Here is a 55,470-nt window from a genome sequence, read left to right on the forward strand (position 1 = left end):
GCGGGAGCCGGCGCGGCGCCGGGGGCGGCAGCGGCACCGGCGGGCGGAGCCGGCGGACGCGGGCGGCCGGCGGTCTTCAGCTTATTGGAGACATAGGCGTTGCCCGAAGCGGCATCGACGGTGACCGTCTGCGGCATCGAGCCGGTCACGACATTGGCGATCGGTTCCAGCGTCTTGGTGTCGACCAGCGTGACGAAGCCGCCCTGCCGGTTCGCGACATAGAGGATGCTGCGCCCGGAATCGATGGCGAGGCTGAGCGCGCCAGCGCCGGTCGGGATCTTCTTGACCACCTTGCCGTCCTTCGCATCGAGCACGGCGACCTCGCCGGAGCCCTGATGCGCGACGAAGACCTGATCGCCCGACGCGTCGTAGGCGAGATTGATCGCCCCTTCGCCGCCCGACGGGAAGGTCGTCACCTTCTTGCTGCCGAGATCGACGACATGGACCTCGTTGCTCTCCAGGGCGGAAAGGAACAGGCGGTTGCCCTTCGCATCGAGAGCGATGCCGGTGACGGCGCCGGGCAGATCGTCGATCGTGTCGACGATCTCGTTCTTGGCGCCATCGATCACCCACACGGAGGAGGACTTGTCGCGGCGGCCGGTGACGGTGACGTAGGCGCGGTTCGCCGCCTCGTCGACGGCCACCTCGCGCACATGCGCCTTCTCGCCCTTGGCGAGCTTGGCGACGACCTTGCCGCTGGCGAGGTCGATCACCGCGAGCGAGCCGTCGCGGGTCTGCGTGCCGTAGAGGGTCTTGGTCTTGTTGTTGATGCCGAGGCCGAAGACCGGGTCGTCGCCGAGCGCGATCGTCTCCTTGGTCTCCAGCGTCGCCGGATCGAGCGCGTAGACGAAGGTCTCGCTGGCACCGCGCGCGCCGGCGGCGGCGACATAGACACGGTTCATCGGCGCGCTGAAGACGAGCTCGTAGAGCCCCGCACCCGGCTTGGCCGACTTCACATATTCCGGATCGGCGAAAGCCGCGCCGGCGAGGCCGAACACCGCCACCGTGGCGAGGGCAATGGAGCGCAGGCGCAGGCGGGGCCGGGCAAAGGTCGCGTCGTTCGGCATGACGTTTCTCCGTTGATGAATGAGGTCGGGTTGCGATGCGCGGACGGCCCCGGCTTGCCGCCGCGCATCAGTCGAGATCGATCCAGTTGGGCCCCTCGACCGGCACGGCGAGGAAGCGCGCGTTCACCTCTTCCACCGTCCGGCCGACATCGAGCCCGGCGAAGCGCTCGGGGTGAATCCATTTCGCCAGGATCTCGACGGTGAAGAGGTCGAGCGGCGAGTTGAGCATCTGGTGCGACAGGCCGTGGACGCGCTTGTCGCGTACCGCCGCCAGCCCGCCGAAGCCCGGCCGGGCGACGACGCGCGCCAGCGTCTCGCGCGCCCGCTCCAGGCTGTATTCCGGCCCGATCAGCAGCCCGCCGGTGCCTTCCATGTGGCTGCCGCCGGTGGCGATGTAGACCTGCGGGTCCTGGGCGATGACATATTCGAGGTTGAGCTTGCCGAAGGCGCGCGGGATCACCGCCGCGCCGATATTCGTGCCGCCCACCGCCTCGATGATGTCGCCGACATTGCCCCGCCCCGGCGAATTGCAGCAGTCCGCGGTCATGGCGGCATGCGGCTCGAGGAAGACGCGCGGGCGCTCGCCGTCCGTGAGTCCCTCGACCTTCGCGCGCACCGCGTCGATACGGGCGCGGCGGAAGGCGAGGAAGTCCTCGGCCTGTGCCTGACGGCCGGTCGCTGCGCCGAGGAGACGCAGGCTCGGTTCCAGATTGGCAAGCGGATGGGTGAAGAAGTCGATCACCACCACGGGGATGCCGGCCGCCTCGATGCGCGCGCGCTCCTCGTCGGAGGGCTGCGAGCCGAGAGAAAACACCGCGAGGTCCGGCCGCGCCGCCACCACCTGCTCGACCGAGAGCGAACCGGCGGAGCTCGCCACTTTGGCGAGGCTGTCGATGGCGGGGAACTTGGCCTTGTAGGCGTCGAAGGTGCGCTTACCGATACGGTTGATGTCGCGCGGCCAGGCAGCGAGCACGCTCACCGGGTCGGGATGGATCAGCGAAAGCGCGATCAGGAAGCGCCCGTCATCGATGAGCAGCCGGCTCGCCGGCCGGGCAAGGCGCACCTCGCGCCCGGTCACGTCCTTCAGCGCGATATCCGCCATCGCCGGATGTGCCATCGCCAGAAGAACGAACGCCAGCACCAGCAACGCGCTGCGGCGGACGGACCAGAGGACGGCATTATGGTGGAGGCCGAGGCGCATGGGCGGGAAGCACCGGACAGAAGACGATGTTGTCGCCGCCTAATCCCTCCCGGATGACCGATATGTCAACTAAACATTTTGTAATTGCTTGTTTTTAATTAGTCTAATGTATGATTATTGAATATCTGCATTCTGTTTTACTTGCTCATGAATGTTACGTCTTGACGTCGCGTCATCAATTCGCCGTGCGCGCGCCTCGGATGCGTGTCGCGAAACCGACGCAGAACTCTGGCAAGGCACGGCATGTGCTCTCTGCCTCTCGCGCCGCTTTGCGCGCCCCCTCTCGAAATGGGACGCGCGATTGGATAAAGGGGGCACGAAGCCCTCGCCGAAGGCCCGGCGCCCCCCGCGCCGCGTGCTGCCGGAAGCCAGACTGAGAGTTCTCCATGCGCGTTGCGATGATCGGTACGGGCTATGTCGGTCTCGTCTCCGGCACCTGCTTCTCGGATTTCGGCCACGAGGTCGTCTGCGTCGACAAGGATGCCTCGAAGATCGAGCGCCTCGGCCGGGGCGAGATTCCGATCTTCGAGCCCGGGCTCGACGATCTCGTCCGCCGCAACGTCGCGGCCGGCCGGCTCCGCTTCGCCACCGACCTCACCCAGGCCGTCCGGCAGGCGGAGGTCGTGTTCATCGCGGTGGGCACGCCCTCGCGGCGCGGCGACGGGCATGCCGACCTCTCCTATGTGCACGCGGCCGCCCGCGAGATCGCCCGCGCGGCGAACGGCTTCACCGTCGTCGTCACCAAGTCGACCGTGCCGGTCGGCACCGGCACCGATATCGAGCACATCATCCGCGAGGAAGCGCCGGAGGCGGACATCGCGGTGGTCTCCAACCCGGAGTTCCTGCGCGAGGGAGCCGCGATCGAGGATTTCAAGCGGCCGGACCGCATCGTCATCGGCACGGAGGATCCGCGCGCCCGCGAAGTGATGACGGCGCTCTACCGCCCGCTGTCACTCAACGCCGCGCCGCTGCTGTTCACCGAGCGCAACACCGCCGAGCTGATCAAATACGCCTCCAACGCCTTCCTGGCGATGAAGATCACCTTCATCAACGAGATGGCGGACCTGTGCGAGAAGGTCGGCGGCAATGTCCAGGAGGTGGCCCGCGGCATCGGCCTCGACCGCCGCATCGGCCCGAAATTCCTGCATGCGGGCCCCGGCTATGGCGGCTCCTGCTTCCCCAAGGACACGCTCGCCCTCATGCGCACCGCGCAGGAGGCCGGCGCCCCGCTGCGGCTGATCGAGACCGTGACCACGGTGAACGAGAGCCGCAAGGCCGCCATGGGCCGCCGGGTGATCGAGGCCATGGGCACGCCGCCACGCGGAGCGACGGTGGCCGTGCTCGGCCTCACCTTCAAGCCGAACACCGACGACATGCGCGACAGCCCGGCGATCAACATCGTCCAGTCGCTGCTGGACCGGGGCGTGCAGGTGCGCGCCTACGATCCCGTCGGCATGGACGAGGCCCGCAAGGTGCTGCCGGCGGAGGTCGAATACGCGGCCAGTGCCTATGCCTGCGCCGAGGGCGCGGACTGCCTCGTCATCGTCACCGAGTGGGACGCCTTCCGGGCGCTCGACCTCGACCGGCTGAAGACGCTGCTGCGCCGCCCGATCGTGGTTGACCTGCGCAACATCTATCCCCCGGCCGACCTCGTCGGCCGCGGCTTCAAATATGTCGGCGTGGGACGCCCCAACGGCGAGTGAGCTCCCGGAGCTTCGTTCTTACCGGGAGCGGGCGGTTCCATCACCGCCACGACGACGCGCGGCCCGGCCGGGAAACGTCCGGCAGGGCTGGATTTCAGAGGATTGGGGATTTTGGGAAGCCTGGTGGAGCCGAGGGGATTTGAACCCCTGACCTCTGCAGTGCGATTGCAGCGCTCTCCCAACTGAGCTACGGCCCCACGCTTCAGGCCGCGCCTTGTACGGTCGCCGCCCGCCCGCTGTCAAGGCGGCTCGACACCCCGAAGCGACCGGCCTGTGAATCAGGGTTGCCGCAATGCGGCGGCGCCATTAAGCATCTTTGCGGCAGGTCGTTTCCGCGCCGCCGCAGGCCCTTGTTCCGAGGCTCCCGATGTATTCGATACTCTGGCTGTTCGACACGCTGATCACCCTCTACGTCTGGATTCTCATCGGCTCGGCCATCCTGTCGTGGCTGGTGGCGTTCAACGTCGTCAACCCGCACAACCAGTTCGTCCGCAATGTCGGCGAGTTCCTGTGGCGGGTGACGGAGCCGGTGCTGGCGCCCATCCGCCGGCTGCTGCCCAATCTCGGCGGCATCGACATCTCGCCGGTCATCCTGATCATCCTGCTCTACTTCATCCGCAACCTCGTCTTCGAGGTCGTGGCGGGTACGTGAGCGCGTCCCCGCCCTGGACCGTCACCGCCGATGCGGTGGTGGTGACGGTGCGCGCGACGCCCCGTGGTGGGCGCGACGCGATAGACGGCCTCGTCGAGCTCGGCGACGGCCGCTCAGCCCTGAAGGCGCGTGTCTCGGTGGCGGCGGAGGACGGCAAGGCCAATGCGGCGCTGGCAAAGCTGCTCGCCAAGGCCGGCGGCATCGCGCCGTCGCGGGTCGAGCTGGTGTCGGGCGCGACCGGCCGCACCAAGAGCTTCCGGCTGAACGGCGATGCCGCCGACATCGCCGCCCGCCTTCAGGCGCTGGTTACCGCCTGACGAAGGCCGTCATCGAAGAATGTGAGGGGCGGGTCTCAGCCGTTCCAGCCGAAGGCCAGCTTTTCCAGCGAGCGACTGCCGAAGGTCTCGGTGGAGCGGGCGACGCCGATGCCGCCCATGGCGCGGTAGAAGCCCAGTGCCGGCTCGTTGGCCGCCAGCGCCCACACCGCCAGCCCGTCGAAGCCGGCATTGGCCAGTTCCTTGCGCGCATCGGAGAACAGGCGGCGGCCGAAGCCCAGCCCCTGATATTCCGGCCGCAGATAGAGCTCGTAAATCTCGCCCTCATAGGGCAGGCCGCGCGCCCGGTTGCGCCCGACATTGGCGTAGCCGGCCACCGCGTCACCGAAGGTCAACACGACCACGCGCGAGCCGCGCTTCAGGGCGGTCTCCCACCAGGCCGGGCCGCGACGCAGGACCATCTTCTCCAGCTCGGCGCCGGGAATGAGGCCGCGATAGGCGAAGCGCCACGCCGAGTCATGGATCTCGGCGATGTCGGCGGCATCGGCCGGTCGAGCCCGGCGCGTCTCGACAAGAAGCGTGCTCATGTTCCGATGGGAGCAAAAGCGCCCCGTCGGATCAAGGTCTTTCCGCGACAAAAGCACGATCGTTCCACCGGGGCGTGGCGCGGACGCCACGCCGGGCACCCGCATGCCGTCGCGTCAGGGCTCCAGCGCCCTGACGACGGGAGGCCGCGCGGCCGCAACCCGGACGGCTCAGACGCCCTCGGCTTCCTTGCGGCGCTCCTCGCGCTTGCGCTCGTTGGGGTCGAGCAGGCGCTTGCGCAGGCGGATGGACTTGGGCGTCACCTCGACCAGCTCGTCGTCCTGGATCCAGGCCAGCGCCCGCTCCAGTGTCATGCGGATCGGCGGCGTCAGGCGCACCGCCTCGTCCTTGGAGGTGGTGCGGATGTTGGTGAGCTTCTTGCCCTTGAGAACGTTCACCTCGAGGTCGTTGTCGCGCGTGTGCACGCCGATCAGCATGCCCTGATAGACCTTCCAGCCCGGCTCGATCATCATCGGGCCGCGATCCTCAAGGTTCCACAGCGCATAGGCCACCGCCTCGCCCGCCTCGTTGGCGATCAGCACGCCATTGGTGCGGCCGGCGATCTCGCCCTTGTAGGGCGCGTATTCGTGGAACAGCCGGTTCATGATGGCGGTGCCGCGCGTGTCGGTCAGCAGCTCCGACTGGTAGCCGATGAGGCCACGGGTCGGGGCGTAGAACACGAGGCGCACGCGGTTGCCGCCGGAGGGCTTCATCTCCACCATCTCGGCGCGGCGTTCCGACATCTTCTGGACAACGACGCCGGAGAATTCCTCGTCGACGTCGATCAGCACTTCCTCGATCGGTTCCAGCGTCTCGCCGGCCTCGTTCTTGGTGAACACCACGCGCGGGCGCGACACGGCGATCTCGAAGCCCTCGCGGCGCATGGTCTCGATCAGCACGGCGAGCTGAAGTTCACCGCGGCCGGAGACGTAGAACGAGTCCTTCTCGGTCGATTCTTCGATCTTCAGGGCGACGTTGCCCTCCGCCTCGCGCAGCAGGCGATCGCGGATGACGCGGCTGGTCACCTTGTCGCCCTCGGTACCGGCCAGCGGCGAATCGTTGACGATGAAGGTCATGGTGACGGTCGGCGGGTCGATCGGCTGCGCCTTCAGCGGGGTGTCGACCGACAGGTCGCAGAAGGTGTCGGCCACCGTGCCCTTGGAAAGGCCGGCAATGGCCACGATGTCGCCGGCGACGCCTTCCTCGATCGGCTGGCGCTCGATGCCGCGGAAGGCGAGGATCTTGGAGACGCGACCCTGCTCGACCAGCGAGCCGTCCTGCGCCAGCACCTTCACCGCCTGGTTCGGCTTGATGGTGCCGGAGGTGATGCGACCGGTGAGCATGCGGCCGAGGAAGGGGTTGGCCTCCAGCAGCGTGCCGATCATCTTGAACGGCGCTTCCTCGACGGTCGGCTCCGGCACATGCTTGAGCACGAGATCGAACAGCGGCGCCATGCCCTCGTCGCTCGGGCCTTCCGGCGAATGGGCCATCCAACCGTTGCGGCCGGACCCGTAGAGGATCGGGAAGTCGAGCTGCTCATCGGTGGCGTCGAGCGCCGCGAAGAGGTCGAACACCTCGTTGATGACTTCCTGCGCGCGGGCGTCCTGCCGGTCGACCTTGTTGATCGCCACGATGGGACGCAGGCCGACCTTGAGCGCCTTGCCGACCACGAACTTGGTCTGCGGCATCGGGCCCTCGGCGGCGTCGACCAGCACGATGGCGCCGTCCACCATGTTGAGGATGCGCTCCACCTCGCCGCCGAAGTCGGCGTGGCCGGGCGTGTCGACGATGTTGATGCGGGTATCCTTCCAGACCACCGAGGTGGCCTTGGCGAGGATGGTGATGCCACGCTCCTTTTCGAGGTCGTTCGAATCCATCACACGCTCGGCGACGCGCTGGTTCTCACGATAGGAGCCGGACTGCTTCAGCAGCTCGTCCACCAGCGTGGTCTTGCCGTGGTCGACGTGGGCGATGATGGCGATGTTGCGCAGCTTCATATGAAAACAACCAAAAAGCGGGCCCGAAGGGCTTCGGACCCGCGATGAATTTTGCGGCGCACTATACTCAGAACGCCTCGAATATCAACGTTGCAAGGCGAATGCCCCGCCGAAACCTAGTCCGGCTGGCGTAACTCCCACAGCCGCCGGATCTGCGGCGGCTTGAGGATCTGGCCATCGGCGGTACGCAGCCACGCCAGCTCGCGGTTGGCGGGCGACTGGGTCATGGCGAAGGCGACGGCGTCCTCCACCGTGCCGAACTCGTATGAATCGGGCCAGCCGTCCGGGGCATCGACGGCATGGGACGGCGGCCAGTATTGCAGCCGGACGGGTTCGTGATCAGGCGTCATGAACCTACCTCCTCAGAATTCCGCGACAGGCAGCTTGGACCGCGCCCGCGCTCCGACGGACGCGGCAACTGGTAGGAACGCTGCTGGCGAAAAAAGGTTCCGACCTTTCGAAAACAATCGGGTCTTCAGGCGTTCGACACTTGAACGCGCCGCGCCGCCAGCCCAGTTTGAGAGAACGCATGAGGAGGGATCGAGATGGCGCAGAACAACGGCAAACCCGGTTCTCCCGAATACACGGAGCGCGAGGTCGACGAATCCGTGGAAGAGACCTTCCCCGCCAGCGATCCGCCGGCCCTGAGCGGCATCACCGGCAAGGTGCCCCCGCCCACCGCCGAGGAAAACCTGCCGCCGACCGAGGAAGAGGTCGACGAGACGCTGGAAGAATCCTTCCCGGCGAGCGACCCGCCTTCCTTCACACCGGTCACCGGCGTCAAGGAAGGCTGACGCCTCGCCTCGTCAGGCGGTCGGCCGCTTTGCCCAGGGGCCGAAGCGCGCTTCCGGCTGGGCGGCGCGCAGCAGCATCATCTCGCCGACATTCTCCGGCGACAGCAGGCCGACCAGCCGGCCCTCGCCGTCCAGCACGCCCACCACCGGCGCGCCGCTTTCGGTGATCAGCTTGAGCGCCCGGTCGAGCGGCGAACGGGTCCCGACGGTCGGCACCTCCCCCTGCATGGTCTCGATCGCCGGAGCCGTCGGCCCCTGCGCCTGCAGCGCGTGGATCATGGCGTCGCGCGTGAGCACGCCGCGCAGCTTGCCGGCGCCGTCGACGATGGGAAACTCCTTCTGCGTGGTGCGGATCAACGCCTCGGCGGCGTCGCCCACGCTCGCCTGCGGCCCCAGCGTCTCGAACTGGGTGATCATCGCGTCCTCGACCAGCAGCCCCTGCGCCGCCTGCTTCATCTGCACCGCCCCCGCCTCGCTGGAGGCGGCGAGGAAGACGAAGACGGCGATGATGATCAGCATCGGATTGCCGAAGATGCCGAGAATGCCGAAGCCGACGGCCAGCGCCTGACCGATGGAAGCGGCGGTCTGCGTCGCCTGGGCATGGCTCATGTTCATGGCCAGGATCGCCCGCAACACCCGCCCGCCATCCATGGGGAAGGCGGGAATGAGGTTGAACACGACGAGGAAGATGTTGGCCGCCGCCAGCTTGGCGGCGAGGCCGATCTGCGGATTCTCGATGTTCTCGATGTGCTCGACCCCGACATTGCCGCCGAGGAAGAGCAGCAGCACCGCCGCGATCACCACGTTCACCAGCGGTCCGGCAATGGCGACCACGAGTTCTTCGGAGGGCTTCTCGGGGATGCGCTCCAGCCGGGCGATGCCGCCGAAGGGCCAGAGCGTCACCTCGGGCGTCTTCACCCCGTAGCGCCGCGCCGCGAAGATATGGCCGAACTCGTGCAGCAGCACGCACAGGAACAGCAGCGCCACGAAGGCCACGCCCTCCCACGCCGCGCCGGTCCCTCCCTGCTGGTAATAGGCGGCCCAGATCCAGATCAGGAACAGCAGGAAGGTAACGTGGATGCGGACCGCGGTGCCATAGACATGTCCGACGGTGAGCGACCAGGGCATGGGAATCTCCTCGGGCGGGCTTTCGCCAGCATACCTCCATCGTCATGACAGCACAGCGGATTTACCCGCATGCTTTCCAGCGCCCGGAAGACGGGAACCACCGGCGCCGCGCCGTGTTGCCCCTGAAGACGAGGAGGTACGCCATGGACGAGAAGACCACCGCCGGCGCCGTCGACCACGTCTGGGAGATGATGGACGCCATCCGCACCTGCATGCTGGTGACCAAGCAGGGCCTGACCCTGCGGGCCCGGCCGATGCACGCCTTCCCCTCGCGCGAGGAAAACTGCGTCTGGTTCCTTTCCGACCGGCGCGGCCACAAGGACGAGGAACTGCCACACGATCCGCAATCGGCGCTGGTCTTCTCGGACAAGACCGGCCGCGACTTCCTCTCGCTCTCCGGCGAGAGCGAAGTGATCGAGGACCGTGCCAGGATCGACCAATTGTGGAACGACGCGGCTGCCGTCTGGTGGCCTCAGGGCCGCAACGACCCGAACATCCAGGTGCTGCGCTTCCTTCCCGAGCAGGCGGAATACTGGGACGGCCCGTCGAGCTCGATCCTCGTCGGTCTCAGGCTCGCCGCCGCGCGCCTTGCCGGCCGCCCACCCGAGCTCGGCGAGAACCGCAAGGTGCCGCTGGATTGACGGTTCATAGGTAGCCGGGCGCGCCGCCGATAAAGAAATATGGCCGGGCAGAGCCCGACCATTCATCTCTTGAGCGTGTCCGGTCCCGACGCTGCGGGGGCTCTCACACGCCGATGCGCCGGGTGCGGTTGGCCAGCGTGCGCAGGCGCAGCGCGTTGAGCTTGATGAAGCCGGCCGCGTCACGGTGGTCGTAGGCGACCGCGCCTTCCTCGAAGGTGACGAGGTCCTGGTTGTAGAGCGAGTAAGGCGAGGAACGCCCCACCACCTCGACATTGCCCTTGTAGAGCTTGAGCCGGACTTCGCCGGTGACGAATTCCTGGCTCTTGTCGATCAGCGCCTGCAGCATCTCGCGCTCGGGCGAGAACCAGAAGCCGTAATAGACCAGCTCCGCATAGCGCGGCATCAGGTCGTCCTTGAGATGCGCCGCGCCACGATCGAGCGTGATGCTCTCGATGCCGCGATGTGCCTGCAGCAGGATGGTGCCGCCGGGGGTCTCGTAGACGCCGCGCGACTTCATGCCCACGAAGCGGTTCTCGACGAGGTCGAGACGGCCGATGCCGTTCTCCTTGCCGAGTTCGTTCAGCCGGGTCAGCAGCGCCGCCGGCGAGAGCGCGAGGCCGTCGACGGAGACCGCGTCGCCCTTCTCGAAGCCCACGGTGATGTAGGTCGCCTTGTCGGGCGCCGCCTCGGGCGAGATGGTGCGCTGATAGACGTATTCCGGCGCTTCCTCGGCCGGGTTCTCCAGCACCTTGCCCTCCGAGGAGGAGTGCAGGAGGTTGGCGTCGACGGAGAACGGCGCCTCGCCGCGCTTGTCCCTGGCGATCGGGATCTGGTGGCTCTCGGCGAATTCGAGCAGCTTCGTGCGCGAGGTCAGGTCCCATTCGCGCCAGGGCGCGATCACCTTGATCTCCGGCTCCAGCGCGTAATAGCTCAGCTCGAAGCGCACCTGGTCGTTGCCCTTGCCGGTGGCGCCGTGGGCGACCGCGTCGGCGCCGACCTTGCGGGCGATCTCGATCTGCTTCTTGGAGATCAGCGGCCGGGCGATCGAGGTGCCGAGCAGGTACAGCCCCTCATAGAGCGCGTTGGCGCGGAACATCGGGAAGACGTATTCGGAGACGAACTCCTCGCGCACGTCCTCGATGAAGATGTGCTCGGGCTTGATGCCCAGCAGCTCCGCCTTCTTGCGCGCCGGCTCCAGTTCCTCGCCCTGCCCGAGATCGGCGGTGAAGGTCACCACCTCGCAGCCATAGGTGGTCTGCAGCCATTTCAGGATCACCGAAGTGTCGAGACCACCGGAATAGGCGAGGACCACCCGCTTGATGTCGTGAGCCATGATGCGTTCCGCACGAGAGAAGGGCCGAAGGCCGAGAAAGCGCGCGGACTATAGGCATGGCGCCGTCCGGCGCAACCCCGTCATCCCGTGCGCGCGTGCGGAATCCCCTCCTGCCGGCTCAGGCGGCCGGAGGGGGCGGGGACGGCGGAAGCGGGGGCGTCGGGGAAGATGGTGGCAGGGCGGCAGGTGGCTCGCCCACGCGAGCCGCGCCGACCGGCTTCCAGAAGCCCGCGCTCCATCCGGCCACCAGCCAGTAGACGAGCCCGCCAGCCAGCCCGGCGCCGACGATGTAGAGGTCGCCGTCGAACGGCACCGGCGTGTCGGGATAGGGCGTGAAGAGCGAGGCGGCGAGCCAGGCCGAGACCGCCCCGTTCGCCGCGTGGAAGATCCAGGAACGCACCGCGAAGGCTTCGGCGAACAGGATCCCGACGAAGGCGATGGCCCACATGGTCATCGCCACCGCCGACAGCGCCATGGAGGCCGCCGAGAGCGTGTCCGCCAGCGCCAGCGCCTGCACTTCCGTCGCGCCGCTGATGAGGTCGCCGAGCTGCCAGTAGCCGAACACGACCACGACGAAGGTGGCGATGAAGCCGGCGACCATGCCGAACGGCACCACGACAAAGCGCAGCAGGAGACGCAGAAGGTTGTCCATCCTCACACCGGCTTGTGGCAGACCGCTTCGATGTTGTGCCCGTCGGGATCGAGCACGAAGGCGGCATAGTAATCCGGGTGATAGTGCGGGCGCAGCCCCGGCGACCCGTTGTCCCGCGCGCCGGCCGCCAGCGCCGCCGCGTGGAACGCATCGACGCTCGCCCGGTCCGGCGCGGCGAAGCACACATGCAGGTGCCCGTCACCGGTCGCCGCCAGCGCGCCGCCCGAGCCGATCCAGAAGAACGGCTTGCCGTTCGCGCCGAAGCCGGCATGCGCCGCGCCGCCGGTCTCCTTCGCCGTCGCCTCCATCACCACGTCGATGCCGAGCGGAGCGAGGGCGGCGCGGTAGAAGGCGCGCGAGCGTTCGAAATCCGCGACGGGAAAACCGACATGGTCGAGCATCGCCGTCCCCTATTCGGCCGATGCCGCCATGGCGCGAAGCGCCAGGCGCTCGCGGGCGGAGAGCTTCTCGGTCTCGCTCTTGAGCTGGCCACAGGCGGCGAGGATGTCGCGCCCGCGCGGCGTGCGCACCGGGCTCGAATAGCCGGCGCGGAACACGATGTCGGAGAACTGCTCGATGGTCTCCCAGTCCGAGCACTCGTATTTCGTGCCCGGCCACGGGTTGAACGGGATCAGGTTGATCTTCGCCGGTATGCCGGCGAGCAGCTTCACCAGCGCCTTGGCGTCGGCCGGACTGTCGTTCACGCCCTTGAGCATGACGTATTCGAAGGTGATGCGCTTGGCGTTCGACGCCGCCGGGTAGTTGCGGCAGGCGTCGAGCAGCTCTCTCAGCGGATACTTCTTGTTGATCGGCACCAGCACGTCGCGCAGCTCGTCGCGCACCGCGTGCAGCGAGATGGCGAGCATCGGCCCGACCTCGCGCCCCAGCTTCTCGATCTCCGGCACCACGCCCGAGGTGGAGACGGTGATGCGCCGCTTGCCGATGCCGAGCCCCTCGCCATCCGCCAGCACCTCGATGGCCTTGGCCACCGAGTCGTAGGCGTAGAGCGGTTCGCCCATGCCCATGAACACGATGTTGGTGACGAGCCGGTCACCCTCGGTCGGCAGGCCGGGGCCGACGGCGCGCTCCATGCCGGGATAATCGCCCAGGCGATCCCGCGCCACCATCACCTGCGCCACGATCTCGGCGGCGGAAAGGTTGCGCACGAGGCGCTGCGTGCCCGTATGGCAGAACGAACAGTTGAGCGTGCAGCCGACCTGAGAGGAGACGCACAGCGTGCCGCGGTCGCTCTCGGGGATGTAGACCATCTCGACGTCGTGCGGCTTGTCGCCGGCGATGTCCGGCGGCAGGCGCAGCAGCCATTTGCGGGTGCCGTCGTTCGACACCTGCTCGACCACCACCTCCGGGCGATCGAGGGTGAACGCACCCGCGAGCTTCTCCCGCAGGCCCTTGCCCACATTGGTCATGGCGTCGAAGGAGGTGACGCCGCGCAAATAGATCCAGTGCCAGAGCTGTGCAACGCGCATGCGACGCTCGCGCTCGGGCACGCCGATCTCCGCCAGCGCCTCGGCGAGGCTCGCGCGGTCGAGCCCGGCGAGCGAACGCCTCACTGGCGTGCGCGTCATGTCCGGGCGGTGCGCTTCGACGGCGGCACCCGCCCCGGCGGCGGTGGCCGCAGTGGTATCGATCAGGTTCATCGCTTTATCGAGGATATGTGTTTACGCGCCTCATAGCACAGAGCGGCGGGCGAGGCGAATGCCGGCTCCGCGCCCTGCCTCTTCACTTCAGCGGCACCCAGATGTCGATGACGAGATCGTCCGGCGAGGTCGTGCGCGGGTCGGAGCGGTATTCCTCGATATAGAGATCCTGCGCCTCCAGATCCTTGGCGTCGAGCAGGTTGGCGATCTGCTCATAGGTCGGGTCCATCGCGTCATAGGGGCCGCGATGGGTGAAGCGTAGCGCCTTGCCGGCCGGCGAGGCGGAGAAGACGACCTCGTTCTGCGGCTTGTCCATCGTCGCTCCCTCGAAGGGCACCGCCGCCTCGAAATCGAAGCCCAGATCGTCCGTCGACGTGTAGATGATGAAGGGCGCGCCGTTCGACTTCAGCTTCAGCCGCGCGATCTCGGCGTCGATCTGCTTGAGCGTGGCGACGATGGTGGCGAAGGCCTCGTCCCAGCTCGCATGCGCCTTCTTCATCAGCACAGGGACCGGCTTCAGCTCCGCCTCGTCGCCGAATCCGTCCGGCCGCTTGAGCGGATCGGTGGCGGGGGCGATCGACTGGGTATCGACGGCCTTCGGATCGACCACCGGCGGCGCCACCATGTCGTCATCGTCGAGCGGCGCCGGATCGGCCGGTGCGCCGGCCGGCGGCGTGGTCGGGGCATCGGCCGGAGGGGATTCTGGCGCAGCAGCAGGCGGGTTCGCGGCCGGCGGAGTTGCAGCAGGTGGTTCGGCGGGCGCCGTCTGCGCCAGAACCGGCGACGGCACCGAAAAGGCCGCGAGCAGGAACAGCACACACAGCCGTCGCAGGAGGACGCGAGCGGTCGAGATCTCGAATGTCATCGGTTCACCAGCGCGGGCGCGAGTCGGGTATTGGCGCGGGTCGAGTACTAGCATTGTCCGCCCCCGCCCGCGACGGCCCGCGCCTCACCCCGGGAATGGACCGAGTTTGGCCATCGAGTCTGGCCAATCCTTGGCGCTTCGCCATATAAGGACGGCAACCCTGTCCCAACCCCCGTCCCACGGTCGGAAGCCGCGAACCGGATCATGGCAGCGCTGGAAAACCGCCCCTTCGTGAAGATGAACGGCCTCGGCAACGAGATCGTCGTGCTGGACCTGCGCGACGCCCCGCTCGCCGTGCCGGAGGAGGAAGCGCGCGCCCTGGCCCGTCCGCAGGCCCTGCCCTTCGACCAGATCATGGCGCTCTATCCGCCGCGGAGCGAAGGCACGGCCGCTTTCGTGCGCATCATCAACGCCGACGGATCGGAAGCCGGCGCCTGCGGCAACGGCACGCGCTGCATCGCCCTCTATGAGGCGGGCCGCACCGGCGAACACCACATCGTGTTCGAAAGCGTGGCGGGCCTTCTCGACTGCACGGTCTCGGCCACTCGCGCGGCCTCCGGAGCGACGGCCGCCGTCACCGCGGATATGGGCGTGCCGCATTTCGGCTGGCACGATATTCCGCTTGCCGGCCCGGTGGCCGACACCCGCGCCATCGAATTGCAGGCCGGCCCGACCGAGGCGCCGGTGCTGCGCGCGCCCTCCGTGGTCAATGTCGGCAACCCGCACGCCATCTTCTGGGTGCACGACGTCGAGGCAGTCGATCTCGGCCGCTACGGGCCGGAGCTGGAGCACCATCCCGTGTTCCCCGAGCGGGCCAACATCTCGGCGGCTCAGGTCGTCTCGCCGGAACACATCGTGCTCAAGGTGTGGGAGCGCGGCGCCGGCCTGACCAAGGCTTGTGGCTCGGCCGCCTGCGCCGCCGCCGTGGCCGCCGCCCGCAACGGCCTCACCGGCCGGCGCGTCACCGTCACCCTGCCCGGCGGCGATCTCGTCATCGACTGGCGCGAGAGCGACGACCACATCCTCATGACCGGCCCGGCCGTGTTCGAGTTCGACGGCCGGCTCACCGCCGCCATGCTGGACGCGCCCACCGGCGTCGGCGCCGCCTGATGTCGCAAGCCTCCACCGTCGAGGTCGTGACCTTCGGCTGCCGACTGAACGCGCTCGATTCCGCCACCGCCAGGGCGATGGCCGGCGCCGCCGGGCTGGAGCGCGCCGTCATCGTCAACACCTGCGCCGTCACCGGCGAGGCGGTGAAGCAGGCGCGCCAGGCGATCCGCCGGCTGAAGCGCGAGGACCCCGCGCGCCGCATCGTCGTCACCGGCTGCGCCGCGCAAACCGAGCCGGCCGGCTTCGCCCGCATGGAAGAAGTCGACCGCGTGCTCGGCAATGAAGAGAAGATGTCGCCCGCAAGCTGGGCGGCGACGCGCCAAGCGCTCGATTTTCCGCTCGATTTCGGCATCGGCACTGAGGAGAAGATCCTCGTCGGCGACATCATGGCGGTGCGCGAGACCGCGCCGCACCTCGTCGACGGGCCGGCCGACACCATAGACGGGCACACCCGCGCCTTCGTGCAGGTGCAGAATGGCTGCGACCATCGCTGCACCTTCTGCATCATCCCCTATGGCCGCGGGAACTCGCGCTCGGTGCCGATGGGCGCGGTGGTGGAACGCGTGCGTGCGCTTGTGGAGCAGGGCTTCGGCGAGGTGGTGCTGACGGGCGTCGACCTCACCTCCTGGGGCGCCGACCTGCCCGGCGCGCCCCGCCTCGGCGTGCTGGTACGCGCGCTGCTGAAGCATGTGCCGGAGCTGAGGCGACTCAGGCTTTCCTCCATCGATTCCATCGAGGCGGACGACGACCTCCTGCGGGCGCTGGCCGAGGAGGAGCGGCTGATGCCGCATCTGCACCTCTCGCTGCAGGCCGGCGACGATCTCGTGCTCAAGCGCATGAAGCGCCGGCACCTCCGCCGCGACGCCGTTCGCTTCTGCAAGGAGGCGCGCCGCCTGCGACCCGACATGGTATTCGGCGCCGATCTGATCGCCGGCTTCCCGACCGAGACGGAAGGCCAGTTCCGTGCCTCGCTCGACCTCGTCGACGCATGCGGGCTGACGCATCTGCACGTCTTCCCCTTCTCGCCGCGTCCCGGCACGCCGGCCGCGCGCATGCCGCAGGTCGCCGGCGAGGTGATAAAGGACCGTGCCCGCCGCCTGCGCGAGAAGGGCGCGGAGGCGCTGCTGCGCCACCTCGCCGGCGAAGTCGGGATGAGCCGCGAGGTGCTGGCCGAGCGCGGCGGCATCGCCCGCACCGCCGGCTTCACCCCCGTCCGGCTGGCGCGCGCTCTCGCGCCCGGCACCCTCATTTCCGTACGCATCGCCGGCCATGACGGCGCGCGGCTGATCGCGGCATGACCGATATGACCGACACCAACGATACCGCCTCCCGCCCCGGCTTCTGGAAGCGCCTGACGCAGGGCCTGACCCGCACCGCGTCCGGGCTCTCGACCGGCATCACCGACCTCTTCACCAAGCGCAAGCTCGACGCGGACACGCTCGAGGACCTCGAGGACGTGCTCATCCGTGCCGATCTCGGCGTGGAGACGAGCACCCGCATCGCCGAGGCGGTCGGCAAGGGGCGCTACGACAAGAGCATCGAGCCTGACGAGGTGCGCGCGCTCGTCGCCGACGAGATCGAGGCGGTGCTCAGGCCTGTCGCCCATCCGCTGGTGTTCGCCGCCGACATCAAGCCCTTCGTGCTGCTGATGGTCGGCGTCAACGGCTCGGGCAAGACCACCACCATCGGCAAGCTCGCCTCAACCCTGAAGGCACAGGGCAAGAAGGTCGTGCTCGCCGCCGGCGACACTTTCCGCGCCGCCGCCATCGAACAGCTCAAGGTGTGGGCGGAGCGCACCGGTGCCTCCATCGTCGCCCGTGCACCGGGCGCGGATGCCGCCGGCGTTGCCTTCGACGGCCTACAGCAGGCGCGCGCCGAGGGTGCGGACGTGCTCATCATCGACACCGCCGGCCGGTTGCAGAACCGCGCCGAACTGATGGCGGAACTCGAGAAGATCGTCCGCGTCATCAAGAAGCAGGATCCCACGGCGCCGCACGCGGTGGTGCTCACCCTCGACGCCACGGTGGGGCAGAACGCGCTTCAGCAGGTCGAGGCGTTCAAGCGGGTGGCGGGCGTCACCGGCCTCGTCATGACCAAGCTGGACGGAACCGCGCGCGGCGGCATCCTCGTCGCCATCGCCGCCCGGCATAGCCTGCCGGTGCATCTCATCGGCGTCGGCGAGGGCATCGACGACCTGCAACCTTTCGAGGCGCGCGACTTCGCCCGCGCCATCGTCGGACTGGAGGGCTGACCATGACCGACACCCCGTCCGAGACGCGCCTGCGCACCATGCATCCGCTGCTCAAATTCGCGCTGGAGCTGGGCCCGCTGGTGGTCTTCTTCATCGCCAACGGGCGCGGCGGCATCTATGTCGCCACCGGCGCCTTCATGGTCGCCACCTTCGCGGCGCTGGCGGTGATGTGGATCGTGGCGCGCAAGATCGCGGTCATGCCGCTGGTGTCGGCCGGCGTGGTGCTGGTGTTCGGCACGCTCACCATCGTCCTGCAGGACGATCACTTCATCAAGATGAAGCCGACCATGGTCAACGCGCTGTTCGGCCTCGCTTTGCTCGGCGGCCTGTGGCTCCGCAAGCCGCTGCTGCCCTATGTGCTGGGCGACGTCTTCGTGCTGACCGATCAGGGCTGGCGCGAGCTGACCATACGCTGGGGCGTGTTCTTTCTCGTCATGGCGGTGCTCAACGAGGTCGTCTGGCGCACGGTGTCGACGGATATGTGGGTCGCCTTCAAGACCTTCGTCTATCTGCCGCTGACGCTGGTCTTCGCTATGGCGCAGGTGCCGCTGATGACCCGCCACGGCGTCGAGCCGCCGGCCGACAAGCCGGCGGACCGCTGAACCGTCGTCAGGGGCAGGGATTGCCCCGCAGCTGGTGCACGGCGTCGATACGCTCCAGCACCTCGGGCGAGAGCGTGATGTCGGCGGCGGCGATATCGGTGACAAGCTGCTCCATGCTCGTCGCCCCGATGATCACCGAGGTGACGAAATCGCGCGACAGGCAGAAGGCGATGGCCATCTGCGAAGGATCGAGCCCCGCCTCGCGGGCGATGGCGAGGTAATCCTCGATGGCCGCCTCGGCGCCCGGCACCTGATAGCGGGAGGCCCGCTGGAACAGCGTGGTGCGCGCGCCCGGCGGCAGCGCACCGTTTTGGTACTTGCCGGTCAGGTAGCCCTGCCCCAGCGGCGAATAGGCGAGCAGGCTCACCTCCTCGCGCAGGCTGACCTCCGCCATCGCCGTATCATAGGTGCGGTTCAGCAGGTTGTAGGCGTTCTGCACGGAGGCCGCGCGCGGCCCGCCCGTGCGCTCCGCCTCGGCCAGAAACTTCATGGTGCCCCAGGCGCTCTCGTTGGAGAGGCCGACATGGCGCACCTTGCCTTCCTTCACCAGTTCGCCGAAGGCGTCCAGCGTCTCGGCAATCGGCGTCTCCTCGCCCGCCACCGTCTTCCAGCGGGTCGGGTTGGAGCCGAACTGCGGCACCGGCCGTCCGGGCCAGTGCAGCTGATAGAGGTCGATATAGTCCGTCTGCAGCCGCTTCAGGCTCTTGTCGACCGCCTCGCGGATCTGCCCGCGGGTCGGACGGGCGGGCGAGCCGTCATCGCGGAACCAGGTCATCTCGGACAGCCCGCACACCTTGGTGGCGAGGATCACCTTGTCGCGGTTGCCACGCGCCTTGAACCACGTGCCGATGACACGCTCGGTGGAGCCCTGCGTCTCGGGCTTGGGCGGGATCGAATAGAGCTCGGCGGTATCGATGAAGTTGATGCCGTGATCGAGCGCGTAGTCGAGCTGCGCGTGTCCCTCGGCCTCAGTGTTCTGCTGGCCGAAGGTCATGGTGCCGAGACAGATGGAACTGACCTCGAGGCCGGTGCGGCCGAGCGGGCGATACTGCATGTCGATTGTCGGGGATTGGGACGCGGGGAGACCGGATGTTAGGCGGCCCGCCACCGGCCGGCAAGCCGTGCCGGTGGGTAAGCCGTTCCGGACGGCAGAAGCCTAGAGGCCGCCCTCGGGACCGCGCAGGCGGCGCGAAATCTCCGCGAACACCTCCGTCATGGCCGGCTCCAGCAGCGTCCCGCCATAGCCCGACAGATGGTCGCGGTCCATGTAGAAGCTGCCGTTGCGGTCGCCCCACACATAGCGGCCGTCGCGCTTGAACACCTCGTCGAAGGACAGCACCCAGAGCTTCTCGCCCTTCAGCTGGCCGAAGATGCCCTGCACATAGGCCTGGCGGCCATCCTCCTCCTCGATGGTCGGCGAGGTCTGCCAGATCTCGGCCTCGAAGCGCTCCTCGGTAAGCGCCGTGCCGACCCCCAGCAGTGCCGCCTGCTGCAGGATCTTCTGCGGCAGCACCAGCTGTTCCGGCATCTGGTCGACGACCACCACCGCCACGCCGAGGTCGAGATAGTCCTGAACCGTCTGCGGCAGCAGCGTCGCGAAGGTCTCCTGCGAGGAGGCGCGCGAGGGATAGTAGCTGTCGCCCTCGCGCGACAGCATGAAATGGTTGTCCTTGCCTATGGGGTAGAGCGTCCACCGGGCCGCCAGCACGACCACGTCGAAGCCGCCCTTCTTCACCAGCTCCAGCTGGCGGCGCGCCAGTTCGGGGCAGACGCCGTCGTCGAACACGCCGCCGCGCACCGAGGCGCCGTTGATCGGCGGGCAGCTTCCGAGCCCCATGCGGTAGACGGCGTTTTCCTTGCCGATCTCGGTGAAGGCCGGAAGGATCGTGTAGGAATGGCTGTCGCCGATGATCAGGATCCGCAGCTTCGGATCCTTCGGCTCGAAGATCGGGCAGAGCTGGCCGCGCTCGTCGGCATCCTGCAGGCTGCTGCCGGCATAGCACTTGTTGCCCAGCACGTTCGGCAGCACCGTCGCCAGAAGATAGGCCTGCCGGCTACCGAGCTCGGGATTGGCGAGGCGGCTCGGAATCCCCTGCGTGATGCTCGCATAGAGCCCGAAGGCGACGAAGGGCACCGCGGCGACAGCGCTGGCGGCGAACACCGCCCGCCGGCTCGGCATCAGAGGAATCGGTCGCCGGCGGAAGGGCTGCTCGACGAACCGCCAGCTGAGATAGGCGAGGACGAGCGACACCCCGGCCAGCGCCAGCATCAGCCAGGCGGGCGGTTCGCCCATGCTGCGGATGCGCGCGAAGGCGAAGAGCGGCTGGTGCCAGAGATAGGCGCTGTAACTGATCAGCCCGATGCCGACGAAGACCCGCGCCGACAGCAGCCGGGCGACGAAGGTGCCCTTGTGCGCGAACAACAGGATCAGCGCCGTACCGACCACCGGAGCGAGCGCGTAGAGGCTCGGGAAGGGCGTGCTGCTGTCGTAATAGAGGATCGCGAACACGATCAGCGCGAGGCCGGCGAGGCTGAGCGCCTGGTTCGGCCGTGGGGTGCGGCCGGAAGCGATAAAGCCGCAGATCGATCCGGCGAGCAGTTCCCAGATACGGAACTGCGGCAGGTAGAAATTCGCCCGCGGCGCGTAGCGCCAGCCCCACTCGGTGGCGAGCAGGCTGGCAACCGCCGTGGCCACCACCAGCCAGAACACCCTCCGGCGGCCGAAGCGCCAGAGCACGGCCAGCGAGAGCGGAGCGAATAGATAGTACTGTTCCTCCACCGCAAGGCTCCAGGTGTGGAGCAGCGGCTTGAGCTCGGCGGCGGCGGCGAAATAGCCCCCCTCCTCGCGCCAGAACAGGAAGTTCGAGACGAAGAACACCACCGCCACGAGGCTGCGGCCGAAGTCGCGCAGTTGCTCGGGAATCATCCAGAGCCAGGCGAAAGGCACGCAGGCAGCCATGACGAGAAACAGCGCGGGAAGAATACGCCGCGCCCGCCGTTCGTAGAATTTCTCGATGGAGAACGTACCACCCTCGATCTCGGCCAGTAATATGGCCGTAATCAAGTAGCCACTGATAACAAAAAAAACGTCAACGCCGACGAATCCGCCGCCGAAAACGCTAAATCCCGCATGAAACAGAATAACGGGAACGACAGCGACGGCCCGCAACCCGTCGATCTCGCTTCTATACTTCATATTACCTCAGGTTAGGCAATAAGCACGTCAAACAATTTGGAACTGCCCCAATGTGTCAATAGCGCAACCGTCCGCGCGCGTCGAGAGCCATGCTCGCGCCGCGTCGATGCCACATTGTCGCCGCTTTGCGACAGCCGGCCGCTCGCCGGACGATGGTCGGACCCGAAAAACGGATATGAACGGCAATCAGCCGGGCTTGCCGGTCGGCAGGGTCGCGATGAAAGCCTCGACCGTCGGCAGGATGCGCTCGACGATCACGTCGACTCCGGCGGGGGTCGGGTGAATGCCGTCAGCAAGGTTGAGCTTGGGCTGCCCGGCGACGCCGTCGAGGAAGAAGGGGTAGAGCGGCACGCCGTATTTCTGGGCGAGGCGCGGATAGATCGGGTCAAAACGCTCCTTGTAGGCCGCTCCCAGATTGGGGGGCGCCTGCATACCGATCAGCAGCACGGGAATGCCCCGCGCCTTTAGCCGGGCGAGGATGGCGTCGAGCGACGCCTCGGGGATCGCCGGATCGAGGCCGCGCAGCGCGTCGTTGGCGCCGAGTTCGAGGAGCACCGCATCCGTCCCGTCCGGCACCGACCAGTCGAGCCGGGCGAGGCCGGCACTCGTCGTGTCGCCGGAAACACCGGCATTCTCGATCACAACATCGTGTCCCCCGGCCTTCAGCGCGGCCTGCAGCCGGGTGGGAAAGGCCTGCCCGGCGGGAAGCCCGTAACCGGCCGTAAGACTGTCGCCGAACGCGACGAGGCGCAGCGGCTCGGCGCTGGCCGGGCCCGCCCCAACAAGGGCAAGGGCGCCGAGGGCGAACAGGAGGTGGAGCAATCGTGACAAGGCCATACCCTTTCGGAAGCAGTGCAGCGCAGCATATGTTGCCGCGAGCCCGCCCCGGAAGGGGCCGCCGCGTTTGACGCTGCGCACCGACGCGCGAAAGGACGACATGCCGCCGCATTCCCAGGCCCAGCCGGCCGCTTCCTCGCCCGCCATCCGTCTCCATGACGTGGAACTCTCCCTCGGTGCCGGCGCGGCACGCGTCCACATCCTCAAGGGCGTGTCGCTGGAGATCGCCCAGGGCGAAGCGGTCGGGCTGGTCGGACCGTCCGGCTCGGGCAAGTCGAGCCTTCTGATGGTGCTCGCCGGCCTCGAGCGCGCCGATTCCGGCCGGGTGACAGTGGCGGGACAGGAATTGACCGGGCTCGACGAGGACGCCCTCGCCCGCTTTCGCGGCCGCCATGTCGGCATCGTCTTCCAGGCCTTCCATCTCATCCCCACCATGACGGCGGTGGAGAACGTCGCCGTGCCGCTGGAACTGGCCGGCCGCAACGATGCCTTCGAACGCGCTGCCGCCGAACTCGCGGCGGTCGGCCTCGGCCATCGGCTCGACCATTATCCGGCCCAGCTTTCCGGCGGCGAGCAGCAGCGCGTGGCGGTCGCCCGCGCCCTCGCGCCGGAGCCGCGCATCCTCGTCGCCGACGAGCCGACCGGCAATCTCGACGAGACGACCGGCCGGCAGATCATGGACCTTCTGTTCGCGGCGCAGGCACGGCACGGCTCGACGCTGGTGATCGTCACCCACGACCCCACGCTCGCCCGCCGTTGCGACCGCACGGTGCGGCTGCGCTCCGGCGTCATCGAGCCCGACGCCGCGCTCGCGGGAACGCCCGCATGAGCACGGACCTCTCCTCCGCCGCGGATTCCGTGCGCCCGGACTCCGGCCCGATCCCGGCAAGCCGCCGCCCGGCGCGCTGGCCCGTACCTCTGCGCTTCGCGCTGCGCGAGCTGCGCGGCGGCCTGCGCGGCTTCGCCGTCTTCCTCGCCTGCCTCGCACTCGGCGTCGCGGCCATCGCCGGCGTCGGTGCCTTCTCGCGTGCCCTCACCGACGGCCTCGCCCGCGAGGGCACCACGCTGCTCGGGGGAGACGCCTCCTTCACCCTCGTGCAGCGCGAGGCAACGCCGGAGGAATACGCCCTCGTCGCCGCCGGCGGACGGGTCTCCACCATCGCCACCCTGCGTGCCATGGCACGCGCCGGCGAAGGCGACGCGCTCAACGCCGCCCTCGCGGAGGTGAAGGCGGTCGACGGCGCCTACCCGATGGTCGGTACGCTCGATCTCGATCCGCCGAAGCCCCTGTCCGCCGCCCTCGCGGCGAACGGGAGCGCCTATGGCGCGGTCGCCGATCCGGCGCTCGCCGATCGCCTCGGCCTGAAGCCGGGCGACCGCTTCCAGCTCGGCGAAGCCCAGCTGACGCTCACCGGCCTGATCACCCGCGAACCGGACTCGCTCTCCACCGGCATCGGCTTCGGCCCGCGCCTCATGGTCTCGCTCGACGCGCTGCGCGCCTCGAATCTGCTGCAGCCGGGCAGCCTCGTGCGCTGGCAGTACCGGGTCCGGATGAATGATCCGGGCAACCTCGCCAGCTTCGTGGAGACGGTGCAGAAGGACGCCCCGGACGCCGCCTTCGAGGTGCGCACCCGCGAGGCCGCCGCGCCGCGGCTGGAGAACAACGTCCGGCGCTTCACCGAGTACCTCACCCTTGTCGGCCTCACCGCGCTGCTCGTCGGCGGCGTGGGCGTCGCCAACGCGGTGAAGAGCCATCTCGACGCCAAGCGCGGCGTCATCGCCACCTTCAAGAGCCTCGGTGCGCCGGGCGCCACCGTCTTTGCCATCTACCTCACCGAGGTCGGGCTGATCGCACTGGTCGGCATCGGCATCGGCGTCGCGGTGGGCTCCGCCCTGCCCTTCCTCGCCAATGCCGCCTTCGGCCACCTGCTGCCCATTCCCATCGAACCGAGCCTCCAGCCGGCAGCGCTGGCGCTCGCCGTCGCCTATGGCGCGCTCATCGCGCTCGCCTTCGCGCTCTGGCCGCTCGGCCTCGCCCATGACGTGCCGGTCTCGGCGCTGTTCCGCGAGCGGGTGGAAGGGGGACGGCGCCGGCCGCGCCTGCTCTATATCGGCCTGACAGCGCTGGCCGTGCTGGCCCTCGCCGCGCTGGCCGTCCTCGCGTCGGAAGACCGGCGCATCGCGCTCATCTATCTCGCCGCCGCCGCGAGCGTGCTGATCCTGCTACGCCTCGTCGGAGCGGGCATCATGGCGCTGGCCCGCCGCCTGCCGCGCCCGCGCTCCACCGCGCTGCGGCTGGCGCTCGCCAACATCCACCGGCCCTCGGCGCTGACGCCGACCATCGTACTGTCGCTTGGCCTCGGCCTGACGCTGCTGGTCACGCTGGCGCTGATCGACCGCAGCCTGACGCGCGAGCTCACCGCCAACCTGCCGGAACAGGCGCCGAGCTTCTTCTTCCTCGACATCCAGAGCGCCGATGCCGACCGCTTCGCCGCCTATCTCGGGCAGAAGGCCCCGCAGGGCGAGGTCGAGACCGTGCCGATGCTGCGCGGACGGATCATCTCGCTCGGCGGCAAGCCGGCCGAAAGCCTCACCCCGCCGCCGGAATTCGCCTGGGTGCTCTCCTCCGACCGCGGCGTCACCTATGCGCAGACGCTGCCGGAGGGCTCGCGCCTCGTCGCCGGTGACTGGTGGGCGGCCGATTATGCCGGCCCGCCGGTGGTCTCCTTCGAGCGCGAAATCGCCGAAGCCTTCGGCTTGAAGATCGGCGACGAGGTGACGGTCAACGTGCTCGGGCGCACCATCACCGCCACCATCGCCAACCTGCGCGACGTCGAATGGGAGCGGCTCGCCATCAATTTCGTGATGGTGTTCTCGCCGAACACCTTCGCCGGCGCGCCCCACACCTCGCTCGCCACCCTCACCATGCCCAATGGCGGCGACGAGGCGGCGGAGCGCTCCATCGGCCGAGCCGTGGCGACCGATTTCCCCGCCGTCACCGCGGTGCGGGTGAAGGAAGCGCTGACGCAGATCGGCGAGATCGTCGCCAATCTGCTGACGGCGATCCGCGGCGCCAGCCTCGTCACCCTGCTGTCGAGCGTGCTGGTGCTGGCGGGGGCGCTGGCGGCGGGCCAGCATCATCGCGTCTACGACGCCGTGATCCTGAAGACGCTCGGCGCCACCCGGACCCGGCTCGTCGCCGCCTATGCGCTGGAATACGCGGCGCTCGGCCTCGTCACCGCCGTCGTCGCCATCGGTGCCGGCACGGCCGCGGCCTATGTGGTGGTGGTCTATGTGATGAAGCTCACCTTTGCCTGGTCGACGGGCGCGGCGCTCGGCGCGGTGGCGGCAGCGCTGCTGCTCACGGTCGGCTTCGGGCTGATCGGCACCTGGCGGGCGCTCGGCCAGAAGCCGGCACGCATCCTGCGCAACCTGTGAGGCGCACGGCAACCGCTGCGTGCTGCTACGGCATTCCTGTCGCAAACTTCACTTGCGGCAGGGCGATACGGCCCTCATATTCCCGGTGACTTCCCGCGAACCGCGCCGGCATTCCGCCTGCAGCGTGGCGGGACAAGGGGTTATCGGGAGAAGATCCGCCATGTCCGACTATGACCGCAACGTCTCCGTGCCGCGCTTCGGGGCGACCGCGGCGCGGACGCAGGCCGAGATCGACCAGGGCCTGCGCGCCTATATGCTGCGCGTCTACAACTACATGACGCTCGGCCTCGCCATCACCGGCGCGGCAGCGCTGGGCATCTTCATGCTCGCCGTCTCCGACGTGCCGACCCAGGCCGCCATCGCGCCGGGCGTCTACCTCACCGATCTCGGCGTCGCGCTGTTCTTCAGCCCGCTGCGCTGGGTGGTGATGCTCGCCCCGCTCGCGGCGGTGTTCTTCCTCAGCTTCCGCGTCGACCGACTGAGCGTCAGCGCCGCGCAGGGCATCTTCTGGCTCTATGCCGCGCTCGTCGGCGTGTCGCTCGCCAGCATCTTCCTGGTCTACACGCATGAGAGCATCGTCCGGGTGTTCTTCATCACCGCAGCGGCGTTCGGTGCGCTGAGCCTCTACGGCTACACCACCTCGCGCAGCCTGTCCGGCATGGGCTCCTTCCTGATCATGGGCCTGTTCGGCATCATCATCGCGGCGGTGGTGAACATCTTCCTCGCCTCCTCGATGTTGCAGTTCGTCATCTCGGTGGCGGGCGTGCTGGTGTTCGCGGGCCTCACCGCCTACGACACCCAGCGCATCAAGGAGATGTACTTCGCCGGTGACGACGACGTGATCGCCGGGCGCAAGGCCATCATGGGCGCGCTGTCGCTGTATCTGGATTTCATCAATATGTTCCTGATGCTGCTCCAGCTCTTCGGCAATCGGAACAACTGACGCGGCTCCAGCCCTCACCGAATAAGGAAAACCCCGGCTCGCGCCGGGGTTTTTTGTTTGTCTGCCCGCCGTCTCGCGCGGCGGCGATGTCCGCATCAGATATTTTGATTGGCGACGCCGGTTGTCTCGGCAGGCCGCCGCCCTTAATCCATTTAGACATGCCGTTACGGCAGGCGCGCCAGCGAGGTGTCCCTATGCCTGACAGCCCACGCAGCCTTGGCGGACCTCGGCTTCATGTATTCGCGCCGCTTCGAGGATCCCGAAGGACACATCTGGGAAGCGTTCTGGATGGATACGCAAGCCGCGGACACGGACACGGCCGAGACATTCTGATCCCAGCCAGGAACCGGAGGAGGAAAGCATGAGCTACGTCGACGGATTCGTCCTCGCCGTACCGACCAGCAACAAGGACGCCTACCGGGCAATGGCGGAGAAGGCGGCGCCGATCTTCTTCGACCACGGCGCCCTCCGCCTGATGGAATGCTGGGGCGACGACGTACCGGACGGCAAGGTCACCGACTTCCGCATGGCGGTGAAGGCGACACCGGAGGAGACGGTGGTGTTCTCCTGGATCATCTGGCCCTCCAAGGAGGTGCGCGATGCCGGCATGAAGTCCTTCATGGAGGATCCCCGCCTGAAGGAGATCACCGACATGCCCTTCGATGGCCAGCGCATGATCTTCGGCGGCTTCGCGCCGCTCGTCGACATGGCGAAGAATTAGCGTGGGCCGCAGCCAAACTCCGCATTCGGCAAGGAGACCGCGATGCACCCCATCCGCACCTGCCTCTGGTTCGACGGCAAGGCCGAGGAAGCCGCGCATTTCTACGTCTCGCTGCTCCCGAACTCGCGCATCGAATCCGTCAACGCCTCCCCCGTCGATACCCCCGGCAACAAGGCGGGCGAGATCATAACGGTGGAGTTCACGCTCAACGGCGGCGCCTATCTCGGGCTCAATGGCGGCTCGCACTACCAGTTCACTCCGGCCGTCTCCCTCATCGTCCCCTGCGACACCCAGGAAGAAATCGACCGGCTGTGGAGCGCGCTGTCGGACGGCGGCACGCCGGTGCAATGCGGGTGGATCACCGACCGCTACGGTCTGTCCTGGCAGATCACGCCGCGCGTGCTCCTCGCCATGATCAAGGACCCCGACACCGCCAAGGCCAAACGGGCGATGGAAGCGATGTTCGACATGGTGAAGCTCGACATCGCCGCGCTGGAGACCGCCTATCATCGAAGCTGATGCGCGCCGGCAGCGTTGTCCCCTCCGGGCGCGGGCGCTACATAGCCTCACCCGGCGCCGGCCATGAGGGCCCGCACCGTGCGTTGCGGAGGCAGGCCTACATGAACTGGTCGGATTTCAAGCGCGAGGCGAACTTCATCGGCGGCCAATGGGTGCCGGCCGACAGCGGCGGCGCCATCGACGTGACCAACCCGGCGACGGGCGAAGTCATCGGCACTGTGCCGAATGCTGGCGCCGTGGAAGCGCGCCGCGCCATCGAGGCCGCCGACAAGGCTTTCGCGAGCTTCTCGCGCACCACGGCGGACGAGCGCGCCAAGCTGCTGCGCCGCCTCCACGCCGCCATCATGGACAATCAGCGGGCGCTGGCCGAGCTTCTCACCATCGAGCAGGGCAAGCCGCTCGCGGAATCGATGGGCGAGGTCGGCGCCAGCGCTGCCTATGTGCTGTGGTTCGCCGAGGAGGCTCGCCGGGTCTATGGCGACGTCATCCCCTCGCCCTGGGGCGAGCGGCGCATCCTCACGCTGAAGCAGCCGGTCGGCGTGGTCGCCGCCATCACCCCGTGGAACTTCCCCTCCTCCATGCTGGCCCGCAAGATCGGCCCGGCGCTGGCGACGGGCTGCACCTCGGTGGTGAAGCCGGCGACGCAGACGCCCTATTCCGGCCTCGCCTGGGGCGTGCTCTGCGAGCAGGCCGGCTATCCCGCCGGCGTCGTCAACATCCTCACCGGTTCCGCCTCGGCCATCGGCGGGGAAATGACCGCCAGCCCGGTGGTGCGCAAGATCACCTTCACCGGCTCCACCCCCATCGGCAAGATCCTGATGAAGCAGGCCGCCGACACGGTGAAGCGCGTCTCCATGGAACTCGGCGGCAACGCGCCCTTCCTGGTCTTCGACGACGCCGATCTCGACAAGGCGGTGGAAGGCGCCCTCGCCTCCAAATACCGCAACTCCGGCCAGACCTGCGTCTGCGCCAACCGCTTCTACGCCCAGGCCGGCATCTACGACGCCTTCGTCGAGAAGCTCGCCCAGGCCGCCGCGAAGCTGAAGGTCGGCCCGGGCCTGGAGGAAGGCGTGGTGCAGGGCCCGCTGATCGACGACAAGGCGGTCGCCAAGACCGAAAGCTTCGTCGCCGACGCGCTCGCCAAGGGCGGCAAGGTCGTCGCCGGCGGCCAGCGCCACGCGCTCGGCGGCCAGTTCTTCCAGCCGACGGTGATCGCCAACGCCACCTCCGAGATGAACTTCGCCCGCGAGGAGATCTTCGGCCCGGTGGCACCGGTGTTCCGCTTCGAAACCGAGGAAGAGGCGGTGAAGCTCGCCAACGACACCGAGTTCGGCCTCGCCTGCTACTTCTACACGCGCGACCTCGCGCGCGCCTTCCGCGTCTCGGAAGGGCTGCGCTACGGGCAGGTCGGCATCAATGCCGGCGTCATCACCACGGAAGTAGCGCCCTTCGGCGGCGTGAAGGAATCCGGCGTCGGCCGCGAGGGCTCGAAGTACGGCATCGACGAGTATCTCGACATCAAATACGTCTGCGTCGGCCTCTGAGCCGGCCGGAAACGGAAAGGGCGCGCCGACGGCGCGCCCTTTCTTCATCAACTGCCATGCCGCCGGACATCTCTCAGGCCGCCATGCCCATCGCCGCCGGCCCCTCGAGACACCCCAGCCCGACGAGCGATGCCCGCACCGCAGCGTCGAGCGGGGTATGCGGTTCCCCGCCGAGCCTTTCGACCAGCCGGCGATTGTCGAGCCGCACCGGCTCCTCCCAGAGATAGCGCATCTCCGCCAGTTCGCGGAACAAGGGCACGAAGGGGCCGGCGAGGCGCATCGCGCCCCAGGGCAGGCGGCGCACCGGCAGGCCGGGTTCACCGAGGACACGGCGGAGCGCGCCGATCATCCGTCGGCCATCCGGATCCCACTGCCCGTCCATGTGGAAGCTCTCGAACGAACCAAGGTCGTCGCGCTCCGCCAGCCGGGCCATGGTTTCAGCCACATCCGGCACATACGCCCATTGATGGCCAATGCCGTCCCTGCCGGGATAGGTGAGCACGCGGGGGCGGCTGCCGGCCTCCACCAGCGCCTGCCCGAACCAGCTGTTTCCGGCGTGCGGACCAAAGAAGTCGCCGGCCCGCACGATCAGCACGCGGATGTCGCCGGCCTGCGCCGCCGCGCGCAACCGCCGCTCCATCTCGACGCGGATGCGCCCCTTGCGGGTGAGCGGGTTTTGCGCCGCCGCCTCGCCGATGCACGGAAAGGCGTCTGGTCCGTAGTTGTAGACCGTACCCGGCAGCAGCACCCGCGCCCCAACGGCTCGGGCGGCGCCGATGGTGCCGTCCAGCATCGGCAGCACAAGCCTGTCCCAGTCGCGATAGCCGGGCGGGTTCACCGCGTGCACGATGAGCGACGCTCCCTCGGCGGCCCGCTCCACGTCGGGCGCGTTCAGGGCGTCGCCGCGCTCCCATTCGACGCCGTCGCGCTGCCCGAGCTCGCCCGAACGCGAAAGTGCCCGGACGGTCCAGCCGCGCCCGACCAGATTGCGCGCGACCTCGCCGCTGATCCCGCCGGTCGCTCCGAGTACCAGTGCCGTCTTCGCCATCATTTCGATCTCCTTCGTGCTGGTGAAGGGAAAGATGGCGTCACATCGAACTAAACGAAATTGCGCAATTTTGTACAACCGATATACATGAATAGATGAACACGGAACCGAGCTGGGACCTTTACCGGAGCTTCCTCGCAGTGCTTGAGGAACGCTCGCTCTCCGGCGCGGCACGGCGGCTCGGGCTGACCCAGCCGACGCTCGCGCGCCATCTCGACGCGCTGGTCGAGGGCATGCGAACGGCCACCGCCTAGAAGAGAGGCCGGCTTTCGCCGGCCTCTCCATTCTCACGCCTTGAAGTCTTCCAGCCGGAACGGCAGCGAGCGCAGCCGCTGGCCGGTGGCGTCGAAGATGGCGTTGGACAGAGCCGGGGCGACGCCGGGGACGCCGGGCTCGCCGATGCCGGTCGGCGCGTTGGCAGAGGGCACGATGTGGACCTCCACCTTCGGCATCTCCGACATGCGCAGCGGAACATAGCCGTCGAAATTCGCCTGCTCGACCACCCCCTTGTCCAGGGTGATCTCGTCGTGCAGAGCCGCGCCGAGGCCGAAGCCCACGCCGCCTTCGACCTGCGCGGCGATCACGTCGGGGTTGACGGCGATGCCGCAATCGACCGCGCAGACCACCCGGTCGACCTTGATCTGGCCGTTCACCACCGACACGTCGATCACGCTGCCGACCACCGTGTTGAAGCTCTCGTGGAGCGCGATGCCGCGGCCCTTGCCGGTGCCCGCCTTCTCGCCCCAGTTGGCCTTCTCCGCCAGCAGCTTCAGCACGCCGGTATGGCGCGGCTTGTCCTTCAGGAGTTCGAGGCGGAACTCCACGGGATCACGCCCCGCCGCACGGGCGAGCTCGTCGATGGTCACTTCCACCACATGGGCGGTGTGGGTGTGGCCGACCGAACGCCACCACAGCGTCGGCACCTTCACCTGCGTGGTGTGCAGGTCCACGGCGAAGTTGCCGATGTCGTAATTGGTGTCGGCCGCCCCTTCCACCGAGGTGCCGTCGACCCCTTCCTTGATGGCGAAGGCCTCGAAGGGCGTGCCGGCCATGAAGGACTGGCCGACGATCTGCTGCTCCCAGCCGGCGATCTTGCCGTCCGCCGTCAGGCCGGCTCGGACCTTGTGGTAGAACATCGGACGGTAATAGCCGCCCTTGATGTCGTCCTCGCGGGTCCAGACGAGATGGATCGGCGCCTTGCCGTCGGTCGCCTTGAGGATGGTGGCCGCCTCAGCGACATAGTCGGCAGGCGGATTGGCGCGCCGTCCGAAGGACCCGCCAGCCCAGACCGTCTCGATCTTCACCTGCTCCGGCTTGAGGCCGAGGACCCCGGCCGTCACCGCCTGCTCGATGGTCTGGAACTGCGAGCCGGCCCAGATCGTCACCCCGTCGCCGGTCTTCTCGATCACGCAGTTGAGCGGTTCCATCGGCGCGTGGGCGAGATAGGGAAAGGCGAACTCGGCCTCGACGGTCTTGGCCGCGCCGGCGATGCCCTTGGCCGCGTCGCCCTTGCGGGCGGCGGGCAGGCCGGCCGTGGCGGCGAGCTTCTTGTACTCGTCGAGCAATTCGGCGGTGCCGCGCATCTCGGCGCCCGCCTCGTCCCAGACGATATCGGCCAGCGCGTCGCGGCCCTGGATCGCCGCCCAGGTGTTCTGCGCGAGAACGGCAATGCCGGCCGGCACCGCCACCACATCGACCACGCCGGGCACCTTCTTCGCCGCCGCGGCGTCGAAGCTCTTCACCGTGGCGCCGAAGCGATCCGGCCGCCGGATCACGGCGGTCAGCATGCCCGGGCGGCGGATATCGAGCGCATAGACCGCCTTGCCGTCGGTCTTCTCAGTCGAATCGAGACGCGGCAGGCGGGTGCCGATGAGCGTGAAGTCCTTCGGATCCTTCAGCTTCACGTCCTTCGGCACGTCGAGCCTGGCCGCCGCCTCGGCGAATTCGCCGAAGGAGCCGGAGTGGTTGCCGCTCGTGAGCACGCCCTTCTCGACGCTGATGCTCTCGGCCGGCACGCCCCATTTGGCGGCGGCCGCCGCGACCAGCATGTGGCGGGCGGCGGCGCCGGCCTTGCGAAGCTGCTCCCAGCTATTGGCGACCGAGGTCGAGCCGCCCGTGCCCTGCACCGGGCCGAAGAGCAGGTTGTTGTAGAGCTGCGCGTCGGCGGGCGCGAAGGCGGCGCGCATCTGGCTCCAGTCGGCGTCGAGCTCTTCCGCCACGATGGTGGCGAGGCCCGTGGTGACGCCCTGGCCCATGTCCAGGTGCTTGATCAGCACGGTAACGGTGCTGTCCGGCGCGATGCGCACGAAGGCGTTCGGCATCGGCCCGTCGGTCATGGCGGCGGCGAGCGCCTCCACCGGGCGCAGATGCACGCCGATGACGAGGGCGCCGGAAGCGGCGGCGATCCCTTTCAGGAAGCCGCGGCGGGAGGGTGCCACCTCTTTGGTGAAGCGCGCGAGCATTACGCGGTATTGGTCAGGGGTGATGATGTGCATGGCGATCACGCGAGGTTCGAGGCGGCTTCGTGAATGGCCGCGCGGATGCGCTGGTAGGTGGCGCAGCGACAGACATTGCCGTCCATGGCGCTGTCGATGTCCTCGTCGGTCGGCTTGCGGTTCTCGCTCAGCAGGCCGACGGCCGACATGATCTGGCCGGACTGGCAGTAGCCGCACTGCACGACATCAAGCTTCCGCCAGGCCGCAACGACGGCCTCGCCGACCTCGCCCCCGACCCCCTCGATCGTGGTGACGTTCTTGCCCTCGACATCGGCAAGCGCCGTCTGGCACGAACGCACGGGCACGCCGTCGACATGGACCGTGCAGGCGCCGCACAGCGCGGCGCCGCAACCGAACTTGGTGCCGGTCAGACCGACAATGTCGCGAATCGCCCACAGCAGCGGCATCTGCCCGTCTGCCTCAAGGGTGCGTTCGCTTCCGTTGAGCGTGAATTTCATGTCTCGCCCTCTCCGTTTGCGGGATGAGGACACGCAAAGACACACGGCCGGCGTTGCCCCCGGCACCCGGCCACCCTTCTCTCTGCGCTCCCACGGGAAGGCTAGGCTTCATGACGGCCATCATCTAATCACCTATCCGTGACAGGCTGACCGTTTCGCCAGAACTTTGCCGGGTGATATCTCCGCCGCCGGCTCAGGCCACCGCCTCGGCGGGAACGCCCAGCGTGGTGCGCACGAAATCGGCGAGGTCGAGGATGTCCTCGACGATCCGGTCGTCACCACGGCTGGCCGAGGCGTAGAAGATGCCGTCCAGTATCAACCCGATGCGCCGCGCGGTGCGCGCGATGTCGACGGGAGCGAATTCGCCGCTCTCCACGCCGCGCTGCAGGGCCTCCTCCAGAAGCTGCTTCTCGCGGCCGTAGAAACCGGCGATGAGCGCATCGACCTCCGCGTCGCGCAGGCCCGAGCTCGCATAGTCCGACATCAGCTTGACCATGAGGGCGAGCGTGGGCGCCAGTTCCACGTGGGCGTCGAGCCAGGCGAGGATCTCCGCCAGCGGCGCCAGCCCGGCGGCGCGGCGCTGCTCATATCCGATCATGAGCTGCTCGATCGCGTGCCCAAGGGCGCGGCGCACGAGGTCGTCCTTGTTGTCGAAGTAGTGGTAGAGCAGCCCGACATTGATGTCGCAGACCAGCGCGATGTCGCGCACCGTGACCACGGAGAAGTGGCGCTCGGCGAACAATCTCAACGCTTCGTCGAGGATCATTCCCCGCCGCTCGGCGGGCTGGAGGCGCTTGCGCGCCGGTCGTGCGGCCATGCGTTTCCTCCGTATTTGTACGGAATTTTCTGCCTTGCTCATATGCTATGCGTGCCCATTTGTTGGGCTTGCCTAATCATATTAAGTCACCGTTTAATAATCCGGTCCAGCCCTTTTCAGCGACCGGAGCCACCCCTCATGAAGCGTATTTTCAGGGCCGCCGTCGTCTTCGCCGGCCTCGCCGCCGCCGTTCTCTCGGGAATGCCCGCGGCACAGGCCGCGCCCAAGAAAAGTTTCAAGGTCGCCTACACCGTCTATATCGGCTTCATGCCGTTCGCCTATCTGAAGTCGTCCGGCCTCATGAAGAAATGGGCGGACAAGTACGGCATCGACGTCGAGATCATCCAGGCCAACGACTATGTCGGCAGCATCAACCAGTTCATCGCCGGTGAGATCGACGCGGTCGGCGTGGCCAGCATGGACGGCCTGACGATGCCGGCGGCCGGCGGCGTCGACACCTCCATCTTCCTCATCACCGACTATTCGAACGGCAACGACATCGTCGTCTCCAAGTCGGCCAAGGAGGTGAAGGAACTCGCCGGGCAGGACGTGTACCTGCTGCAGTATTCCGTCTCGCACTACCTGCTGAACCGGGCGCTGCAGCTCGCCGGCATCGACGATCCCACCGCCGCCAAGACGGTGAACATCTCGGATGCCGAGATCTCCGCCGCCTTCGTCTCGCAGGACGCGATGAAGCACGCGGTGTCGTGGAAACCGCTGACCGAGGACATGCTCAAGGTCAAGGGCACGACCAACCTGTTCGACAGCTCCAAGATCCCCGGCGAGATCATGGACGTGTTCATCGGCAACACGCAGACGCTGAAGGACAATCCGGACTTCGCAAAGGCGGTGGTCGGTGCCTGGTATGAGGCGCTCGGCATCCTCAAGGCCGGCGGCGCCCCCGCCGAGGAAATGCGCGCGGTGATGACCAGCGCCATGGGCACGGATGCGAGCGGCCTGCAGGCCCAGCTCGACACCACCCACTTCTTCTACACCGCCGGCGAGGCCGCCAGCTTCCTGCTATCGCCCGAGAACGCGAAGATCTGGAACAGCATCCGCACCTTCTGCTTCCAGCAGGGCCTGTTCGGCCAGGGCGCGACGAGCGTCGACTCCATCGGCATCGAGGTCGCCGACGGCACGGTGCTCGGCGACAAGGCGAACATCAAGCTGCGGGTGAATGCGAGCTTCACCAAGGAAGCCGCCGACGGGAAGCTCTGAGGCTTTCCCGCCCCCGATCCCCGGCGCGCCGGCTCCCTGCCGGTCCGGCGCGCCCTCCGCTCCAAGGCCCCCGCACCGTCCGCACGGAAGGCCCTCATGCGCCGCATCATCAATTACGTGCCCCGCCCGGGCGTCCGGCTGATCCTCGCGTCCCTGCCCTTCATCCTCGCTCTGGCGGTCTATCTCCTCGCCTCCAACGCCCGTCTCGCGGTCGAGCCGGCCGACAAGCTGATGCCGAGCCTCGCCACCTTCTGGGCGACCATGGTGCGCATGGCGACGACGCTTGACGTCGCCACGAAGCAATACTTGCTGTGGTGGGATACCTGGCTCAGCCTCTGGCGGCTCTTCCTCGGCCTCGGCATCTCGGCGCTGCTGGGGCTGGTGCTCGGCATCGTGGTCGGCTTCATCCCCTATCTGCGCTCGACCTTCGAGCCGTTCTTCGCCGCCTTCTCGCTGATCCCGCCGCTGGCGGTGCTGCCGATCCTGTTCATCCTGTTCGGCCTCGGCGAGGTGTCCAAGATCGTGCTGATCGTCTTCGGCATCGCGCCCTTCATCATCCGCGACGTGATGCTGCGGGTCTCGGCCATCCCCACCGAGCAGATCATCAAGGCACAGACGCTCGGTGCCTCGACCTGGCAGATGATCACCGGCGTGGTGCTGCCGCAGGTGATGCCGCGCCTGATCGACTCCGTCCGCCTTTCGCTCGGCGCCGCCTGGCTGTTCGTCATCGCGGCGGAAGCGATCACCGCCGAGGGCGGGCTCGGCTACCGCATCTTCCTGGTGCGTCGCTATCTCGCGATGGACGTGATCCTCCCCTACGTGATCTGGATCACCCTGCTCGCCTTCCTCATGGACTATGCGCTGCGCCGCCTCGCCGCCGCCGCCTATCCCTGGGATCGGATCAAGGCGGCCTGAATGACCACGATCGTCTTCGACAACATCTGGAAGGAATATGGCGAGCACGTCGTGCTCGAGCGCGTGAACCTCGCGCTCGACGACCACGAATTCCTCGTCATCATCGGCCCCTCGGGCGTCGGCAAGACCACGCTGCTGCGCATGCTGCTCAGCCAGGAGATGCCGACGCGCGGAAGAATCCTGATCGACGGCGAGCCGATCGCCGCCGAGCCCACCGCCGACCGCGGCGTGGTGTTCCAGCGCTACTCGGTGTTCCCGCATAGGACCGTGCTGGGCAACGTCATGATGGGCCCGCAATGGGCCGCTTCGCCCATCCTCGGCCGCCTCTTCGGCGCCCGCCGCCGGGCGCTGGAGGAACGGGCCATGGCGCTCTTGGCGCGGGTCGGCCTCGCCGAGCACGCGGCCAAATATCCCGCGCAGCTTTCGGGTGGCATGCAGCAGCGCCTCGCCCTAGCACAGGCGCTGATCATGAAGCCCAAGGTGCTCCTGCTCGACGAACCCTTCGGCGCCCTCGACCCCGGCACGCGCAAATCCATGCACGAGCTGGTCGGCGAGCTGTGGGAGGAGAACCGCATGACCATCGTCATGGTCACGCATGACCTTCCCGAAGCCTTCCTGCTCGGCACCCGCGTCGTGGCGGTGGATCGCCGCCGTACCGACCCGCAGGCGCCCGAGCGCTTCGGCGCCACCATCGTCTCCGACTTCGAAGCCAAGTGCCGCAGCGTGCGCGAATCCCGGCTGTTCGAGGCGGAGCGCGAGCGGGCGCGCCTCACCCTCGTTTCCGGACGTTCCCTGCCGCAGGACGACGCCCTCGTCCCGGCGCTCGTGAAGGACTGACTGCAATGGCCGACAAGCGCTTCCACCTCGCCTGGTTCATGAACTTCACGCCCGACGAGTGGCGCGAGCCCTTCGGGCAGGGCGGCAATCCGTGGGACGGGCAGTTCTACATCGAGATGGCCCAGGCGATGGAGCGCGCCTGCTTCGACCTCATCATGATCGAGGACAAGCTGATGGTGCCGGAGACCTATGGCGGCTCGCGCGACCTCTCGCTCAAGCACGCCATGATGGTGCCGAAGGCCGATCCGGCGCCGCTCGCCGTCGCCATGGGCATGGCCACCAGGCATCTCGGCGTGGTCGCCACCATGTCGACCATGGCCTACCCGCCCTTCATGCTGGCGCGCCTGTCCTCCACCATCGACAGCCTGACCAAGGGCCGCTTCGGCTGGAACGTCGTGACCAGTGCGGAAGACCTGATGGCGAAGAATTTCGGCATGGACCAGCTGCCGCCGCGCGAGGACCGCTACGCCATGGCGGACGAGTACATGGAAGTGGTCGGCAAGCTGTTCGACAGTTGGGAGCCGGACGCCGTGGTGCTCGACCGCAAGAACGGCATCTATGCCGACGGGTCGAAGGTCCACACCGTCGATCATGACGGGCAGTTCTACAAGGTGCGCGGGCCGCTCAACACCGTGCCCTCGCCGCAGCGCCGCCCGGTCTACCTGCAGGCCGGCGCCTCGCCGCGCGGGCGCGACTTCGCCGCCCAGCATGCCGACGCCATCGTCTCGGTGGCGAACGGCGTCGAGGGCATGAAGGCGTTCCGCGCCGACATCCGTGCCCGCGCCGAGAAGATCGGCCGCAACCCGGACGACATAAAGGTGTTCTTCTGCATCACGCCGAGCCTCGGCGAGACCGAAGCCGAGGCGCGCGCCCGCTATGAGAACGTCACCATGTCGGACAATTTCGCCACCGACGTGCTGATCTCCATCTCCGCCATCACCGAGATCGACTTCGCCCAGTACGACCTCGACAAGCCGCTGCCGGAGAAGCTGGTGACCAACGGCGAATCCGGCACGCTCGACAAGTTCCAGCAGTGGGGAAGCGGCAAGACGCTGCGCCAGCTGGCGGCCGATGGCGGCGGCGGCCTCGTCTCCTCCATGGAGCTGATCGGCACGCCGGCGCAGGTCGCCGAGAAGATGGGCGAGGCGATGGCGGAGGTCGGCGGCGACGGCTTCCTCATCACCACGCCGGTGCTGCGCGTCTCGCGCCGCTACATCACCGAGATCTGCGACGGGCTGGTGCCTGAGCTGCAGCAGCGCGGCCTTGTGCGCACCGAATACAAGCACCAGCTGCTGCGCGACAATCTGCGCGAATTCTGACGCGAGGCGGGGCGCCTGAGCCGCGCCCCGCGTGACAGGCCGGCCGCTGCCGGCAGAAGGAGACGGGCATGGGCACATCCGCGCCGCTCGACGAGACGATTTCCGGCTCCACCAAGGCGCCGGCCATCACCCGCGAGCAGTATCGCGACGCCATGGCGCGGCTCGGCGCGGCGGTGACCATCGTCACCACCGACGGGCCGGGCGGGCGCGCCGGCTTCACCGCCTCGGCGGTGTGCTCGGTCACCGACAGCCCGCCGACGCTTCTGGTCTGCCTCAACAAGAGCTCGTCGGCCGCCCATGCGGTGCACGCCAACGGCGTGGTCTGCGTCAACACGCTGGCCGCCGGCCACGAGGCTCTGTCCAACCTGTTCGGGGGCCGCACGCCCGCCGAGGAGCGCTTCGCCGCCGGCCAGTGGCACACCTCCGCCACCGGCGCGCCGATCCTGGTCGGTGCGGTCGTCGCCTTCGACTGCCGCATCGTGCGCACGGTCGAGGTCGGCACGCATGACGTGCTGTTCTGCGAGGTGGTCGGCCTCGCCGAGGGCGGCGGGCGGGAAGGGCTCATCTATTTCAGCCGCCGCTACCACGCCGTGACCGACCTGTCCTGAGCCGGACCGAAAAAGTCCCGCCGCTCGCGTATATGTGCGGGATATCCGGATCGACCAAACGGCTTACCTGGCCATAAACTAACTTTCCCCCTCCTCTTAAGGTTGATCACCTTGGGGATTACATGGAAGTACGTGCCTGCATCGGACGTCCGTGTATGATGGCGCCCGCTGGGGTGCGTGTTTGTTGAGGCACGACGATGATGGACCACAGCAAGATCATCGCGCTTGTCGCGCTCGGCACGGCACTCGCCATACCGCTTGCAACGCCGATCACGGCACATGCGCAAACCCAATATGCTCCACCGACCTTTCCCTGGCTGCGGCAGCACACGGCGGCGACCGGCCCGATAAACCAGGCCGCGCTCAACGGCGATGCGGCCATTCGCTGGCAATCGACGATCAATTCCTATGCGCGCGGGCACTGACAACGGGATCTGCCCCCCACCGCAGATGCACGAGAGGAGGCGTAGCCGGCAGAGCTGCGCCTTTTCGCGTCGAGGACGGCCGTCCCCCACCCGAATGCCCTTGGGCCGAATGCCCTTGGGCGCGGGCATGCGGTCCCACATCCTCCCTTTTCCGCGTTGCTAACGGGTGGCGCCCGGCAACACGCCGCGCCAGAGTGACGGCGATTCGCCCTCCTCACCTCCAGGCGCCCCCAATGAACGACACTACCGCCCCCTTCCGTCTCGACGGCCGCACCGCTCTTGTCACCGGCGCCGGTCGCGGCCTCGGCTTCGAGATGGCGCGATCCCTCGCCGCCGCCGGCGCGCATGTAGCGATCAACGGGCGCGATGCGGAACGGTTACGGCAGGCAGCAGCGGCCATTGAGGCGGCGACGGGCCGCCCGGTCGCCATCGCCCCCTTCGACATCGCCGACACCGCCGCTGGCCGCGAGGCGATCGCCGCCATCGTCCGCGATCAGGGCCGTCTCGATATCCTCGTCAACAATGTCGGCGCTCGCGACCGCAGGCCGCTAAAGGATTTCTCGCCGGAGGAGGCGGGAGCGCTCATCGCCACCGACCTCGTCGCCCCGATGATGCTGGCCCGCGAGGCCGCCGAGCGGATGGTGGCTCACCGGCATGGCCGGCTGATCACCGTCACTTCCATCGCCGGCCATGTCGCCAACCGGCACGACCCCGTCTACACCGCCGCCAAGGCCGGACTGACCGGGCTGATGCGCGCGCTCGCCGTGGACTATGCGCGCGAGGGCATCACCAGCAACGCCATCGCGCCGGGCATGTTCGCCACGGAGACCAACCAGGGCCTCGTCGACAACGCCGACTTCTCCGCCTTCGTCGACATCCGCGTACCGGTCGGCCGCTGGGGCCGCCCGCACGAGATCGGCGCCGCCGCCGTCTTCCTCGCCTCCGACGAGGCCTCCTTCGTCAACGGGCATGTTCTCGTGGTCGATGGCGGCCAAACCGTGCGCATGTAGCGCCGCCCGCTCTCGACGTGGCTTCCCTCGCGCCCTAGAACGCCAGCCGATTCGGAAAATCGGCCGTCAGGGAGGACGAGATGGGCTTCAGCGAGCGCCTGCGCGGCGAGAACGCGGACGACTGGAACGCCGCCGTCGGTCATCGCTTCGTCGACGAGATATTCCGGGGCACCGTGACTCCCGACGTCATGCGCCGTTACCTGACACAGGACTACCAGTTCATCGACGGCTTCGTCGCTCTGCTCGGCATGGCCATCGCCACGGCCGATCGCTTCGAGTCGCGCATCCGGTTCGCCCAGTTCGCGGCAATGATCACCAGCGACGAGAATACCTATTTCCAGCGCTCCTTCGACGCGCTCGGCGTTCCCGCGGCGGAACGCGAGCATCCCGTCCTGACCGCACCGACGACCGGCTTTCAGGCGCTGATGAGGGAAGCCGCCGCCAGCCGCCACTATGCGAGCTGCCTTGCCGTCCTCACCGTGGCGGAATGGCTCTATCTGTCCTGGGCCGACCGTCCCGGCGCCCTGCCTCCGGCGGATTTCATCCATGCCGAGTGGATCACGCTGCACAACAATGACGGCTTCCGGGGCTTCGTGACCTGGTTGCGCGGCGAACTGGACCGCGTGGGTGCGGCAGAGGACGAACCGGGCAGAGCGGTCGCCACGGCCTTCTTTCGTCGCGCCGTCGTGCTGGAACGCGCCTTCTTCGATCACATCTACGACTGATTCGAGCAAACCACTTCCGACGTCCTTGCCCTGGCTGTGCAGGCATCCACTGCCCCGAGGGGCGCAAGAATGCGTTTCTGATAATCCCCGCGTTTTATTATCAAATAACGAGCTTTTGCACCTACCCGGGACGCCCTGCAAATTATTCAAAACCTCCTATATTTTGGCAACATGTCGTCATCGAGGGCCTTCGAGCCGTTGATATGCCTGAATTCGTCCCGCACTTCCCACTGATCGTCCCGCTAGCCTTCATCCGCCTGCCAAGACCGCTCGAACACAGCAGATGAGGTGGTATTTTTTGCTTCCAAGCGAGAATTTGATCTACTATCCGGCGCAACTGCTTGACGATTGCTGATTGACCTTTTCCAATTTGGTGCTAAATCGCAGTAGGTTCTCGATGGAGGAAATAAATGTCGGAGCAGGAAAGCTCGTCGGTCGACTATCTCGGCCTCACCGCTGATGTCGTTGCTGCCTTTGTCGGCAACAATTCGGTTCCCGCCGCCGAGCTTCCCGATCTGATCGCCAAGGTGCACGGCGCCCTGCTTCGACTGTCCGCCCCGGTCCCGGCCGTCGTGGAAGAGGTCCTGAAGCCGGCGGTTCCGGTCAAGAAGTCGGTGACGCCGGAATATATCGTCTGCCTGGAAGACGGCCTGAAGTTCAAGTCGCTCAAGCGTCATCTGCGGACGAAGTACAACATGACGCCCGAGGAATACCGCGCGAAGTGGGGCTTGCCGAACGACTATCCGATGGTCGCTCCGAGCTATGCTGAGGCGCGCTCCAACCTCGCCAAGAAGATGGGCCTCGGCCAGCAGCGCAAGAAGCCCGTCGCTCCCGCTCCCGCCAAGGGTCGCGGCCGCGCCAAGAAGGTGGCCTGATCGGGTGATCCGGACGTCCTGAGGACGTCCGGCAGCTTGTGAGTTGAAGAAAAGCCGCGCTGATCGCTTCAGCGCGGCTTTTTCATGCCGTCGACAGCGATCTGCTTCGGATGCTTGCCAATCCCGGCCATCGTCAGCGCGCGGCGACGGGGCCACCGGCGAGCCAGTGATCGATGAAGGCGTCGAGCCACAGGCGGATGCGCCCGTCGTGCTGCAGCCGGTCAAGGAAATGCGCGCGCGGCGGGCGGGCGCCGGGCAGGTCCAGCCGCTCGCTGCCCCGGACCGTCCAGCGGCACATCATGTGATGCGTCACCTCGGGGTGGAACTGGATACCATAGGCCGACGGCCCGAAACGGAAGGCCTGATTCGGGAAAGTCGGGCCTTCCGCCAGTAGTTCTGCGCCGGTGGCGAGCTCGAAACCCTCGCGGTGCCAGTGATAGACGTGATCGGGCCACAGGCAGTCCAGCCCCTCTCCATCCGCCGCGCCCTCGGTGCGCCCGAGCAGGGCGGTGCCGGCGGCTGTGGCGCGGATCGGGTAGTAGCCGATCTCGACGAGCCCCTCCGGGTGCGGAGCGACCCGGGCGCCGAGATGGCGCGCCAGCATCTGGGCGCCGAGGCAGATCCCGAGATAGGGCTTGCCCTCGCTGAGCGGAACGCCGATCCAGTCGATCTCCGCCCGCACATAGTCATGGCAGTCATTGGCGCTCTGCGGCCCACCGAACACCACCGCGCCGGCATGCTTCTCCAGCGTCTCCGGAAGTTCGTCGCCCAGGCAGGGACGCCGGATGTCGAGCCGATGCCCGCGCTCGGCCAGAAGCCTCCCGACCCGACCGGGGGAGGAATGCTCCTGGTGGAGCACGATCAGCACGGGAAGCGGAGGAGAAGCGGAAGCCATGGCGTCAGGGTGAGGCACGTTGCCGGGAAGCGGTTGCGATTCGTCTCGTAAATCCGGCAAGCAAGGATGACGCCACGGATTGGCAACAGGTTCAAGCCGTCGCTTCGCCGGCCGGGCTTCGAGCCCACCGGCGTGCGGAGGCGGAACCTCAATCGTCCGCTTCGTCGCGCACCCGCTTGCGGATCGCCACCCGATCCCGCGAGCTGACATTGAGCAGCTCGGCCGCCCGCCAGACCAGATTATCCTCGAATTCGGTCAGCCCGCCATCGGCATAGGCGACCTCGAACATCATCTCGACCACGCGCTTGCGGCCTTCCTCGTCCATCGCCCGGTTGAGCACGCTGGTGAAGGCATAGAGGTCGACCGCCTCGGCGTCGCGCGCGATCGCCGCTTCCAGCAGCCGTTCGGCCTCGTCTTCTGTCAGGCTGAAGCGGGTGGCGAGGATGCCGCGCAGCTTGCTCATCTCGTCGGCACCAATCACCCCGTCGATCGTCACGACGTGCACCAGCAGGGCGGCGGCCGCCAGCCGGTAGTCGTTCTCCGCGAAGCTGACGGCCTCGCGGCCGCCTCCGGCGATCTCGGCGATGAAATCGGTCAACGAGCGCAGCATGCCGACGGGCTCCCCTGCGGCGTGGCGGATGAACCAGAGAGTGGGATAGGGCCCGGCAGAGGCCCTTGAAAGGTGGGTAACGTAAACGTTCCCGTCGCGCAACGGCCGGCCTCTCGCGCGCGATACATCACTGACAGCCGGTGCAGCGACGCCACAGTCGCGAGGACGGCTTTTCCGGAGCGGAAGTCGAACCGCGCCGCGCACGTTCCCAGACAAAAAAGACCCGGCGGGGTCGAGGAACCCGCCGGGGACGAGGTTGGGGAACTGAACCCTGACGCACGGTCCGGGGCTCGCGCCCGCGGGATGGCGCCTATTCGAGATAGTCGGCGAAGCGCGCCACGTGGTCGGCAAGGCCGAGCGCGTGGTTGCGCACCAGCACCTCAGCGCCCGCCGTATCGCGCGCTTCAAGTGCCTGGATGATGGCCAGATGATCCTGGATCGAGCGGTCGGCCCGGTCCTCCTCGCCGATGGTCTTGCGGCGGATCATCCGCATATGGGTGAACAGGTTCTCGGCCAGATTGACCAGGATGCCGTTGCCGCCCATGGCGATGATCGTCTGGTGGAACTGGATGTTCACCTCGGAATACTCGTCGAGCTTCGCGTGGGGCGCGTCCTGCCCCTCCTCGAAGGAGGCGAACATCTGGCGCAGCCGGGCGATCTCCTCGTCACTGGCGTGCATCGTGATCAGCCGGGCCGCGAGGCTTTCGAGCGCGGCCCAGACCTGGATCATCTCGATCACTTCGCGCTTGGTCTTGCGCACCACATAGATGCCGCGGCGCGGCACCGAGTGCACGAAACCCTCGCGTTCGAGCTGCGCCATGGCCTCGCGCACCGGCGTCCGGCTGACGCCGAGGCTCTGGGCGAGCTGGCGCTCGTCGAGCCGCACCTCGTTCGGCTGATCGTAGATGTTCAGCGAGACGATCACCTCCTTCAGCGCGGCATAGGCGCGGTTCTTGAAGGTGGAGGTGTCCTCCAGCGGCGCCACAGAGAGCTTGGCGGCACCGCCATTCACCCGGCGGATGGTGCCCTCGACGCTCATCATGACGCTTCCGTCCCGTGCCCCGTGGCGGGCCTTGGGCCCCCGTGTCGGGAATGAAGCCTGATATCGGCATAGAACATTGGCGTTGCCTCCCGTCCCCCGAAACACCGGTTCGCGTCCCGCATGCCGGCCACCTTCTGCTGCGTGGCTCGGACGGCGGTTTTCCCCGCGACCGCTGATGGCCCGATCTCCCTCTCCGGGGGTGAGGGACTCGGCGGAAGGGCGATTGACCCCGCCCTTCGCCTGGGCGCCGGAAAGACATCGCACGCAGCAACGCCCTCTCGGCTTAAAGCCCGCCGCACGGATGGCGCGCGGCGGGCAATCGTTGGGGCCGACCTCACGCGGGCTGGGCGGTGACGCGCAGCTTGCTGAAGAGGTGGGCGATGAGCGGCCACAGGCCGGCGACGATGCCGATTCCCATGATCGACGACACCAGCGGGTTCGACCAGAAGATGGCGAGCGAGCCACCCGAGGCCAGAAGCGACTGGCGGAAGGCCTCCTCGGCGCTGTCGCCGAGCACGATTGCCAGCACCAGCGGAGCGAGCGGGTAGTTCGTCTTCTTCAGCAGATAGCCGAGGACGCCGAACACCATCATCATCAGCACGTCGAACACGTTGTTGTTCACCGTGTAGGCACCGATCGCGCAGATCACCAGGATCACCGGAGCGATGATCGAGAAGGGGATGCGCAGGATCGAGGCGAACAGCGGCACGGTCGTCAGCACCAGGATGAGGCCGACAATGTTGCCGAGATACATGGAGGCGATGAGGCCCCACACGAATTCGGCCTGCTCGACGAACAGCATCGGGCCGGGCTGGAGACCCCAGATCAGCAGACCGCCGAGCAGAACCGCGGCGGTCGGCGAACCGGGAACGCCTAGCGCCAGCATCGGCAGCATGGCGGCGGTGCCGGCGGCATGCGCGGCGGTCTCGGGGGCGACGACGCCCTCGATCTCGCCATTGCCGAAGTTCTTGCCGTTCTTCGACACGCGCTTGGCGATGCCATAAGCCATGAAGGAGGCGGGCGTCGCGCCGGCCGGCGTGATGCCCATCCAGCAGCCGATGATGCAGGAGCGCAGCGACGTCATCCAGTAGCGCGGCAGCGTCTTCCAGGTCTTCCACACCACCTTCGGGTCGATCTTCGCCGCCTTGCCGCGGAACTCCAGGCCCTCCTCCATGGTCAGCAGGATCTCGCCGATGCCGAAGAGACCGATGACCGCGATGAGGAAGTCGAAGCCGTTGAGCAGCTCGGTGATGCCGAAAGTCAGGCGCAGCTGGCCGGTCACCATGTCGAGGCCGACCGCCGCAAGGGCGAAGCCGATCATCATCGACACGATGGTCTTGGCGGGGGCTTCCTTGCTCATGCCGACGAAGGAGGCGAAGGCGAGGAAGTACACCGCGAACTTCTCGGCCGGGCCGAACTGCAGCGCGAACTGGGCCACCAGCGGCGCGATCATGGTGATCATCACGATCGCGAAGAAGGCGCCGACGAAGGATGAGGTGAAGGCGGCGGTAAGCGCCTCGCCCGCCCGTCCCGACCGCGCCATGGGATGGCCGTCGAAGGTCGTGGCCACCGACCACGGCTCGCCCGGGATGTTGAACAGGACGGAGGTGATGGCGCCGCCGAACAGCGCGCCCCAGTAGATGCAGGTCAGCAGGATGATCGCCGAGGTCGGCGACATGGAGAAGGTCAGCGGCAGCAGGATCGCGACGCCGTTGGCGCCGCCGAGGCCCGGCAGCACGCCGATGATCACGCCGAGCAGGATGCCGATCACCATCAGCAGGATGTTGAACGGATCGCCGGCTATGTAGAAGCCGTGATAGAGATTGATGAAATTGTCGAGCATGGGCGCTTTCCCTGGCAGGCGGCCGCGGCCGGACCCGCCCCTATCTTTCGGTGATCACAGTCCGAGCATCGCCTCGATCGGCCCCTTGGGGAGCGGGATCAGGAACCAGCGCTCGAGCGTCATGTAGAAGAAGGCCGGCACGCCGAAGCCCACCGCGAGAGAGAGCGGCCAGCCATACTTGCCGAGCCAGGTCATGAACACGACGATCAGCAGCACCGACGGGAGATAGATGCCGAGGAACGGCACCAGCGCGACGTAGATGCAGGCTGGGATCAGAACCTTGAGGACCTGGCCGAGCTGGCCCCACTCGGCGAAGAGCGCGTCCCCGTCCTCGCGCAGCGCCTGCAGCAAGTTGATCACGCTGCAGCCGGCAATGGCGAGGCCGATATAGAAGGGAAAGAAGCCGGCCTGCGGGCCGTCCGATCCCCAGCCGACGCCGACGAGATAGCTGCCGTACAGCACGACGAAGCCGAACAGCAGGGTCAGCAGCGCCGTGCCGACCTCGACGGCACGCTGCTTCGGTCCCGCTCCTTGATGAGCCTGTTCCATCACGATGTCTCCGAAAAATCCGCGCAAAGGCAAACCCGCCCAAGGACCACCGGCGGGAGAAGCCCGTCGGCGGCACGCTTGACGCCAGCCCGCTCAAACGTTCGTTCGATGTCGCCCGGCGGGGACACTCCCGGCCCCGCCTCCCGCGGCACATGCCGCTCCCTCAGTCCGCGATCCGCTCGGGGATCGCGCGGCCGGCGGTGCCGTCCATGGCATCCGGCCGGCCGTGCTCGGGCTCACGCCGTCATGGGGCGCATCAGTTGCCGGCGATGAAGCCGGCTTCCTGCATCAGGCCCTTGTGGTTCTTCTCGGCCCCGTCGAGCCACGCCTTGAACTCGTCGCCGGCCATGAAGGTCTGGTTGAAGGCGCCGTCCTTCATCAGCTGCTGCCACTCGGGGGTCTCGCGGACCTTCTTGAACAGGTCGACAAAGTAGGCAACCTGCTCCTCGCTGACGCCCGGCGGCATGAAGATGCCGCGCAGCATCAGGTATTCGACGTCGAGGCCAGCCGACTTGCAGGTCGGGATCGACGACCAGGACAGGTCGCCCTGGATCTTGTCGGTGTACGGGAGCTGCTTGGAGTCGAACACGCAGAGCGGACGCACCTTGTCGCCGCGCCACTGGGAGACCGCCTCGATCGGGTTGTTCACGGTGGAATTGATGTGACCGCCGACGAGCTGCACCGCCACTTCGCCGCCGCCCTTGTAGGGGATGTAGGTCAGCTTCTTGCCGAGCGCCTTCTCGACGGCGACGGTGATGATCTGGTCTTCCTGCTTGGAGCCGGTGCCGCCCATCTTGAAGGTGTTGTCCGGCGCGGCCTTGATCGCCGCCTCGTATTCCTGCGCGGTCTTGTAGGGCTCCTGGGCGTTCACCCACAGCACGAACTCGTCGAGCGCCAGCATGGCGACCGGGGTCAGTTCCTTCCAGTTGAAGGGAATGCCCGTCGCGAGCGGGGTGGTGAAGAGATTGGAGAGCGTGATGACGATCTTGTGCGGATTGCCCTTGCTGCTCTTCACGTCGAGGAAGCCCTCGCCGCCGGCGCCGCCCGACTTGTTGATGACCACGAGCTGGGTGGGCATGAGGTCATGCTTGGCGATGATGCCCTGCAGGGTGCGGGCCATCTGGTCGGCGCCGCCGCCGGTGCCGGCCGGAACGATGAACTCGACCGGCTTGTTGGGCTGCCACGCCGCGGAAGCCGGCAGCATGGACAGCGCCGTCATGCCGAGGGCGGTCACCGCTCCAAGGCCGAGAGCATGGAAGTGTTTCATTTGGCGTTTCCTTCCCAAAGGGTTTGGCGAACGGCCGACTCGTTTTCTGGTCGGCTTTCTGGTTGGGCCACGCCTCTCATCCATGGACGGGGCGAGACCTCGATAGCCGGCGACTTTGTTGTGTCTCTCCGCCGGATATTCTGTGGAATAACTTGTACCAAGACAGCAGCAAAGCCAAGAGATAATTCTAAAGTTGAATGTTGCGTCGCAATGTAAACTGGTATTACGTATTTACATTATTAAGTATCTGGCATACCAATTCTGGTATGCATTATTATTCATAATGTACGTACGCATATCTTATTAAGCAAACCATTGACGGAAAAGCCTTTTCCTTCAAGCTTCCGCCGCGATCGTCGACGGACCGTGGCTGGGGAATAAGGCGCACCCTCCCCTCCGGTATCCCGCAACGTAAAAAACGGAATCCTGTTCCGAATACTTTGTGCCTGCCGCCGCCGCCCGATTTTGCCCGCTTCGCGTCCACTTTATCGCCTTATTGCTGCGTCGCAGCGTGCCGGGAACGCCGCCGGAAGGCGGCCGTGGAAGGGCGGCTCCATCATCGGCCCGTCGCACTCCCCCGCGAACATCGGCATCTGCCGTTGCGGGAGCGCTCGCGGCCCGGAATCGTTTTTGCTAGGAGTTCCCCGACGATGGCGCCCGCGTCCGCAATCCGGCCGCGATGCGGGCCGATATCTGCCCGACACCCCGCCCGGAAGAGGAGACACTGCTTAATGACCAGTCGCGTGATTCCGGTGGCTCCCTTTACACTGACGGTCTTCGGAGCGACCGGCGACCTGTCCCGCCGCAAGCTGATTCCGGCGCTGTTCCATCGCGATCTCGACGGCCAGCTTCCCGACGAGGCCACGATCATCGGCGTCTCGCGCCGGCCGATGAGCGACGAGGAGTTCCGCTCCTTCGCCCGTCAGGCGCTGAACGACCACATCCCCGCCAGCGAGCTTCAGGGCCCGGAGGTGGAGCGCTTTCTCACCCGCCTGTCCTATGTCGCCGTCGATGCCGATGCCGATTCGGGCTGGCCGGAACTGGCGAGCCGCGTCGTCGCGGCGGGGGATCGCATCCCGGTCTACTACCTCGCCACCGCCCCCCACCTCTTCGGGCCGATCTGCGATCGCCTCGGCAAGTACGGCCTTGCCGAACAGGGCCGTGTCGTCATCGAGAAGCCGATCGGCAAGGATCTGAAGTCCGCCATCGCGCTGAACGAGCAGGTCGGGCGCATCTTCCCGGAAGAGCGCGTCTACCGCATCGACCACTATCTCGGGAAGGAGACGGTGCAGAACCTGATGGCGCTGCGCTTCGCCAACGCCCTGTTCGAGCCGCTCTGGAACAACGCCCATATCGACCACGTGCAGATCACCGTCGCCGAGGCGCTCGGCGTCGAGGAGCGCGCCGGCTATTACGACACCGCCGGCGCGATGCGCGACATGGTGCAGAACCACATCCTGCAGCTCCTCTGCCTCGTCGCCATGGAGCCCCCCTCCTCGCTCGACGCCGACGCGGTGCGCGACGAGAAGCTCAAGGTTCTGCGGGCGCTCAAGCCCATCGACGACCACAACATGGCCTCCGTCACTGTGCGCGGCCAGTATCGCGCCGGCGCCTCGGCCGGCGGGGCGGTTCCCGGCTATCTCGAGGAACTCGGCTCCTCCACCAGCCAGACCGAGACCTTCGTCGCCGTGAAGGCGGAGCTGGAGAACTGGCGCTGGGCCGGCGTGCCCTTCTACCTGCGCACCGGCAAGCGCCTCGCCTCCCGCGTCTCGGAGATCGTCGTCGGCTTCCGCCCGGTGCCGCATTCGGTCTTCGGCGATACGGTCGGCGCGATCGAGCCGAACCGGCTCGTCATCCGCCTGCAGCCGGACGAGGGCGTGAAGCTGTGGCTGATGATCAAGGATCCCGGCCCGGGCGGCATCCGCCTCACCCATGTGCCGCTCGACATGAGCTTCGCCAAGGCGTTCAAGGTGCGCAACCCGGATGCCTATGAGCGCCTCATCCTCGACGTGGTGCGCGGCAACCAGACCTTGTTCATGCGCCGCGACGAGGTGGAGGCGGCATGGAAATGGGTCGATCCCATCCTGGAATCGTGGCGCAACGCCAAGGAGCCGCCGCGTCCCTACACGGCCGGCACCTGGGGCCCTTCGGCCGCCATCGCCCTGATCGAGCGCGACGGCCGCACCTGGCTGGAGGACGGCGCGTAAGCGCGCCGGCCGCTGGCAGACGGGCGCCGGCCCCCTCCGCCGGCCTAGCCTCGCGCGCATGTGCGGCATGGAAGATGCAGGCTGATACGGTATCGCGCGGCGAAGGCCGCCGATGGCCTATACTCCCGTGGCGGACGATGCTTCGGCCTCGCCCGCCATCGGCAGGGCCGGCATCGTCCGGCGCAGGGAGAGGCAAGGAGTTCAGGTAAGCATGCCGGGAATGCATGAGTTCAAGGACGGCACCGAGCTGGCACGGGCGCTGGCCGATTTCGTCGGCGCGGCGCTGGCGGCGCGCGTGACGCGCGACGGCATGGCGAGCCTTGCCGTATCCGGCGGCCGGACCCCGACCCGCTTCTTCGAGGAACTCTCCACCCGCGACCTGCCGTGGGAGAAGATCGCCGTCACCCTCGTCGACGAGCGCTGGGTGCGCGAGACCTCGGACCGCTCCAACGCCCGCCTGGTGCGCGAGCACCTGCTGAAGGGCAAGGCCGCGGCGGCGAAATTCATCGCGCTCGCCAATGACGCCCCGACGCCGGAGGACGGCCTGTTCGCCGTCAACGAGGCGCTTGAGGAGCTTTCCTGGCCGCTCGCCTGCGTCGTGCTCGGCATGGGCGACGACGGCCATACCGCGTCCTTCTTCCCCGGCGGCGACCATCTGGAAGAGGCGCTGGACCCGAAGGGCATGCTCGGCCTCCTGCCCATGCGCGCGCCCAATGCGGGCGAGCCGCGCATCACCCTCACTTTGCCGGTGCTGCTGGCAGCCGACGCGCTCGCGCTCCATATCGAGGGGGCGGCCAAGCTGCCGGTCCTCGAGGCGGCGCTGGGCGAGGGAGCCGAGACGGAAATGCCGATCCGCGCCGTCCTGCGGGCCTCGCGCCCGCTCGATATCTTCTGGTGCCCCTGATCTTCCACGGGCACCGCCACCGACGACCGGCCGGGATCGCCGGCCGCTGACGCTTCTGAGGAGAGCCGCATGGCCGACGCCATTCCATCCAGCGTGAACGCCCGCATCGGCGAGGTCACGGAACGCATCGCCCGGCGCTCCCGCGACACCCGCTCGCGCTATCTGGAACGGATCGCGGCGGCCGCCGAGCGCGGGCCGGGCCGGGCCAAGCTCGGCTGCGCCAACCAGGCGCACGGCTTCGCCGCCTGCGGCCCTTCCGACAAGGCGATGCTGCGCGAGGGTTCGGGCGCCAACCTCGCCATCGTCACCGCCTATAACGACATGCTCTCGGCCCACCAGCCCTACGAGGGCTATCCCGAGATGATCCGCGCCGCCGCGCGCCGCGCCGGCGGCGTCGCCCAGGTCGCCGGCGGCGTGCCCGCCATGTGCGACGGCATCACCCAGGGCGAGGCCGGCATGGAGCTGTCGCTGTTCTCGCGCGACGTGATCGCGCTGGCCACCGCTGTCGCCCTCTCGCACCAGACCTTCGACGCTGCCGTCTTCCTCGGCATCTGCGACAAGATCGTGCCCGGCCTCGTCATCGGCGCGCTCAGCTTCGGGCACCTGCCGGCGGTCTTCATTCCCGCCGGTCCGATGACCTCCGGCCTGCCGAACGACGAGAAGGCGAAGATCCGCCAGCTCTTCGCGGAAGGAAAGGTCGGCCGCGACGCCCTGCTGGAAGCCGAGAGCCAGTCCTATCACGGGCCGGGCACCTGCACTTTCTACGGCACCGCGAACACCAACCAGATGATGATGGAGATCATGGGCCTGCACCTGCCCGGCGCCTCCTTCGTCAACCCCAACACGCCGCTGCGCGAGGCGCTGACAACCGCCGCCGCCGAGCGCGCCATGTCCATCACCGCCCTCGGCAACGACTATGTGCCGGTCGGGCGCATGCTGGACGAGAAGGTGTTCGTGAACGGCGTCGTCGGCCTGCACGCCACCGGCGGATCGACCAACCACACCATGCACGTGGTCGCCATGGCGGCGGCGGCGGGCATCCACCTCACCTGGGATGACTTCTCCGACCTCGCGGACGTCACCCCGCTGCTCTGCCGCGTCTATCCCAACGGCAAGGCGGACGTGAACCATTTCCACGCCGCCGGCGGCATGGGCTTCGTTATCCGCGAGCTTCTCGGCGAGGGGCTCCTGCACCGCGACGTCGAGACCGTCTGGGGCGGCGGACTGGATGCCTATACGCGCGAGCCCGGCCTTGCCGAGGATGGCTCGCTGACCTGGCGGGCCAGCACCTCCACGAGCGGCGACGAAGCCGTGCTGCGCGGTGCCAAGGCGCCGTTCCAGTCCACCGGCGGCCTCAAGCTGCTGTCGGGAACGCTCGGCCGCGCCGTCATCAAGACCTCGGCCATCGCGCCCGAGCGCCACATCATCGAGGCGCCGGCCCGCGTGTTCCACTCGCAGGAAGAACTTCAGTCCGCCTTCAAAGCCGGCGATCTCAAGGGCGACTTCATCGCCGTCGTGCGCTTCCAGGGACCGAAGGCCAACGGCATGCCGGAGCTGCACAAGCTGATGCCGCCGCTCGGCGTGCTCCAGGATCGCGGCAACAAGGTCGCGCTGGTGACCGACGGGCGCCTTTCCGGCGCCTCGGGCAAGGTGCCGGCCGCCATCCATGTCACGCCGGAAGCCGCGGATGGCGGCGCCATCGCCCTGATCCGCGACGGCGACCTGATCCGGCTGGACGCGGTGGCGGGCACGCTGACCGTGCTGGTCGATCCGGAAGTCTGGGCCGAGCGCGCGCCGGTTCCGGCCAATCTGGCGGCCTCGCATGTCGGCGTCGGGCGCGAGCTCTTCGCCTCCTTCCGGGCCGCCGTGGGCACGGCGGACACCGGCGCGACCATCTTCGCGATGTGAAGAGGGCCCGACGTCCCGGCGCGGGCGCTACGGCGGCGCGGCGCGGGGACGTCGCCCCTTCGGGAAACGCCCCTCAGTAAAGCGGGCCGATCTTGCCTAGCGGCAGCACGCCGAGGGAAACGCGCCCGTCCCGGAAGCTGAACGGGAACGCCGCCGCATTCGCGCCGTCGACCGTGGTGGGCAGCCCGGCCATCATCATCGCCGGGGCGAGATTGGCGGCGAAGTCCGGCAGCAGCCGCGCCGCCGCCATTGCGGTGAACAGCGCCTGCGCCTTCACCACCGTGAGGTCGAGCTTGCCATCCGGCCGGCGCAGCGCGTCGAGGCCGAGATCGCCGGAAGCGTTCAGCGCGCCGCCGCCCCCGGTGACGCGGGCCTGCAGGAGGTTCACCCGCCCGCCGGCCTGCTGCCACAGCGCCAGGCGCTCCTCCGGCGGCATGGAGCGGAAAGGCGGGACGCCGGTCACCGTTGCCTCCAGCTCGGCGTCGACCGCCGCAGCCGGAGCGGCCTGCGCCGCGCCGCCCGTGGAAGCGGGCGCGGCCGCTGCGTTCAGCCCCATGCCGGTGGCGCCGTTGACCCCCAGCGCGACGTCCAGCGTGCCCGCTGCCTCTCCGGCGCGGTGGCGTACGTGCAGTTCCGCCCGGCTGGCCGAAAAAAGCCGCGTGCCGCCCTCGGCGAGGGAATAGTCGTCGGCGGCGACGGAGACGCGCTCCAGCTTGCCGTCATTGCCGATGCCGCTCACCTGGAGCAGCTTCCAGTTCGCCGTCAGCTCGCGGCCGCTCGCCGTCTCGATGAGAGTCGCGGGCGACTGGAACTCGGCGATGATGTGATTGGGGTTCCAGACTTGCGCTACCGCATGGGCGCGGCCCAGCCGTGCCGTCCACTGGCCGGCGCCGGTGAAGCTCACCGTCGGCTCGGCGCAGATCAGTTCGAAGCGAAAGGGAAAACCGCCGATCTCGCGGCTGGCGCAATTCCAGTTGCGTCCTTCCTGCGCCTCGCGGGCGATCCAGGCGTCGATCTCGGAGGAGGCGCGCCCCGCCGCATAATACCAGGCCACCGACCAGCCCACACACAGGAGGGTCAGCAGCCCCGCCGGCAGCGCCACCAGCCAGGGGCGCCGCTTGGCGGGCGCGGCGCCGGCGGGGGTCGGCGGGGTCGAGGCGTCGGGAAGGCTCATGCGGCAACTCCGGGAATCAGGCGGCGCAAGCTCGTCCGCCGATACGGCAGGCTTAAGGCATGGCACCCTACAAGTCGCGCCGCAGCTTGCAAGCCGGCGCGTAAGCGGTACGAGCGCGGCCGCGAAAATCCGTGCCGGCCCCTTGCGCGGCGCGCCTGCGATGGGCGATGGCTTTGCATCCTCGCCCACGATTTACATCCTCACCCATGACGCGCGTTCCCACCGATCACAGGCCCTTCCCATGACCGCCCGCCCGCCCGCCGCCTCCGATCCGCTCTGGGTCTTCGGCTATGGCTCGCTGATGTGGAATCCCGGCTTCGACTATGAGGAGCGGGTGCCCGGCAAGCTCATCGGCGCGCACCGGTCGCTGTGCGTGAAATCAGTGCACTGGCGCGGCACGCCGGAAAAGCCGGGGCTGGTGCTGGGGCTGGACCGGGGCGGCGCCTGCGTCGGCGTCGCCTTCCGCATCGCGGCGGCACAGGCCGAGGTGACGCTCGCCTATCTGCGCGAGCGCGAGCAAGTGACCAACATCTATCACGAGGCGGTGCGCCGGGTCTGGCTGAAGGACGGCAGCGAACGCGCCGTGCCGGCCGTCGTCTTCCTCGTCGA

At 67.7% G+C, this 55,470-nt stretch carries 53 protein-coding genes, 1 tRNA gene and 1 pseudogene (1 of these 55 only partly in view); 29 read left to right on the forward strand and 26 right to left on the reverse strand.

What is annotated here, in order from left to right; translation table 11 throughout:
• Window positions 1-1,067: YncE family protein (locus tag STARVERO_RS16220; protein ID WP_159600046.1), on the reverse strand; the 1,067-nt coding region annotated here is incomplete at its 3' end.
• A gap of 67 nt (window positions 1,068-1,134) precedes the next feature.
• Window positions 1,135-2,268 carry an ABC transporter substrate-binding protein gene (locus STARVERO_RS16225; protein ID WP_159600048.1) on the reverse strand — a complete coding sequence of 378 codons (1,134 nt, stop codon included), beginning with the start codon at window positions 2,266-2,268 and terminating at the stop codon, window positions 1,135-1,137.
• 386 nt (window positions 2,269-2,654) lie between these two features.
• Between STARVERO_RS16225 and STARVERO_RS16230 the strand changes: the two genes are divergently transcribed.
• A complete protein-coding gene (locus STARVERO_RS16230; protein ID WP_159600050.1) occupies window positions 2,655-3,971 on the forward strand; it encodes a UDP-glucose dehydrogenase family protein in 1,317 nt (438 codons plus the stop codon).
• Between the two features lie 121 nt (window positions 3,972-4,092).
• Here STARVERO_RS16230 and STARVERO_RS16235 read toward each other — a convergent pair.
• Window positions 4,093-4,168 (reverse strand) — tRNA-Ala (locus STARVERO_RS16235).
• Window positions 4,169-4,338: 170 nt separating this feature from the next.
• On the opposite strand from STARVERO_RS16235, the gene STARVERO_RS16240 reads away from it, so the two are divergent.
• Together STARVERO_RS16240 and STARVERO_RS16245 are read left to right on the forward strand one after the other, a co-directional pair.
• Entirely contained in the window at window positions 4,339-4,623 is a 285-nt protein-coding gene (locus STARVERO_RS16240; RefSeq protein WP_144340943.1) for a YggT family protein, read from the forward strand.
• Window positions 4,620-4,940: a DUF167 family protein gene (locus STARVERO_RS16245; protein ID WP_159600052.1), complete on the forward strand. Its 321-nt coding sequence runs from the start codon at window positions 4,620-4,622 to the stop codon at window positions 4,938-4,940. Before STARVERO_RS16240 ends, STARVERO_RS16245 begins: the two co-directional genes overlap by 4 nt.
• A gap of 35 nt (window positions 4,941-4,975) precedes the next feature.
• Here the strand turns inward: STARVERO_RS16245 and STARVERO_RS16250 are convergent, their stop codons facing one another.
• The 3 genes from STARVERO_RS16250 to STARVERO_RS16260 form a co-directional block, all read right to left on the reverse strand.
• Window positions 4,976-5,485 carry a GNAT family N-acetyltransferase gene (locus tag STARVERO_RS16250; RefSeq protein ID WP_144340945.1) on the reverse strand — a complete coding sequence of 170 codons (510 nt, stop codon included), beginning with the start codon at window positions 5,483-5,485 and terminating at the stop codon, window positions 4,976-4,978.
• Window positions 5,486-5,653: 168 nt separating this feature from the next.
• Complete coding sequence (gene typA / locus STARVERO_RS16255; RefSeq protein ID WP_144340946.1) at window positions 5,654-7,480, reverse strand: translational GTPase TypA; 1,827 nt, start codon at window positions 7,478-7,480, stop codon at window positions 5,654-5,656.
• A 116-nt stretch (window positions 7,481-7,596) separates the two neighbouring features.
• On the reverse strand, window positions 7,597-7,830 hold the full coding sequence (locus STARVERO_RS16260; RefSeq protein ID WP_144340947.1) for a hypothetical protein: 234 nt from the start codon (window positions 7,828-7,830) through the stop codon (window positions 7,597-7,599).
• Window positions 7,831-8,025: 195 nt separating this feature from the next.
• On the opposite strand from STARVERO_RS16260, the gene STARVERO_RS16265 reads away from it, so the two are divergent.
• The gene (locus STARVERO_RS16265) at window positions 8,026-8,274 is read left to right on the forward strand and encodes a hypothetical protein (RefSeq protein ID WP_159600054.1); all 249 of its coding nucleotides are present in this window, start codon (window positions 8,026-8,028) and stop codon (window positions 8,272-8,274) included.
• A 12-nt stretch (window positions 8,275-8,286) separates the two neighbouring features.
• Here the strand turns inward: STARVERO_RS16265 and STARVERO_RS16270 are convergent, their stop codons facing one another.
• Complete coding sequence (locus tag STARVERO_RS16270; protein ID WP_159600056.1) at window positions 8,287-9,402, reverse strand: site-2 protease family protein; 1,116 nt, start codon at window positions 9,400-9,402, stop codon at window positions 8,287-8,289.
• A gap of 143 nt (window positions 9,403-9,545) precedes the next feature.
• On the opposite strand from STARVERO_RS16270, the gene STARVERO_RS16275 reads away from it, so the two are divergent.
• Window positions 9,546-10,043 (forward strand): pyridoxamine 5'-phosphate oxidase family protein, encoded by a 498-nt coding sequence (locus STARVERO_RS16275; protein ID WP_159600058.1) that lies wholly within the window; start codon window positions 9,546-9,548, stop codon window positions 10,041-10,043.
• Between the two features lie 103 nt (window positions 10,044-10,146).
• On the opposite strand, the gene STARVERO_RS16280 is transcribed toward STARVERO_RS16275, so the two are convergent.
• The 5 genes from STARVERO_RS16280 to STARVERO_RS16300 all read right to left on the reverse strand — a co-directional run bounded on the left by STARVERO_RS16280 (window position 10,147) and on the right by STARVERO_RS16300 (window position 14,551).
• Window positions 10,147-11,376, reverse strand: coding sequence for an argininosuccinate synthase (locus STARVERO_RS16280; protein ID WP_159600060.1), 1,230 nt, complete (start codon window positions 11,374-11,376; stop codon window positions 10,147-10,149).
• A 118-nt stretch (window positions 11,377-11,494) separates the two neighbouring features.
• A complete protein-coding gene (locus STARVERO_RS16285) occupies window positions 11,495-12,028 on the reverse strand; it encodes a hypothetical protein (RefSeq protein WP_159600062.1) in 534 nt (177 codons plus the stop codon).
• A gap of 2 nt (window positions 12,029-12,030) precedes the next feature.
• Window positions 12,031-12,429 (reverse strand): VOC family protein, encoded by a 399-nt coding sequence (locus tag STARVERO_RS16290; RefSeq protein ID WP_159600064.1) that lies wholly within the window; start codon window positions 12,427-12,429, stop codon window positions 12,031-12,033.
• Window positions 12,430-12,438: 9 nt separating this feature from the next.
• Complete coding sequence (rlmN, locus tag STARVERO_RS16295) at window positions 12,439-13,686, reverse strand: dual-specificity RNA methyltransferase RlmN (RefSeq protein ID WP_159600066.1); 1,248 nt, start codon at window positions 13,684-13,686, stop codon at window positions 12,439-12,441.
• Window positions 13,687-13,768: 82 nt separating this feature from the next.
• On the reverse strand, window positions 13,769-14,551 hold the full coding sequence (locus STARVERO_RS16300) for a GyrI-like domain-containing protein (RefSeq protein WP_159600068.1): 783 nt from the start codon (window positions 14,549-14,551) through the stop codon (window positions 13,769-13,771).
• Window positions 14,552-14,755: 204 nt separating this feature from the next.
• On the opposite strand from STARVERO_RS16300, the gene dapF reads away from it, so the two are divergent.
• The 4 genes from dapF to STARVERO_RS16320 are packed head-to-tail and all read left to right on the forward strand — an operon-like array spanning window position 14,756 to window position 18,514.
• Complete coding sequence (gene dapF, locus STARVERO_RS16305) at window positions 14,756-15,661, forward strand: diaminopimelate epimerase (protein ID WP_159600070.1); 906 nt, start codon at window positions 14,756-14,758, stop codon at window positions 15,659-15,661.
• Entirely contained in the window at window positions 15,661-16,959 is a 1,299-nt protein-coding gene (gene mtaB / locus STARVERO_RS16310) for a tRNA (N(6)-L-threonylcarbamoyladenosine(37)-C(2))-methylthiotransferase MtaB (protein ID WP_159600072.1), read from the forward strand. The genes dapF and mtaB overlap by 1 nt, the downstream gene beginning before the upstream one ends.
• On the forward strand, window positions 16,956-17,912 hold the full coding sequence (ftsY, locus tag STARVERO_RS16315; RefSeq protein ID WP_159600074.1) for a signal recognition particle-docking protein FtsY: 957 nt from the start codon (window positions 16,956-16,958) through the stop codon (window positions 17,910-17,912). Before mtaB ends, ftsY begins: the two co-directional genes overlap by 4 nt.
• 2 nt (window positions 17,913-17,914) lie before the next feature.
• Window positions 17,915-18,514 (forward strand): septation protein A, encoded by a 600-nt coding sequence (locus STARVERO_RS16320; RefSeq protein ID WP_144340959.1) that lies wholly within the window; start codon window positions 17,915-17,917, stop codon window positions 18,512-18,514.
• Window positions 18,515-18,521: 7 nt separating this feature from the next.
• On the opposite strand, the gene STARVERO_RS16325 is transcribed toward STARVERO_RS16320, so the two are convergent.
• The 3 genes from STARVERO_RS16325 to STARVERO_RS16335 all read right to left on the reverse strand — a co-directional run bounded on the left by STARVERO_RS16325 (window position 18,522) and on the right by STARVERO_RS16335 (window position 22,547).
• The gene (locus STARVERO_RS16325) at window positions 18,522-19,568 is read right to left on the reverse strand and encodes an aldo/keto reductase (RefSeq protein WP_159600076.1); all 1,047 of its coding nucleotides are present in this window, start codon (window positions 19,566-19,568) and stop codon (window positions 18,522-18,524) included.
• 102 nt (window positions 19,569-19,670) lie between these two features.
• Window positions 19,671-21,710: an acyltransferase family protein gene (locus STARVERO_RS16330; RefSeq protein WP_159600078.1), complete on the reverse strand. Its 2,040-nt coding sequence runs from the start codon at window positions 21,708-21,710 to the stop codon at window positions 19,671-19,673.
• Between the two features lie 186 nt (window positions 21,711-21,896).
• Window positions 21,897-22,547 carry an arylesterase gene (locus STARVERO_RS16335; protein ID WP_200837923.1) on the reverse strand — a complete coding sequence of 217 codons (651 nt, stop codon included), beginning with the start codon at window positions 22,545-22,547 and terminating at the stop codon, window positions 21,897-21,899.
• 100 nt (window positions 22,548-22,647) lie between these two features.
• Here STARVERO_RS16335 and STARVERO_RS16340 point away from each other — a divergent pair, with 100 nt between their 5' ends.
• The 6 genes from STARVERO_RS16340 to STARVERO_RS16365 all read left to right on the forward strand — a co-directional run bounded on the left by STARVERO_RS16340 (window position 22,648) and on the right by STARVERO_RS16365 (window position 29,712).
• Window positions 22,648-23,376: an ABC transporter ATP-binding protein gene (locus STARVERO_RS16340; protein WP_159600080.1), complete on the forward strand. Its 729-nt coding sequence runs from the start codon at window positions 22,648-22,650 to the stop codon at window positions 23,374-23,376.
• Window positions 23,373-25,985 carry an ABC transporter permease gene (locus tag STARVERO_RS16345; protein WP_159600082.1) on the forward strand — a complete coding sequence of 871 codons (2,613 nt, stop codon included), beginning with the start codon at window positions 23,373-23,375 and terminating at the stop codon, window positions 25,983-25,985. The genes STARVERO_RS16340 and STARVERO_RS16345 overlap by 4 nt, the downstream gene beginning before the upstream one ends.
• Window positions 25,986-26,145: 160 nt before the next feature.
• Window positions 26,146-26,928 (forward strand): Bax inhibitor-1/YccA family protein, encoded by a 783-nt coding sequence (locus STARVERO_RS16350; RefSeq protein WP_144340964.1) that lies wholly within the window; start codon window positions 26,146-26,148, stop codon window positions 26,926-26,928.
• A 361-nt stretch (window positions 26,929-27,289) separates the two neighbouring features.
• Window positions 27,290-27,649 carry a DUF1428 domain-containing protein gene (locus STARVERO_RS16355; RefSeq protein ID WP_159600084.1) on the forward strand — a complete coding sequence of 120 codons (360 nt, stop codon included), beginning with the start codon at window positions 27,290-27,292 and terminating at the stop codon, window positions 27,647-27,649.
• 42 nt (window positions 27,650-27,691) lie between these two features.
• Window positions 27,692-28,168: a VOC family protein gene (locus STARVERO_RS16360; RefSeq protein ID WP_159600086.1), complete on the forward strand. Its 477-nt coding sequence runs from the start codon at window positions 27,692-27,694 to the stop codon at window positions 28,166-28,168.
• 101 nt (window positions 28,169-28,269) lie between these two features.
• On the forward strand, window positions 28,270-29,712 hold the full coding sequence (locus STARVERO_RS16365) for an NAD-dependent succinate-semialdehyde dehydrogenase (RefSeq protein ID WP_159600088.1): 1,443 nt from the start codon (window positions 28,270-28,272) through the stop codon (window positions 29,710-29,712).
• A 73-nt stretch (window positions 29,713-29,785) separates the two neighbouring features.
• On the opposite strand, the gene STARVERO_RS16370 is transcribed toward STARVERO_RS16365, so the two are convergent.
• The gene (locus STARVERO_RS16370) at window positions 29,786-30,763 is read right to left on the reverse strand and encodes an SDR family oxidoreductase (RefSeq protein WP_159600090.1); all 978 of its coding nucleotides are present in this window, start codon (window positions 30,761-30,763) and stop codon (window positions 29,786-29,788) included.
• A gap of 92 nt (window positions 30,764-30,855) precedes the next feature.
• Between STARVERO_RS16370 and STARVERO_RS16375 the strand changes: the two are divergent.
• Window positions 30,856-30,984 (forward strand): annotated as a pseudogene (locus STARVERO_RS16375) (helix-turn-helix domain-containing protein); the annotation flags it as partial.
• Between the two features lie 63 nt (window positions 30,985-31,047).
• Here STARVERO_RS16375 and STARVERO_RS16380 read toward each other — a convergent pair.
• The 3 genes from STARVERO_RS16380 to STARVERO_RS16390 form a co-directional block, all read right to left on the reverse strand.
• The gene (locus STARVERO_RS16380; RefSeq protein WP_159601835.1) at window positions 31,048-33,255 is read right to left on the reverse strand and encodes a xanthine dehydrogenase family protein molybdopterin-binding subunit; all 2,208 of its coding nucleotides are present in this window, start codon (window positions 33,253-33,255) and stop codon (window positions 31,048-31,050) included.
• 5 nt (window positions 33,256-33,260) lie between these two features.
• Window positions 33,261-33,713 (reverse strand): (2Fe-2S)-binding protein, encoded by a 453-nt coding sequence (locus tag STARVERO_RS16385; protein WP_144340970.1) that lies wholly within the window; start codon window positions 33,711-33,713, stop codon window positions 33,261-33,263.
• 193 nt (window positions 33,714-33,906) lie between these two features.
• Window positions 33,907-34,530 carry a TetR/AcrR family transcriptional regulator gene (locus STARVERO_RS16390; protein WP_159600094.1) on the reverse strand — a complete coding sequence of 208 codons (624 nt, stop codon included), beginning with the start codon at window positions 34,528-34,530 and terminating at the stop codon, window positions 33,907-33,909.
• Window positions 34,531-34,668: 138 nt separating this feature from the next.
• Between STARVERO_RS16390 and STARVERO_RS16395 the strand changes: the two genes are divergently transcribed.
• The 9 genes from STARVERO_RS16395 (at window position 34,669) to STARVERO_RS16435 (ending at window position 42,462) form a co-directional block, all read left to right on the forward strand.
• A complete protein-coding gene (locus STARVERO_RS16395) occupies window positions 34,669-35,748 on the forward strand; it encodes a putative urea ABC transporter substrate-binding protein (protein WP_159600096.1) in 1,080 nt (359 codons plus the stop codon).
• A gap of 96 nt (window positions 35,749-35,844) precedes the next feature.
• The gene (locus STARVERO_RS16400; protein ID WP_159600098.1) at window positions 35,845-36,663 is read left to right on the forward strand and encodes an ABC transporter permease; all 819 of its coding nucleotides are present in this window, start codon (window positions 35,845-35,847) and stop codon (window positions 36,661-36,663) included.
• A complete protein-coding gene (locus STARVERO_RS16405) occupies window positions 36,664-37,500 on the forward strand; it encodes an ABC transporter ATP-binding protein (protein ID WP_159600100.1) in 837 nt (278 codons plus the stop codon). It abuts the gene before it with no gap.
• A gap of 5 nt (window positions 37,501-37,505) precedes the next feature.
• The gene (locus STARVERO_RS16410) at window positions 37,506-38,819 is read left to right on the forward strand and encodes an NtaA/DmoA family FMN-dependent monooxygenase (RefSeq protein ID WP_159600102.1); all 1,314 of its coding nucleotides are present in this window, start codon (window positions 37,506-37,508) and stop codon (window positions 38,817-38,819) included.
• Window positions 38,820-38,971: 152 nt separating this feature from the next.
• Window positions 38,972-39,427 carry a flavin reductase gene (locus tag STARVERO_RS16415; RefSeq protein WP_244616920.1) on the forward strand — a complete coding sequence of 152 codons (456 nt, stop codon included), beginning with the start codon at window positions 38,972-38,974 and terminating at the stop codon, window positions 39,425-39,427.
• Window positions 39,428-39,624: 197 nt separating this feature from the next.
• Window positions 39,625-39,852 carry a hypothetical protein gene (locus STARVERO_RS16420; protein WP_159600106.1) on the forward strand — a complete coding sequence of 76 codons (228 nt, stop codon included), beginning with the start codon at window positions 39,625-39,627 and terminating at the stop codon, window positions 39,850-39,852.
• A 233-nt stretch (window positions 39,853-40,085) separates the two neighbouring features.
• A complete protein-coding gene (locus tag STARVERO_RS16425) occupies window positions 40,086-40,862 on the forward strand; it encodes an SDR family oxidoreductase (protein WP_159600108.1) in 777 nt (258 codons plus the stop codon).
• A gap of 80 nt (window positions 40,863-40,942) precedes the next feature.
• Entirely contained in the window at window positions 40,943-41,587 is a 645-nt protein-coding gene (locus STARVERO_RS16430; RefSeq protein WP_159600110.1) for a TenA family protein, read from the forward strand.
• Window positions 41,588-41,997: 410 nt separating this feature from the next.
• Window positions 41,998-42,462 (forward strand): Ros/MucR family transcriptional regulator, encoded by a 465-nt coding sequence (locus tag STARVERO_RS16435; RefSeq protein ID WP_144340980.1) that lies wholly within the window; start codon window positions 41,998-42,000, stop codon window positions 42,460-42,462.
• A 133-nt stretch (window positions 42,463-42,595) separates the two neighbouring features.
• Here STARVERO_RS16435 and STARVERO_RS16440 read toward each other — a convergent pair whose 3' ends face one another.
• The 6 genes from STARVERO_RS16440 to STARVERO_RS16465 form a co-directional block, all read right to left on the reverse strand.
• Window positions 42,596-43,357, reverse strand: a complete 762-nt coding sequence (locus STARVERO_RS16440) for a glutamine amidotransferase (RefSeq protein WP_159600112.1) — start codon at window positions 43,355-43,357, stop codon at window positions 42,596-42,598.
• Window positions 43,358-43,505: 148 nt separating this feature from the next.
• Window positions 43,506-43,967 (reverse strand): tellurite resistance TerB family protein, encoded by a 462-nt coding sequence (locus STARVERO_RS16445; RefSeq protein WP_144340982.1) that lies wholly within the window; start codon window positions 43,965-43,967, stop codon window positions 43,506-43,508.
• A gap of 310 nt (window positions 43,968-44,277) precedes the next feature.
• Entirely contained in the window at window positions 44,278-45,009 is a 732-nt protein-coding gene (locus tag STARVERO_RS16450; RefSeq protein ID WP_144340983.1) for a GntR family transcriptional regulator, read from the reverse strand.
• 334 nt (window positions 45,010-45,343) lie between these two features.
• The gene (locus tag STARVERO_RS16455; RefSeq protein WP_144340984.1) at window positions 45,344-46,852 is read right to left on the reverse strand and encodes a tripartite tricarboxylate transporter permease; all 1,509 of its coding nucleotides are present in this window, start codon (window positions 46,850-46,852) and stop codon (window positions 45,344-45,346) included.
• Between the two features lie 54 nt (window positions 46,853-46,906).
• A complete protein-coding gene (locus tag STARVERO_RS16460) occupies window positions 46,907-47,401 on the reverse strand; it encodes a tripartite tricarboxylate transporter TctB family protein (RefSeq protein ID WP_144340985.1) in 495 nt (164 codons plus the stop codon).
• 256 nt (window positions 47,402-47,657) lie between these two features.
• Entirely contained in the window at window positions 47,658-48,668 is a 1,011-nt protein-coding gene (locus STARVERO_RS16465; protein WP_144340986.1) for a Bug family tripartite tricarboxylate transporter substrate binding protein, read from the reverse strand.
• Between the two features lie 731 nt (window positions 48,669-49,399).
• On the opposite strand from STARVERO_RS16465, the gene zwf reads away from it, so the two are divergent.
• The 3 genes from zwf to edd all read left to right on the forward strand — a co-directional run bounded on the left by zwf (window position 49,400) and on the right by edd (window position 53,687).
• Window positions 49,400-50,875, forward strand: coding sequence for a glucose-6-phosphate dehydrogenase (gene zwf / locus STARVERO_RS16470; protein ID WP_159600114.1), 1,476 nt, complete (start codon window positions 49,400-49,402; stop codon window positions 50,873-50,875).
• Window positions 50,876-51,086: 211 nt separating this feature from the next.
• Window positions 51,087-51,779, forward strand: a complete 693-nt coding sequence (gene pgl / locus STARVERO_RS16475; protein ID WP_159600116.1) for a 6-phosphogluconolactonase — start codon at window positions 51,087-51,089, stop codon at window positions 51,777-51,779.
• A 69-nt stretch (window positions 51,780-51,848) separates the two neighbouring features.
• The gene (gene edd / locus STARVERO_RS16480; RefSeq protein ID WP_159600118.1) at window positions 51,849-53,687 is read left to right on the forward strand and encodes a phosphogluconate dehydratase; all 1,839 of its coding nucleotides are present in this window, start codon (window positions 51,849-51,851) and stop codon (window positions 53,685-53,687) included.
• A gap of 73 nt (window positions 53,688-53,760) precedes the next feature.
• Here the strand turns inward: edd and STARVERO_RS16485 are convergent, their stop codons facing one another.
• The gene (locus STARVERO_RS16485; RefSeq protein ID WP_159600120.1) at window positions 53,761-54,861 is read right to left on the reverse strand and encodes a DUF2125 domain-containing protein; all 1,101 of its coding nucleotides are present in this window, start codon (window positions 54,859-54,861) and stop codon (window positions 53,761-53,763) included.
• A gap of 241 nt (window positions 54,862-55,102) precedes the next feature.
• On the opposite strand from STARVERO_RS16485, the gene STARVERO_RS16490 reads away from it, so the two are divergent.
• On the forward strand, window positions 55,103-55,470 hold the 5' portion of the coding sequence (locus tag STARVERO_RS16490; protein ID WP_144340991.1) for a gamma-glutamylcyclotransferase. Its footprint extends 175 nt past the window's final position; the window shows 368 of its 543 coding nt (coding positions 1-368); the start codon lies at window positions 55,103-55,105; its stop codon lies beyond the right edge, outside the window.

Source organism: Starkeya nomas (assembly GCF_902703545.1).
GTDB classification, from domain to species: Bacteria; Pseudomonadota; Alphaproteobacteria; order Rhizobiales; family Xanthobacteraceae; genus Ancylobacter; species Ancylobacter moscoviensis.

Coding starts and splice junctions, on each gene's coding strand:
- STARVERO_RS16225 (WP_159600048.1), bottom strand. CDS start 2,268: ATGCGCCTCGGCCTCCACCATAATGCCGTCCTCTGGTCCGTCCGCCGC.
- STARVERO_RS16230 (WP_159600050.1), top strand. CDS start 2,655: ATGCGCGTTGCGATGATCGGTACGGGCTATGTCGGTCTCGTCTCCGGC.
- STARVERO_RS16240 (WP_144340943.1), top strand. CDS start 4,339: ATGTATTCGATACTCTGGCTGTTCGACACGCTGATCACCCTCTACGTC.
- STARVERO_RS16250 (WP_144340945.1), bottom strand. CDS start 5,485: ATGAGCACGCTTCTTGTCGAGACGCGCCGGGCTCGACCGGCCGATGCC.
- typA (WP_144340946.1), bottom strand. CDS start 7,480: ATGAAGCTGCGCAACATCGCCATCATCGCCCACGTCGACCACGGCAAG.
- STARVERO_RS16260 (WP_144340947.1), bottom strand. CDS start 7,830: ATGACGCCTGATCACGAACCCGTCCGGCTGCAATACTGGCCGCCGTCC.
- STARVERO_RS16265 (WP_159600054.1), top strand. CDS start 8,026: ATGGCGCAGAACAACGGCAAACCCGGTTCTCCCGAATACACGGAGCGC.
- STARVERO_RS16270 (WP_159600056.1), bottom strand. CDS start 9,402: ATGCCCTGGTCGCTCACCGTCGGACATGTCTATGGCACCGCGGTCCGC.
- STARVERO_RS16275 (WP_159600058.1), top strand. CDS start 9,546: ATGGACGAGAAGACCACCGCCGGCGCCGTCGACCACGTCTGGGAGATG.
- STARVERO_RS16280 (WP_159600060.1), bottom strand. CDS start 11,376: ATGGCTCACGACATCAAGCGGGTGGTCCTCGCCTATTCCGGTGGTCTC.
- STARVERO_RS16285 (WP_159600062.1), bottom strand. CDS start 12,028: ATGGACAACCTTCTGCGTCTCCTGCTGCGCTTTGTCGTGGTGCCGTTC.
- STARVERO_RS16290 (WP_159600064.1), bottom strand. CDS start 12,429: ATGCTCGACCATGTCGGTTTTCCCGTCGCGGATTTCGAACGCTCGCGC.
- rlmN (WP_159600066.1), bottom strand. CDS start 13,686: ATGAACCTGATCGATACCACTGCGGCCACCGCCGCCGGGGCGGGTGCC.
- STARVERO_RS16300 (WP_159600068.1), bottom strand. CDS start 14,551: ATGACATTCGAGATCTCGACCGCTCGCGTCCTCCTGCGACGGCTGTGT.
- dapF (WP_159600070.1), top strand. CDS start 14,756: ATGGCAGCGCTGGAAAACCGCCCCTTCGTGAAGATGAACGGCCTCGGC.
- mtaB (WP_159600072.1), top strand. CDS start 15,661: ATGTCGCAAGCCTCCACCGTCGAGGTCGTGACCTTCGGCTGCCGACTG.
- ftsY (WP_159600074.1), top strand. CDS start 16,956: ATGACCGATATGACCGACACCAACGATACCGCCTCCCGCCCCGGCTTC.
- STARVERO_RS16320 (WP_144340959.1), top strand. CDS start 17,915: ATGACCGACACCCCGTCCGAGACGCGCCTGCGCACCATGCATCCGCTG.
- STARVERO_RS16325 (WP_159600076.1), bottom strand. CDS start 19,568: ATGCAGTATCGCCCGCTCGGCCGCACCGGCCTCGAGGTCAGTTCCATC.
- STARVERO_RS16330 (WP_159600078.1), bottom strand. CDS start 21,710: ATGAAGTATAGAAGCGAGATCGACGGGTTGCGGGCCGTCGCTGTCGTT.
- STARVERO_RS16335 (WP_200837923.1), bottom strand. CDS start 22,547: ATGGCCTTGTCACGATTGCTCCACCTCCTGTTCGCCCTCGGCGCCCTT.
- STARVERO_RS16340 (WP_159600080.1), top strand. CDS start 22,648: ATGCCGCCGCATTCCCAGGCCCAGCCGGCCGCTTCCTCGCCCGCCATC.
- STARVERO_RS16345 (WP_159600082.1), top strand. CDS start 23,373: ATGAGCACGGACCTCTCCTCCGCCGCGGATTCCGTGCGCCCGGACTCC.
- STARVERO_RS16350 (WP_144340964.1), top strand. CDS start 26,146: ATGTCCGACTATGACCGCAACGTCTCCGTGCCGCGCTTCGGGGCGACC.
- STARVERO_RS16355 (WP_159600084.1), top strand. CDS start 27,290: ATGAGCTACGTCGACGGATTCGTCCTCGCCGTACCGACCAGCAACAAG.
- STARVERO_RS16360 (WP_159600086.1), top strand. CDS start 27,692: ATGCACCCCATCCGCACCTGCCTCTGGTTCGACGGCAAGGCCGAGGAA.
- STARVERO_RS16365 (WP_159600088.1), top strand. CDS start 28,270: ATGAACTGGTCGGATTTCAAGCGCGAGGCGAACTTCATCGGCGGCCAA.
- STARVERO_RS16370 (WP_159600090.1), bottom strand. CDS start 30,763: ATGATGGCGAAGACGGCACTGGTACTCGGAGCGACCGGCGGGATCAGC.
- STARVERO_RS16380 (WP_159601835.1), bottom strand. CDS start 33,255: ATGCACATCATCACCCCTGACCAATACCGCGTAATGCTCGCGCGCTTC.
- STARVERO_RS16385 (WP_144340970.1), bottom strand. CDS start 33,713: ATGAAATTCACGCTCAACGGAAGCGAACGCACCCTTGAGGCAGACGGG.
- STARVERO_RS16390 (WP_159600094.1), bottom strand. CDS start 34,530: ATGGCCGCACGACCGGCGCGCAAGCGCCTCCAGCCCGCCGAGCGGCGG.
- STARVERO_RS16395 (WP_159600096.1), top strand. CDS start 34,669: ATGAAGCGTATTTTCAGGGCCGCCGTCGTCTTCGCCGGCCTCGCCGCC.
- STARVERO_RS16400 (WP_159600098.1), top strand. CDS start 35,845: ATGCGCCGCATCATCAATTACGTGCCCCGCCCGGGCGTCCGGCTGATC.
- STARVERO_RS16405 (WP_159600100.1), top strand. CDS start 36,664: ATGACCACGATCGTCTTCGACAACATCTGGAAGGAATATGGCGAGCAC.
- STARVERO_RS16410 (WP_159600102.1), top strand. CDS start 37,506: ATGGCCGACAAGCGCTTCCACCTCGCCTGGTTCATGAACTTCACGCCC.
- STARVERO_RS16415 (WP_244616920.1), top strand. CDS start 38,972: ATGGCGCGGCTCGGCGCGGCGGTGACCATCGTCACCACCGACGGGCCG.
- STARVERO_RS16420 (WP_159600106.1), top strand. CDS start 39,625: ATGATGGACCACAGCAAGATCATCGCGCTTGTCGCGCTCGGCACGGCA.
- STARVERO_RS16425 (WP_159600108.1), top strand. CDS start 40,086: ATGAACGACACTACCGCCCCCTTCCGTCTCGACGGCCGCACCGCTCTT.
- STARVERO_RS16430 (WP_159600110.1), top strand. CDS start 40,943: ATGGGCTTCAGCGAGCGCCTGCGCGGCGAGAACGCGGACGACTGGAAC.
- STARVERO_RS16435 (WP_144340980.1), top strand. CDS start 41,998: ATGTCGGAGCAGGAAAGCTCGTCGGTCGACTATCTCGGCCTCACCGCT.
- STARVERO_RS16440 (WP_159600112.1), bottom strand. CDS start 43,357: ATGGCTTCCGCTTCTCCTCCGCTTCCCGTGCTGATCGTGCTCCACCAG.
- STARVERO_RS16445 (WP_144340982.1), bottom strand. CDS start 43,967: ATGCTGCGCTCGTTGACCGATTTCATCGCCGAGATCGCCGGAGGCGGC.
- STARVERO_RS16450 (WP_144340983.1), bottom strand. CDS start 45,009: ATGATGAGCGTCGAGGGCACCATCCGCCGGGTGAATGGCGGTGCCGCC.
- STARVERO_RS16455 (WP_144340984.1), bottom strand. CDS start 46,852: ATGCTCGACAATTTCATCAATCTCTATCACGGCTTCTACATAGCCGGC.
- STARVERO_RS16460 (WP_144340985.1), bottom strand. CDS start 47,401: ATGGAACAGGCTCATCAAGGAGCGGGACCGAAGCAGCGTGCCGTCGAG.
- STARVERO_RS16465 (WP_144340986.1), bottom strand. CDS start 48,668: ATGAAACACTTCCATGCTCTCGGCCTTGGAGCGGTGACCGCCCTCGGC.
- zwf (WP_159600114.1), top strand. CDS start 49,400: ATGACCAGTCGCGTGATTCCGGTGGCTCCCTTTACACTGACGGTCTTC.
- pgl (WP_159600116.1), top strand. CDS start 51,087: ATGCCGGGAATGCATGAGTTCAAGGACGGCACCGAGCTGGCACGGGCG.
- edd (WP_159600118.1), top strand. CDS start 51,849: ATGGCCGACGCCATTCCATCCAGCGTGAACGCCCGCATCGGCGAGGTC.
- STARVERO_RS16485 (WP_159600120.1), bottom strand. CDS start 54,861: ATGAGCCTTCCCGACGCCTCGACCCCGCCGACCCCCGCCGGCGCCGCG.